This is a genomic window from Parashewanella spongiae (assembly GCF_004358345.1).
In the GTDB taxonomy this organism is placed as follows: domain Bacteria; phylum Pseudomonadota; class Gammaproteobacteria; order Enterobacterales; family Shewanellaceae; genus Parashewanella; species Parashewanella spongiae.
Genome location: NZ_CP037952.1, coordinates 5,363,452 through 5,421,122 on the forward strand (window position 1 = coordinate 5,363,452; position 57,671 = coordinate 5,421,122).

General features: G+C 39.7%; 44 protein-coding genes, 3 tRNA genes, 3 rRNA genes and 1 pseudogene (2 of these 51 only partly in view). 22 read left to right on the top strand and 29 right to left on the bottom strand.

Features of this window, described 5'->3' with window-relative positions:
- Window positions 1-20, bottom strand: partial view of a hypothetical protein gene (locus tag E2I05_RS21345; protein ID WP_121855298.1) — the 5' portion only. 298 nt of this gene lie to the left of the window's left edge; only the first 20 of its 318 coding nucleotides appear in the window; the start codon lies at window positions 18-20; its stop codon lies beyond the left edge, outside the window.
- A gap of 401 nt (window positions 21-421) precedes the next feature.
- Between E2I05_RS21345 and E2I05_RS21350 the strand changes: the two genes are divergently transcribed.
- The 4 genes and pseudogenes from E2I05_RS21350 to E2I05_RS21370 all read left to right on the top strand — a co-directional run bounded on the left by E2I05_RS21350 (window position 422) and on the right by E2I05_RS21370 (window position 3,557).
- Entirely contained in the window at window positions 422-751 is a 330-nt protein-coding gene (locus E2I05_RS21350; RefSeq protein WP_121855297.1) for a hypothetical protein, read from the top strand.
- Window positions 752-1,211: 460 nt separating this feature from the next.
- Window positions 1,212-2,338, top strand: a pseudogene (locus E2I05_RS22725) (ISAzo13 family transposase).
- A gap of 259 nt (window positions 2,339-2,597) precedes the next feature.
- Window positions 2,598-3,101 (top strand): ankyrin repeat domain-containing protein, encoded by a 504-nt coding sequence (locus E2I05_RS21365; RefSeq protein ID WP_121855147.1) that lies wholly within the window; start codon window positions 2,598-2,600, stop codon window positions 3,099-3,101.
- A gap of 249 nt (window positions 3,102-3,350) precedes the next feature.
- Window positions 3,351-3,557 (top strand): hypothetical protein, encoded by a 207-nt coding sequence (locus E2I05_RS21370; RefSeq protein WP_121855146.1) that lies wholly within the window; start codon window positions 3,351-3,353, stop codon window positions 3,555-3,557.
- A gap of 104 nt (window positions 3,558-3,661) precedes the next feature.
- On the opposite strand, the gene E2I05_RS21375 is transcribed toward E2I05_RS21370, so the two are convergent.
- Window positions 3,662-4,267 carry a hypothetical protein gene (locus E2I05_RS21375; RefSeq protein ID WP_121855145.1) on the bottom strand — a complete coding sequence of 202 codons (606 nt, stop codon included), beginning with the start codon at window positions 4,265-4,267 and terminating at the stop codon, window positions 3,662-3,664.
- A 259-nt stretch (window positions 4,268-4,526) separates the two neighbouring features.
- The gene (locus E2I05_RS21380; RefSeq protein WP_121855144.1) at window positions 4,527-6,380 is read right to left on the bottom strand and encodes an N-acetylmuramic acid 6-phosphate etherase; all 1,854 of its coding nucleotides are present in this window, start codon (window positions 6,378-6,380) and stop codon (window positions 4,527-4,529) included.
- Window positions 6,381-6,684: 304 nt separating this feature from the next.
- Between E2I05_RS21380 and E2I05_RS21385 the strand changes: the two genes are divergently transcribed.
- The 4 genes from E2I05_RS21385 to E2I05_RS21400 all read left to right on the top strand — a co-directional run bounded on the left by E2I05_RS21385 (window position 6,685) and on the right by E2I05_RS21400 (window position 10,423).
- Window positions 6,685-7,707, top strand: a complete 1,023-nt coding sequence (locus E2I05_RS21385) for a hypothetical protein (RefSeq protein ID WP_121855143.1) — start codon at window positions 6,685-6,687, stop codon at window positions 7,705-7,707.
- A gap of 349 nt (window positions 7,708-8,056) precedes the next feature.
- Window positions 8,057-8,248, top strand: a complete 192-nt coding sequence (locus tag E2I05_RS21390) for a helix-turn-helix domain-containing protein (protein WP_133309841.1) — start codon at window positions 8,057-8,059, stop codon at window positions 8,246-8,248.
- 236 nt (window positions 8,249-8,484) lie between these two features.
- Window positions 8,485-9,954 carry an ISKra4 family transposase gene (locus E2I05_RS21395; RefSeq protein WP_133309842.1) on the top strand — a complete coding sequence of 490 codons (1,470 nt, stop codon included), beginning with the start codon at window positions 8,485-8,487 and terminating at the stop codon, window positions 9,952-9,954.
- Between the two features lie 160 nt (window positions 9,955-10,114).
- Window positions 10,115-10,423, top strand: coding sequence for a transposase (locus E2I05_RS21400; RefSeq protein ID WP_133309843.1), 309 nt, complete (start codon window positions 10,115-10,117; stop codon window positions 10,421-10,423).
- A 180-nt stretch (window positions 10,424-10,603) separates the two neighbouring features.
- Here E2I05_RS21400 and E2I05_RS21405 read toward each other — a convergent pair whose 3' ends face one another.
- Together E2I05_RS21405 and E2I05_RS21410 are read right to left on the bottom strand one after the other, a co-directional pair.
- On the bottom strand, window positions 10,604-10,912 hold the full coding sequence (locus E2I05_RS21405) for a type II toxin-antitoxin system RelE/ParE family toxin (protein ID WP_121855205.1): 309 nt from the start codon (window positions 10,910-10,912) through the stop codon (window positions 10,604-10,606).
- Complete coding sequence (locus tag E2I05_RS21410) at window positions 10,900-11,157, bottom strand: type II toxin-antitoxin system Phd/YefM family antitoxin (RefSeq protein WP_121855204.1); 258 nt, start codon at window positions 11,155-11,157, stop codon at window positions 10,900-10,902. The genes E2I05_RS21405 and E2I05_RS21410 overlap by 13 nt, the downstream gene beginning before the upstream one ends.
- Before the next feature lie 272 nt (window positions 11,158-11,429).
- Between E2I05_RS21410 and E2I05_RS21415 the strand changes: the two genes are divergently transcribed.
- Window positions 11,430-11,681: a hypothetical protein gene (locus tag E2I05_RS21415; protein ID WP_121855203.1), complete on the top strand. Its 252-nt coding sequence runs from the start codon at window positions 11,430-11,432 to the stop codon at window positions 11,679-11,681.
- A 788-nt stretch (window positions 11,682-12,469) separates the two neighbouring features.
- Entirely contained in the window at window positions 12,470-13,528 is a 1,059-nt protein-coding gene (locus E2I05_RS21420; protein ID WP_121855201.1) for a hypothetical protein, read from the top strand.
- A 231-nt stretch (window positions 13,529-13,759) separates the two neighbouring features.
- Here E2I05_RS21420 and ltrA read toward each other — a convergent pair whose 3' ends face one another.
- The 6 genes from ltrA to E2I05_RS21450 form a co-directional block, all read right to left on the bottom strand.
- Window positions 13,760-14,911 (bottom strand): group II intron reverse transcriptase/maturase, encoded by a 1,152-nt coding sequence (gene ltrA, locus E2I05_RS21425; RefSeq protein WP_244935407.1) that lies wholly within the window; start codon window positions 14,909-14,911, stop codon window positions 13,760-13,762.
- Between the two features lie 252 nt (window positions 14,912-15,163).
- Window positions 15,164-15,304 carry a hypothetical protein gene (locus E2I05_RS22200; RefSeq protein WP_170179663.1) on the bottom strand — a complete coding sequence of 47 codons (141 nt, stop codon included), beginning with the start codon at window positions 15,302-15,304 and terminating at the stop codon, window positions 15,164-15,166.
- Between the two features lie 676 nt (window positions 15,305-15,980).
- A complete protein-coding gene (tuf, locus tag E2I05_RS21435; protein WP_133309412.1) occupies window positions 15,981-17,165 on the bottom strand; it encodes an elongation factor Tu in 1,185 nt (394 codons plus the stop codon).
- A gap of 203 nt (window positions 17,166-17,368) precedes the next feature.
- Window positions 17,369-17,442, bottom strand: a tRNA-Gly gene (locus tag E2I05_RS21440).
- A 37-nt stretch (window positions 17,443-17,479) separates the two neighbouring features.
- Window positions 17,480-17,564: transfer RNA gene (locus E2I05_RS21445), tRNA-Tyr, on the bottom strand.
- Window positions 17,565-17,575: 11 nt separating this feature from the next.
- Window positions 17,576-17,651, bottom strand: a tRNA-Thr gene (locus E2I05_RS21450).
- Between the two features lie 231 nt (window positions 17,652-17,882).
- On the opposite strand from E2I05_RS21450, the gene coaA reads away from it, so the two are divergent.
- Window positions 17,883-18,833 (top strand): type I pantothenate kinase, encoded by a 951-nt coding sequence (gene coaA, locus E2I05_RS21455; RefSeq protein WP_121855032.1) that lies wholly within the window; start codon window positions 17,883-17,885, stop codon window positions 18,831-18,833.
- 12 nt (window positions 18,834-18,845) lie between these two features.
- Here coaA and E2I05_RS21460 read toward each other — a convergent pair whose 3' ends face one another.
- The 5 genes from E2I05_RS21460 to E2I05_RS21480 all read right to left on the bottom strand — a co-directional run bounded on the left by E2I05_RS21460 (window position 18,846) and on the right by E2I05_RS21480 (window position 22,166).
- Window positions 18,846-19,229, bottom strand: a complete 384-nt coding sequence (locus E2I05_RS21460; protein WP_121855031.1) for an ankyrin repeat domain-containing protein — start codon at window positions 19,227-19,229, stop codon at window positions 18,846-18,848.
- Window positions 19,230-19,236: 7 nt separating this feature from the next.
- The gene (locus E2I05_RS21465) at window positions 19,237-19,563 is read right to left on the bottom strand and encodes a hypothetical protein (RefSeq protein ID WP_121855030.1); all 327 of its coding nucleotides are present in this window, start codon (window positions 19,561-19,563) and stop codon (window positions 19,237-19,239) included.
- A 65-nt stretch (window positions 19,564-19,628) separates the two neighbouring features.
- Entirely contained in the window at window positions 19,629-20,600 is a 972-nt protein-coding gene (birA, locus tag E2I05_RS21470) for a bifunctional biotin--[acetyl-CoA-carboxylase] ligase/biotin operon repressor BirA (RefSeq protein WP_121855029.1), read from the bottom strand.
- Window positions 20,593-21,618, bottom strand: coding sequence for a UDP-N-acetylmuramate dehydrogenase (murB, locus tag E2I05_RS21475; protein WP_121855028.1), 1,026 nt, complete (start codon window positions 21,616-21,618; stop codon window positions 20,593-20,595). Before murB ends, birA begins: the two co-directional genes overlap by 8 nt.
- Before the next feature lie 344 nt (window positions 21,619-21,962).
- Entirely contained in the window at window positions 21,963-22,166 is a 204-nt protein-coding gene (locus tag E2I05_RS21480) for a hypothetical protein (RefSeq protein WP_121855027.1), read from the bottom strand.
- A gap of 236 nt (window positions 22,167-22,402) precedes the next feature.
- Here E2I05_RS21480 and E2I05_RS21485 point away from each other — a divergent pair, with 236 nt between their 5' ends.
- Window positions 22,403-23,464, top strand: a complete 1,062-nt coding sequence (locus tag E2I05_RS21485) for a CNNM domain-containing protein (RefSeq protein WP_121855026.1) — start codon at window positions 22,403-22,405, stop codon at window positions 23,462-23,464.
- Window positions 23,465-23,476: 12 nt separating this feature from the next.
- Here the strand turns inward: E2I05_RS21485 and E2I05_RS21490 are convergent, their stop codons facing one another.
- The 6 genes from E2I05_RS21490 to E2I05_RS21515 all read right to left on the bottom strand — a co-directional run bounded on the left by E2I05_RS21490 (window position 23,477) and on the right by E2I05_RS21515 (window position 33,569).
- Window positions 23,477-24,274, bottom strand: a complete 798-nt coding sequence (locus E2I05_RS21490; RefSeq protein ID WP_121855025.1) for an MBL fold metallo-hydrolase — start codon at window positions 24,272-24,274, stop codon at window positions 23,477-23,479.
- A gap of 753 nt (window positions 24,275-25,027) precedes the next feature.
- Window positions 25,028-25,143, bottom strand: a 5S ribosomal RNA gene (rrf, locus tag E2I05_RS21495).
- A 160-nt stretch (window positions 25,144-25,303) separates the two neighbouring features.
- A 23S ribosomal RNA gene (locus E2I05_RS21500) occupies window positions 25,304-28,298 on the bottom strand.
- A gap of 379 nt (window positions 28,299-28,677) precedes the next feature.
- Window positions 28,678-30,219 (bottom strand): 16S ribosomal RNA (locus tag E2I05_RS21505).
- Together the 16S, 23S and 5S rRNA genes form the textbook arrangement of a ribosomal RNA operon.
- 689 nt (window positions 30,220-30,908) lie before the next feature.
- Window positions 30,909-32,336 carry a cytochrome c oxidase accessory protein CcoG gene (gene ccoG / locus E2I05_RS21510; RefSeq protein ID WP_121854605.1) on the bottom strand — a complete coding sequence of 476 codons (1,428 nt, stop codon included), beginning with the start codon at window positions 32,334-32,336 and terminating at the stop codon, window positions 30,909-30,911.
- A gap of 360 nt (window positions 32,337-32,696) precedes the next feature.
- Window positions 32,697-33,569 carry a LysR substrate-binding domain-containing protein gene (locus tag E2I05_RS21515; protein WP_121854604.1) on the bottom strand — a complete coding sequence of 291 codons (873 nt, stop codon included), beginning with the start codon at window positions 33,567-33,569 and terminating at the stop codon, window positions 32,697-32,699.
- 482 nt (window positions 33,570-34,051) lie between these two features.
- Between E2I05_RS21515 and E2I05_RS21520 the strand changes: the two genes are divergently transcribed.
- The 5 genes from E2I05_RS21520 (at window position 34,052) to E2I05_RS21540 (ending at window position 38,775) form a co-directional block, all read left to right on the top strand.
- Window positions 34,052-35,200, top strand: coding sequence for an S-(hydroxymethyl)glutathione dehydrogenase/class III alcohol dehydrogenase (locus tag E2I05_RS21520; RefSeq protein ID WP_121854603.1), 1,149 nt, complete (start codon window positions 34,052-34,054; stop codon window positions 35,198-35,200).
- A gap of 8 nt (window positions 35,201-35,208) precedes the next feature.
- The gene (gene fghA, locus E2I05_RS21525) at window positions 35,209-36,051 is read left to right on the top strand and encodes an S-formylglutathione hydrolase (protein WP_121854602.1); all 843 of its coding nucleotides are present in this window, start codon (window positions 35,209-35,211) and stop codon (window positions 36,049-36,051) included.
- A gap of 142 nt (window positions 36,052-36,193) precedes the next feature.
- Window positions 36,194-37,372 carry an MFS transporter gene (locus tag E2I05_RS21530; RefSeq protein ID WP_121854601.1) on the top strand — a complete coding sequence of 393 codons (1,179 nt, stop codon included), beginning with the start codon at window positions 36,194-36,196 and terminating at the stop codon, window positions 37,370-37,372.
- 162 nt (window positions 37,373-37,534) lie between these two features.
- Window positions 37,535-37,963 (top strand): hypothetical protein, encoded by a 429-nt coding sequence (locus tag E2I05_RS21535; protein WP_133309845.1) that lies wholly within the window; start codon window positions 37,535-37,537, stop codon window positions 37,961-37,963.
- Window positions 37,964-38,370: 407 nt separating this feature from the next.
- Window positions 38,371-38,775 carry a hypothetical protein gene (locus E2I05_RS21540; protein WP_121854599.1) on the top strand — a complete coding sequence of 135 codons (405 nt, stop codon included), beginning with the start codon at window positions 38,371-38,373 and terminating at the stop codon, window positions 38,773-38,775.
- Between the two features lie 219 nt (window positions 38,776-38,994).
- Here E2I05_RS21540 and E2I05_RS21545 read toward each other — a convergent pair whose 3' ends face one another.
- The 3 genes from E2I05_RS21545 to E2I05_RS21555 all read right to left on the bottom strand — a co-directional run bounded on the left by E2I05_RS21545 (window position 38,995) and on the right by E2I05_RS21555 (window position 43,769).
- Window positions 38,995-39,498, bottom strand: a complete 504-nt coding sequence (locus E2I05_RS21545) for an ankyrin repeat domain-containing protein (protein ID WP_165905543.1) — start codon at window positions 39,496-39,498, stop codon at window positions 38,995-38,997.
- A 226-nt stretch (window positions 39,499-39,724) separates the two neighbouring features.
- Complete coding sequence (gene katE1 / locus E2I05_RS21550) at window positions 39,725-41,236, bottom strand: catalase KatE1 (protein WP_121854598.1); 1,512 nt, start codon at window positions 41,234-41,236, stop codon at window positions 39,725-39,727.
- 763 nt (window positions 41,237-41,999) lie between these two features.
- Window positions 42,000-43,769, bottom strand: a complete 1,770-nt coding sequence (locus E2I05_RS21555; protein WP_133309846.1) for a hypothetical protein — start codon at window positions 43,767-43,769, stop codon at window positions 42,000-42,002.
- A gap of 603 nt (window positions 43,770-44,372) precedes the next feature.
- On the opposite strand from E2I05_RS21555, the gene E2I05_RS21560 reads away from it, so the two are divergent.
- The 3 genes from E2I05_RS21560 (at window position 44,373) to E2I05_RS21570 (ending at window position 49,910) form a co-directional block, all read left to right on the top strand.
- Window positions 44,373-44,687: a recombinase family protein gene (locus E2I05_RS21560; RefSeq protein ID WP_243641130.1), complete on the top strand. Its 315-nt coding sequence runs from the start codon at window positions 44,373-44,375 to the stop codon at window positions 44,685-44,687.
- Window positions 44,688-45,065: 378 nt separating this feature from the next.
- Window positions 45,066-48,854 (top strand): pentatricopeptide repeat-containing protein, encoded by a 3,789-nt coding sequence (locus E2I05_RS21565; protein ID WP_133309847.1) that lies wholly within the window; start codon window positions 45,066-45,068, stop codon window positions 48,852-48,854.
- Between the two features lie 627 nt (window positions 48,855-49,481).
- Window positions 49,482-49,910, top strand: a complete 429-nt coding sequence (locus E2I05_RS21570; protein WP_121853189.1) for a hypothetical protein — start codon at window positions 49,482-49,484, stop codon at window positions 49,908-49,910.
- A 119-nt stretch (window positions 49,911-50,029) separates the two neighbouring features.
- Here the strand turns inward: E2I05_RS21570 and E2I05_RS21575 are convergent, their stop codons facing one another.
- The 3 genes from E2I05_RS21575 to E2I05_RS21585 all read right to left on the bottom strand — a co-directional run bounded on the left by E2I05_RS21575 (window position 50,030) and on the right by E2I05_RS21585 (window position 53,708).
- Window positions 50,030-50,512: a YfbM family protein gene (locus E2I05_RS21575; protein ID WP_133309587.1), complete on the bottom strand. Its 483-nt coding sequence runs from the start codon at window positions 50,510-50,512 to the stop codon at window positions 50,030-50,032.
- A gap of 530 nt (window positions 50,513-51,042) precedes the next feature.
- Complete coding sequence (gene glmS / locus E2I05_RS21580; RefSeq protein ID WP_121853191.1) at window positions 51,043-52,872, bottom strand: glutamine--fructose-6-phosphate transaminase (isomerizing); 1,830 nt, start codon at window positions 52,870-52,872, stop codon at window positions 51,043-51,045.
- A gap of 74 nt (window positions 52,873-52,946) precedes the next feature.
- Complete coding sequence (locus tag E2I05_RS21585) at window positions 52,947-53,708, bottom strand: DeoR/GlpR family DNA-binding transcription regulator (RefSeq protein WP_121853192.1); 762 nt, start codon at window positions 53,706-53,708, stop codon at window positions 52,947-52,949.
- A gap of 150 nt (window positions 53,709-53,858) precedes the next feature.
- On the opposite strand from E2I05_RS21585, the gene E2I05_RS21590 reads away from it, so the two are divergent.
- Entirely contained in the window at window positions 53,859-54,371 is a 513-nt protein-coding gene (locus E2I05_RS21590) for a hypothetical protein (protein ID WP_133309848.1), read from the top strand.
- Window positions 54,372-54,467: 96 nt separating this feature from the next.
- On the opposite strand, the gene glmU is transcribed toward E2I05_RS21590, so the two are convergent.
- Window positions 54,468-55,826: a bifunctional UDP-N-acetylglucosamine diphosphorylase/glucosamine-1-phosphate N-acetyltransferase GlmU gene (glmU, locus tag E2I05_RS21595; RefSeq protein WP_121853194.1), complete on the bottom strand. Its 1,359-nt coding sequence runs from the start codon at window positions 55,824-55,826 to the stop codon at window positions 54,468-54,470.
- A 665-nt stretch (window positions 55,827-56,491) separates the two neighbouring features.
- Here glmU and E2I05_RS21600 point away from each other — a divergent pair.
- A protein-coding gene (locus E2I05_RS21600) for a hypothetical protein (protein ID WP_121853195.1) crosses the window boundary here: on the top strand, window positions 56,492-57,671 show its 5' portion. The gene runs 236 nt beyond the window's last position; only the first 1,180 of its 1,416 coding nucleotides appear in the window; the start codon lies at window positions 56,492-56,494; its stop codon lies beyond the right edge, outside the window.

Sequence of the window (57,671 nt, forward strand, 5' to 3'; positions counted from 1 at the left end):
TTACTAGGTAGAGCTGCCATAAATATTTCCGAAATATAGAGTGTAAGAAATCAATTGTAACCCCCTCGACCAATTGATTTTATGAATTTTATTTAACCAAAATAAAATTGTTCCGTGATGTAGATAGTTCAGTTAAAAGAGGGCGTTTGACCTAAAGCAACAAGATTCGCACATATCTTTGACACTCTTATTGCATTTATCTTTCTGGGATTCAAATCCAGTGGTATGAAAACGTATATTAAGAGGTAGATCTAACGTCTAAAAACTCGATTTGTAGACAACTCTGTCTCGTAAATGTCCAAAAGTGTGCTTCGTTCGGTATGATTCTTTATTACTTCATTTTTCTTGTAGAAATGCCTTTAACAGCGAATTAGTATGAAAATATTACCAGACTACATTAAACCTCTAAAAAGGAATATAAATGATAGGGATAACGTTTAAAACACCTCAGCATTTCGGGACTACCGTTCATTTTAAGATTGGTGAGGATGAGCCTGATACTCCGTTAGATTGTTATTGCGAAGCGGTTTTCAGTGATGCCGTATTGGGAGATGAAATGTCTCAAGCATTAGATGGTCAAGCTTTAAACCACCACTATATGCACCACCACAGAAAAGGTGAGCCGATATTCACATTGCCAGACTCATTCATTCGAGAAGTAGAACGTATGGGATATGTTGTTGAAAAAAACTCAGCTTACATTAAAGCTGAATTAGAAGAACAGTATGAAGATGATGAGGCCACTTGCTAGCAGATTAAAAATTTTACTGATTGATGCTTCCTGAGTAAAGATCATCCACAGGGAACAGAAACCCTGTAGTACTGTAGTGAGGTAATAAGTATATACCTATTGTCGGTGGACAATAAAGTGTAAAAACCAACATTAATGATTGAAACTAACACAATAAAGTTTGAAACTTTTTGGCTGTTTAAGCTGGTAATCTCCTTTTTTCTATCCAGCTTTTGCCCCATTCCTTGTTTCACAAGGTAATTAATTGCAATACTTTTTATACTAAATATCTGATGTAATAATCTTCAATCGATTATCTTCCTTAAGGGATGCTGCGACTTAGGTTATACCGACGTATAATCCAAACAGAGTAATTTACGGTTGCAGCCAAATGTCTACTTCAATTTACCTTTCTAGTGAGTCCAAAAGGATAATTAAACTTGCATCCAGTAAACTTCATGGGATGGAGAAAAGAGTTTTTATGGCCGAAGTATCCAAAACCTTCTGCTGTGGGAGTCCACGCTTAACTGAAACAGAATTTGGCTGGTGTCGAAAGGCTGTTGCGCTTGGGCTTCATGAACAAGAAACGGGCTTCGAGTGTTTCGGAAACTATGACGGAAAACCTCGAAGTGAAGTGAGTCAGCCTCAATTAGAAATAGATATTAGAGCGTTAGTAGATCCTGAATCGCAAGCCGACCCGAAGTTTAAAAATACGTTTGTGTATACCCGAATTACAGCGAAAGGCGTCAGAAAAAAGTTAATTGAAGAAAAAGGCTGGCTACCTGAAGAATTACCTAAAGAAAGAACCATTAACGACATATTAAATCGACTGGGATACAGACTTCGACGAGTCCAAAAAACTAAACCCCAAAAAAAATTCCTCAAACAGACGCTATCTTTGAAAACGTAAACAAAATCAATAAAGAAACAACCGGTAATAAAAAAGTCATCCGTATTAGTATCGACTGTAAAGCGACAGTTAATGTTGGTGAGTATTCCCGTTACGGTAAATCTCGTAGTGCTGATGCTGTTCAAGCGTTGGATCATGATATGGAAATAAAAAAGAAAATGATCCCGTTCGGAATTCTTAACCTCGACAATGATCAACTTCATGTTTTTTATGGCAACTCAAATAAAACAAGTGACTTCATTTGTGACGCACTTGAATGGTGGTGGGATTCAGTTAAAAGTGAAAATCTAGAAGTGGAAGAACTCATTATTTTTTCAGATAATGGTCCTGAAAATAGTGGCTGTCGTACTCAATACCTGTTTAGATTAGTAGCGTTTAGTGAACAATCGAAACTCAAGATTCGAAACGTCTACTACCCGCCATACCACAGTAAGTACAACCCGATAGAACGAGTCTGGTCATCGTTAGAGAGGCATTGGAATGGCACATTACTGAGTACAGCCAAAACGGTAATAGAATGGACAAAAACAATGACATGGAAAGCGATGAGCCCAGTAGTCAATTTAATTGATAAAATTTACTCAAAAGGAGTCAAGCTCAATAACAAAGAAAAAGAAGAGCTGGAAAGTAAAATAGTCAGAAATAGTGAATTACCAAAGTGGGATCTTACAATCACTCCAATTGCGGTAGATTTTTAAATGCTAGATCCCTAAGTCAAAAAGCGACACAAAGACATTTCTTTAAATAATGAATATTTTAGTAGCAATCAAAATTAGAATTTGATCTTTACACAAATAGATAATTTTAATTCAAACTAATCTTGATTTCAAAATGATTAAATTTTATATATTAACTGTTCAGTTTGTATTAAGAAGTTTAGTGTTTAACTGAGTTAAAGTTTGAACGATTTTTCATCTGAAACTGTAAATAGTTTCAAGTCAGACGTTTGGAGTTTGTATGTTTGAGGCAAAGTTAAATACTTATCAGCAAGTTGGTTTGAGCTTTGATAATCTCAACAATAAATACGGAGAAGAAAGTTTAATTGCTGCCTGCCGAGAAGGTAATTTACAATCTGTTAAATGGCATTTAGCACATGGACAAAAAGTCAATTATTTGTATCAAAATAAGCATGTACCTAGCTGTTTTTTTCTTACCCCTAATCAAATTTCTCCATTATGTTTGGCGGCAATTAAAGGTCATGCGCACGTTGTCAAATATTTAGTTGTAGATCAAAATGCAGATGTAAATTTTCTTTCTTCAGAAAATGTTTCTCCTTTATATGGTGCTTGCAGATCTGGTAAATCGCTAAAAATTGTAATTTTCTTATTAGAAAAAGGGGCAAATCCTAGACAGGAGAGAGAATTGGATGATAGTTCTCAAGGCATAAATATACTAACAGCAGCTGAAAAAGGAGGGAATAATCAAATTGTAAAGTTTCTGAAAGAGGCTATTCAATCCTAGTTTAGTTGATTGAAGTATTATACATCACCTATTTAAAGCTCAAAATCAATTATTAAATTTTCTAATAAAACTAATTGATGTGGAATCGAAGCCAAACACATTTTTGTCCAATAACGTGTTTCGTTCGGTATGATTCTTTATTACTTCATTTTTCTAGTCAAAATGCCTTTAAGAGCAAATCAGTATGAAACTTAAGCTTTTGATAGCTCAAGTTTCAACGTATTAATCAGCTCTACAGAGTAATCGAGGATGAATCTTTATTGCCCGACTACATCAAGGAACCTACTTTGCGACAGTCTACAAAATTTAGATTTTGCTTGTAAATTATGGGGCTTATTTAAGGCTTTGATCAGCGATGCAGTTTCTAGTATTTCTTCGTTACCAACAACAGAAAGCGAAATCATACTGAATAAAATCAACGAAGAAGTGACCTCGTTTTTTAATCAAGTTATGTAAATGGATACTTTTACATTACGCCAAGAGGCTATTTCTACTGGAAAGTACCCATGATTTTAGCTAAAAATGAACTCCGAAACTTGAGTTATAATATCTTTAGTATCTTACTGTAATTTTTTAGCAACAAAGTTTTCAACTTTAGATTTATCTGAATACGTGGCGATAACAGGATAGTCAAACTCTTTTAATGTCACTGGACATTGTTTTATTCGCTCCAAAATAACTTTATTAGTCTCTGTTTTCTGCCCACTAAAAAATTTAAGGAGAACTTCAATTAATCCCCATTGAGTATGCTCATCAACTTCAAAATGCCAGTGAGCTTCCAAACTATTCCCATCAGGTATGAACTTGTGCATAGTTGGTTTATGTCTACTATCACAGCCATTAAAAATTTTGTTTCCTGCTATTGGAATACTGCCTATATTATCCTTATTAATACAATAAGGATCATAAATGTAAGCTGTAACAAAAGCTGATGTTACTAACTTTCTTTCAAAAGGAACTCCAGTAAGGCTTTGGTATTCTGATTCAGAAAATGTGAGTCCGTGTAATATACTAGTTGAAAGAGGAAAATGGTAAGTGAAGCACTTTGATCTAATAGTTACTTTTTCTCTAGAGACATCAGCTGGTTGTATATAACAGGAAGTGCCTGATCTTAAACTAGAATCTACAGTGCTATTTTTGAAGTTACATAACAAAGAGCAAGCCATGCTTTTCCTACTTTTGTACTCTAAAACTCATCAATGAGGATGTAAGCCATTAATATTGTATTGCTTCATCACCGTATAAAAAATGAGATGAAATTGATTTAATTTAAATTTCCATTATTTTTTTATTCAAATCAACTTTATTGTGTTTGTGTTTGTGTTCAGCTTACATACAGCATACTATTGAAATTATTTTATTCTTAAATTTCTAGAAACTATCGATGAGTTACCTGAAGTTAATAAATTACAACAGAATCAATTATCATAAACTTTGCCGGTGTTGTTTAACTGCGTCAAGATACCTCTCTTCAGCCTCCGCTGTATTAGAGAATAAAGACAATAAAAGCCCACATTGATGAGAGGTGAGTCCTGATAAACTTTTCAAATTTTGAACTTCACGTTTTTGAAGTTTAAGATTGCTCCTTTGCATATATGCCATTCTATTCCCTCTAACTCTACCGTCACGGATCATCGCCGCAGTAGTGAACATATTCAAAGTTTGTTTTATTACCATCTTAGTAATAATTTCTCGATCAGCTCGACTACTTATTTGCAATGTCAAAGTAACTGAATTGGTTGTACTGGACGCCAAATCATCTTGTTTTTCTACAACCCTTATCATTGAAAGTGTCGCCCCAGAATTGTCGCAACATGTTGAAATTTCATCATATTTAAGTTGTGCGTGAAACGAAGAAGAAATAATAACAACCAAATCAGTAGAATTAAGTTTCATTTTTTGAAGCTGTTCCGTTAACCCAACATTTTCAGTGGTATTAAATGCAGATTTAAATGTCATATCACCATCAGGAATAAGTCCAGTTACTGTCAGTTCTTCAACACCAAAAGTGGGAGGACATTCAGAAGCATCAATAATTCCTAATCGACCACAAGCATCATTACCTATATAAACTATTTTACCATTATTTTTCAGTGCATTAGCACCAAAAAGGATGAGTTTTTCCATTTCAGTGTTAAATAGCTTAGACCTAAGAGTTTGTTGTTCAAGCAAGGTCAGCAAACATTGCAATGAATTAAGATCATTAAATTCTTCATTATCAATATTAAGCGCAATTAAACTTAAAATGAAAAGTTGAGCACTCCCAGACTTCATTCGCGTGCTACCAGTAATAAACTCAGCCCCCACAGGAACTTCAACAGACAGGTCAGCAAACTTCATAATTTTTGAATCTTTGTTACAGGAAATTGATGCCGTTTTGAAACCCAAGCTTTGTGAAATACATAGGCCTCCAAGCACGAATGGAGAACTTCCCGAAGCAGACAACCCAACAATTATGTCTTTATTATTCGGTTGATATTCTTCTAATGCGAGCCATGCTGCAGTATATTGATCTTCTGCACCCTTTTGACATTTAAAAATGGCATCTTTCCCACCAGCAGGTATTGCTATAATACTGCTCGGCTTATAGCTTGAACATTCAGCGGCTAATCGACCACTTGTACCTGCTCCTAAAATAAAAATGCGTCCTCCATTTTGAATAACCTGCTTTGTAACCGTTATTAATTTCAATATGGAGTCAAGATGCGGTAATAGGATTGAAGCCAATGTATGATAAGTTTCAATCATTCCATCAAGTAACTCTTTCACCTCCATTGTGTCTAACGCCTTACCATTTAGCTCTTTTTCTGTTTCTAGTACCTCACAACGAGATTTAGGAGAAGTTAAATAGGCTTCAGGTATCACCGCTTCCATGCCCACAATGTTAGACATACTCGTTGCTCTTTTGAATTCTAATTTACTTTTGTGATTAACCTTCTTCGGCAAACCATTTAAATCATCAACAGTTGAAGTTACGAACCTAGTATCAGATTTTAATTCCCCCAAAATAACACCTGGTGATATCTTAAGCTCGGTAATGAGTGATTGCAGGGCTACTGGGATATGTTTCAAAACATTCGATGGATGAATACTTGTCTTTAAACAAAGTGAAGCTGGTAGATTATGAAATGCTGCTTGTTGAGCATGATATTTACCAGAATAATGATGATTAACCTTAAATTCATAGCCACTAAAACTAGAAAATAATGTCTTGCTTAAATCATCATTTACCAAAGGTGAAATCGTTTCGTGTAGCAGATGAGCAGAAATGGCTGCCATACTTATAAGTGACCTACTTAAATAAAACAAAGGGTTACATTATCAAATGTTAGTAAAGCAGGTACAAGGCCACTTAATTAAAGTTATGTAATCTTAATCAAAATTTAATCGCTGTGGATTTAATTCATCGCTCCTCGCTCCTTAGGGCGAACTATCCTCTTTCGTGTATCTTGACGATACCCTGCTGCTTGCGGCGGGGTCACTCATACGCTAAATATTTTTGTTAATTAAATAAATTTAATTTGTATCACTTCATTTTTCACCACAAAATAGCAAGCAACTAGTTACTTTTTAAAGAGAATAATTGAGTTTTCCTCTTATAAGCGATTCCAGTGCTACTTTTTCTCTACAGGCTTTTAGTCAGGCAGGTATAACCGATTTAGAATTTAGAAACGGTGATAATGTATACCTTGTATATTTTCGAGCCTGTTCTGATGCATCTGCACATTTACTTTTTCAACTTTCAACTTGGCATCAATGCCATACCCAACTTCGTGGAGAACCCCAATTTCATCAAATGAATAGAGCGTTTGCCCAGACAATGAGACTTGAAAAAGAAGATATCGAATCCTACGACATTATTTGTAGTCCCTTGTTTCATGAACAAGCCGTAAGATTTGCACACTATTTCGCTAAAAATTTATGTGGTGACACTTGGCCAGAATTCGATAATGCAACAGTGTCTAAATTTATTCATGCTCATACTAAGGATGGGAAAAAGTTTCCAATGCCTAAAACGAGTAAACCTATTGTGCATATAAATAGCCGGTTAGCATTGTCTGAAAAATTTCGTGAACTACTGAGCAGTACTGAGAATAATGATATGGCCATTTGGTCATTCGTATGGAGGATTGGTCGGGAAATTATTTATGTTACAAAACCAGATTTTTGTAAAAAAATTGATGAAGATTACAACGTTATTAAATCGATGCGCTGTCATGAGGAATTATCTCAAATTGCAGAAGAAACTACTGAAGGCTGTTTTGGTAATATGCAATTACCTGATAAAAAAGGCTTACTAAACTGCTTAGAAACAAACTATATAATTGATACTTTATGTAGATTACATAAAGGCAAGCGAAATCAGTACTTACACGATTGTTTTTTAAAAAGTGAACCATATATATCAGGTGCATCAGGGATGATGAACTCGTTTAGTGCTATGTTTGAACTAATTGGAATCGATATTGACTCTAAATCAGGAAAAGAATTATATCACTCACTCCAAGCTTTTATTGTTTGCACTGCAATGCATTCAAAATTTGAAGTTGAAACCTCTTACCAGAGAGCTAGAGTGATGTATCATAAACTGCGTGATCAAGACTGAATGATTAATCGGTTTTGCTTGAATAAGGAAAGTTGCGGAAGAAACTATACCGATGAGTTCTCGTCACTCCACATAAGGCTGGAAACGAAGTAACGACCGTTTTGTATGTCGGTAGTCTAGAAACTATGAAGGACAGTAACTCAACTACCCTTTAGTTAACACAACACAAGGGGAATATTATGAGCACCGTCCTTCAAGTAAAAGATAACGCAAAATTTGTTAATTTGTAAGTAGTCGACTAAAAGTTTTTTAAATCACAAAACTATTCAGAAAATTGAAGTTCCTCATAAAATTTTATTTTAAATATTAGTACCCTAAATATAGTTTTATCTCATGTGCGAGAGTTATCATGAAAAGAGTCGTAGCACTTTCAGAATTTGAAATTGAAACATTGAAAGCAGCCGTAGCACATCATCCCAAACATCGTAGTCGAACCAGAGCACACGCATTTCTGTTAAGTAATAAGAAGTTTTCAATTAAACAGATAGCTGACATTTTCGAAGTTTGCGAAATTACAGTATCAAACTGGATTACCGCTTAGTACGAGCAAGGTGTCTCAAGTTTATTTGATGACAAACGTTCAGGTCGACCTAGCATTTACTCCCAAGAGGAAGCTTCACTCTTAAAATCATTTGGGTGTAGATCTTTTTGATCGACGAAAACCATGAAAAGATCATTAATTATCAATTGGATGGGTTTAATAAATGGTGCGAAAGGAGCAATTTTATAGTACTTATCAGTTTCCACACACAACAAGTATATAAAAAGGCTCCTTTCATGAAACTAGCATACTCAAACTCACTCGAATTTTCATTCTTTTCTGAAGCCAAATTGCAATTTGAACGTATTATTTCGCACCTCGAAGACGAGCAAGTTAAGCAAGAGAGCCATGGAGAAGTTGAAGCTTATATCGATACCGAAGGAACTGAGTTGTTGCGGTGTTTATTACAGGGTTTCTTAGATATCAAAACCGCTGAAGAGCCCCGTCAGCAAGTTTGTTCCAACCGTGACATTGCATTGAATCATTTGAAAAATAACTGCAAACGAAACTTAGAAAGTTTATTTGGTACCGTAACGATGCATCGAAAAGGTTACAGTCAACGTCGGTGTGATAGCGTGTTTCCAATGGATGGTGAGCTGAATCTTTCGAAAGATAAATACTCTGATGGTGTACGCCTAAGACTCGCTACAGAAGCAGTCAAAGGCTCATATGATGATGCAGTAAGCTCAATAGATACCACCACAGGTGCGCACGTGCCCAAGCGACAAGCAAGGCAAATTGTGCAGGATATTGCACAAGATTTTGATGGTTTTTATCTCCAGCAGAGATACCTTAAGCCAGAAAATACATCTGATTTACTGGTATTGACTATGGATGGAAAAGGCATCGTTATGCAACCTAATAGCTTGAGAGAGGGCACGCAAAAAGCAGCGAAACAACAGAAGCTCAAAGGACGCCTAAGTGCTGGAGAAAAAAAAGACCGCAAACGAATGGCAGAAGTTGCAGCGGTATACACCACCAAGCCTTTGCATCGTACCCCAGAATCAATCATGTCTAGAAACGATAATTCAAATGTTCGTCCATTACGTGTGCCACCAAGAAATAAACGTGTGTGGGCAAGCGTAGAAAGAAGCGCTGCGACTGTGATTGAAGAAGCATTTTTAGAAGCTCTGGAACGAGACCCAACTCAAAGCTGTCAGTGGGTTGTACTCGTTGATGGTCATCCTCATCAGCTAAAACAAATTTATCGGGTGATGAAGAAACTCAACATCAATGCAACGGTGGTCATGGATTTCATCCATGTGCTTGAATATCTCTGGAAAGCGGCGTGGTGCTTATTTGAAAAAGATGATCCAGAAGTCGAAGATTGGATAGAAAAGCGAGCGACTGAAATCTTACGAGGTAATGCGTCACAAGTAGCAAAAGGCCTTGGGATCAGTGCAACAAAACGGAAATTAAAACAACGAGAAGGCATTAATAAGTGCATCGGTTATCTATTGAAAAATAAATCAAGATTAGAATACGGTAAAGCGTTAGAGCAAGGTTTCCCAATTGCTAGCGGTGTCATTGAGGGAGCTTGTCGTCATCTGATTAATGATAGGTTGGATATCACTGGAGCGAGATGGAGTCTTGAAGGTGCAGAAGCTATATTAAAACTTAGGTCGTTAAGATCGAGTGGTGATATTGAAAAGTATTGGGAGTATCACAAAAAGCAATCCAAACAGAGGTTATACAGATGTGGATAACTTCGTCGTTTTAAAAGACCCACACCCAAATCATTTGTTTATGAAGAGCCTCATCAACTTAAAAGAGCGCAGTCTTTAATACAGAATTCAACAGGTAAAGAATGCAGTCTAGGCACAGTAAAACGGACGATAAATAAAATTTAACTACAGCCATAAACGCATGAGACATTCACTTAAAAAACAGCGAAATGAAGTCTATTTTGAAAGAGCCTACGATGAATTAGTGAGTTGTGTAGAAATGGAAAAGGAAGGGGTAATAGATCTTTATTATTTTGATGAATCAGGCTTTTCCCAGAAGTCGAACTTACCGTATGGTTGGAGCGAAAAAGGCGTTGCTATTGAATGCACTGCATATCAAAACAGCAAGAAACTAAACGTACTTGGCTTTTTGAGTAGGCAAGGTAAGGTTGTTTACCACGAAGTTGAGTGCACAGTGAATACAGACATTTATAGTGAAGATACCTACTGATAATGAAGAATATAAATTTAAAGTAAAGAGGGGTTATTACGCAAGAGGACATTATTCGAATTTTGATCTTTACGATCAGATGCAATTATTACGACCTCATCAGGTGCCTATATTATAAGTCCCTTTTTCAGCTGACACTATATAGTTAGGAAACGATTTAGACAAAGCATCATTCAAGAGTTAAGAAAGCGATCTATCTAAAATAAATTTCCGTAAATCACGCTCTTCACGCATAACAAAAAGTATGTAGATGCTACTGTTATCTTGTTTATAGAAAATGCGACATGGAGGTACGATTACTTCTCGGTAACTTAAATGCTGTAACTCAGGTGGAATTCGTCCAGAGCTAGGAAAGTCTTCTAAACGTTCGACACTTTTAAAAACGTTTTGAACTAGTGTTTTGGCTGCTGTGATATTGTTTAAAGCAATATATTCGGCGATATCATTTAAGTCTGATAAGGCTGGTTCAGTCCAAACTATTTTAGCCATTTAGACATCGATTCCTTAGCTTCTTCAAGAGTTGAAGTTCTATTCTCAATAATTGCTCGTTCACCACGAGCTATACCTTCTAGAATCGTAAGTCGATTCTGCATGAATTCATAATCTTCCACATCTACTAAGTAGGCAGAGGGCTTACCATGTTCGGTGATAAGTACAGGCTCTTTGGTCAAGTGAAGATCTGCCAGTATTTTTGTAGCTTGGCGCTTAAGTGCTGTCACAAGTTCTACTTTCATTATTAAAGTCCATCCGTATTTTAAAGTAACACTAAAGTGACACTTTGAGTATAGTAAATATTAAATCAGCTTTAGAGTCAATGATGATGTTTAGATTTAATGAGAATGCTGTTCACCATTTAGGCTTGTGCCACGGCCTGTTACACCATTAGCGGTTAATAAGAAGTTGTTAGTTATGAACTTTAGTCTAAATACATTATTCGGTATGACATACTCAACTTACAGATCAATTAAACCTCCCTATTAAATCAGAGTACGATTTCACTGATGGAATGAATGATCAACAAAAATTAAAAATACAAAGTTTGAGAAACAGATTCTGCACTCAAGCAAGATATGGTGTGATAGAAGACGCTATTGAGGAGTTTATAAAAGATTACCCCGAAAGTGATTTAGCAATCAAGCTAGGTAACACAGTAAATAAAAAGGCAAAAAACAAAATAATTGTACAACAAAAACAAGACCTAAATCCCACAGCAAGCTATAATTTTCCAGAAAGTCTTATTATAAAAATGCTTAAATAATTTAAATAAGCACCCATGCAAATGTAATCGAATGATTCTGGCATACTCGCAGTGCGTAATACAAGGCGCAGCGATGGATGCATAGCCACTCCATTCAACCTGAGCTGGAACAACAATGCTTTTATTTCCTTTACAAACAAGACCTTGAAGATTTACACTTACAAAGCAAGTGCAAGCCAATCATTGATGGCTACAGTCTTGCCGTTAGCCGCATTATCAAGCATTTCGACCGCAGCCCTGATAACCTAGAGTATCGTGATCTCAAGCAGTATATTTCGATGCCCTATTTCAATCTCACTCTTGGGGTACCGTCAAAATTGTCCGCTATGGCTTGCAGTTTTTTTTACCGTATACGCTGAGTAAAGAGTAGCAGTGGTTGAACATCGTTAACCCCCAGCAAGTGAAACGCTTATCTGATGTCTTGTCCGTTGACGAGGTCACTTTGATTATCTGCCGTACCTATCAGCTTAGGACTTAGGAACTGTCCCAAAATAACTTCTGTGTAGTGTTTGCTTAAAACCATAATGTGGTTCAATATAAGCCTTCTAAACCTGCTTTCCTTGAAACTTTATGAACATTTACTCTCCTATTGTAAAAAACAAATGTTCCGTTTTTACAAGCCACTTAATCAACGAGATCATAGACGCTATGTTGCCATTGAAGCCTTAAACCGACTTATTTAAGTTCAATAGTTAAAGTTTATATGAAACCTTATTTAGATTAGTTGGCATTATCAGCATGTTTTGATTTACTTAACTGAAACTGACTTAACGTAAGAGGGTCGTATCATGCATATTGTCCCACTCATTCGAAGCCAAGCTTGGCAGAGTGATTGTGCTGAGCAGGGGCTGCAAAAAGCATCGGATTATTTGGCGCAACATGGATTATCAAAGGCTCGCGTTCAAGCAGTAATCGATGGTGACAATAACAAAATTATCTACATGGGTTTATTCGATAAACTCATTGATTCATTATTTCATCACAATAAAAAAGCAGAAGCTCTACAAGAGTTGGCGAACTGGTTAACCCCTGACTCCGAGGTGACTCCTGATGTTGAAGCTGGGATCAACGAGGCTACCGTGCAACAAGCTGTAAAGAGAAATGCTTATCAAGCTAAGTCACCAGCTTGTCACTATTTCTGTAAACTCAGAGCCTTAGCCAAAGATACAGGCTTATTTAAAGTCGAGGTCACTGACTCAAGATTTGTTGAATTTAAAATAGCCAATACATTTATGCGGAAAATTCCATTAAAAGAATTTTTAATGGATATTAGAAATGGGGAGGATGAAGCTTTATATCTGAACTATCAAGGCTGTGCGGCCGGCTTTTTTGAGAAAAACACCGATACAGTAAACCAATGGCTGTTCGCTCATAATGCCGCGCCAATCGAAAAAAAATATACGGCTCAGGGTAAGCTTAAACTCGAACTTCCCCACATACCCTATTTACTCAGTGCCTACCTATCTCTTTCGCCTGACGTCAGTGACGTTATGGAGTTAATCGACACCATGAACTGTGAAACATTGCATCATTGTTCACATGTTTCAGACTGGGCTGATGATGACGATGAGTTATTCCAACTTGTATGTTTTGGAAAGGCTTTAGCCTGCTGTATTCCGATTTCACAAGCAGCAACAAACACATCAGTGACACCTAAGCACAGTTTTTCTGACGTTAAATCGGCCGTTGACGAGCTGCAACCAAAAGAAACAGGACTTTCCATACCATTACATCCAGATGATTCAAAAAGTACTGAGATGATGTTATGGGATACTATCAGTCAATCGATGCTTCAATCAGCACGTCGAGCCCACCCTGACATAAAACAAGGGATAACCAATTCATGATTTGGCGTTTTGGATATTAAGACAGAACATCGAGTAGGGTGAGGCGTTAGTGCCTCATCCCTCTCACAGACCCGTACGTACGGGTCTCGTATACGGCTCCTGCTTAATTTTATTCAATTACTTTGTACTGAGCACATAGCCCGTTCGTACTTCTTCAAGATTGTATAGCCCCATCTCTGCAAACCATTTATTCGGCATTGCATAATGAGAGAGTGGACTACTTGCGTTCTTCTACTTCATCATTTGAATGAACTTAAATGGTGGCTTATAACCAAGTTGCTTAAGTCTGCGGTGTAGCCTACCTGGCTTTTTCCACAGTCTTAATTGTATGCTTCTCAGTCGTCGCCTTAACCATGCGGCTAGCTTCTTGAACTCGTTGCTCGCATTCGCTATTCGAAAATATTGGCTAAAACCTCTTAGTTTCGGGTTTAACTCTTTTATCACCCGTTGTAATGGCTTACCACCGTTGCGTTTGGTGAGCGCTTTAAGCTGCACTTTGAAGCTTTTCAGTTTCTTAGCTTGGATTGTCGTATAGTTACTGCCAATCTCTACTCCGAGAAACTTTACCCCATCATCACTATGAGTTATGTGAGTTTTGCTTCGATTTACTGTCAGCTTTAAGTCTTTTTCAAGTAGCTTTGTCGCTTGCTTCAGTGCATTATCTGCACCTTTGCGACTGTGACATAATATCAGGATATCATCTGCGTATCTGACCAATCGATGATTTCTACGTTTCATCTCTTGGTCAAAGGCATCAAGGTAGATATTCGCTATCAGTGGACTGATAACGCCACCTTGTGGACTTCCTGTTACTGTTGCTTGCCAGTTGCCTCCTACGATAACACCGCTTTCAAGGAACTGTTTTATCAACCTTAAGATACTGCCATCTTTTACCCTTCTGCTTATGCTCGTTAAGATTAGCTCTTGGTCGAGTAAGTCAAAGCATTTGGATAAATCCATATCCACCACATGTTTTAAGTCATATTGACGGATAAACATCGTGGCTTTGTTTATGGCATCATGGCCGCTTCTGTGTGGTCGATATCCATAGCTTGATGGATGGAACTGCTCTTCAAATATCGGACTTAGTATATCGTTTAGGCATTGTTGTACGATTCGGTCTCGAACCGTTGGTATCCCAAGCTTTCTCACTCCACCATCATCTTTCGGGATTTCTACCCGTTTGACGGCTGAAGGTCGGTATTGCTTGGTTTTGAGTTCGATAAGAAGTTTATCAAATTCGTTACTCAGATTTGAGGCGAATTGCTCTAAGCTCTGCTCATCAATTCCAGCAGTGCCTTTGGCTCTCCACACTTTCTTAAATCCGTTGTACAGTGATTCTTTGTTAAGTAAGCGACCATACAAGCTGTAATAAACTCTCATTGACCTCTCTGTGTGCGTTGTTTGGGTTCAGTGTCTTGTTTTCATCAGTTGGTGTATTTCACTCAGCCTCAAAGCCTTCTAGCCCTTGGTAATTTACTTTGATATGACTGAATTACTCCCGTATACGGCTTCGGTCTCCAGAGTCATTATTCCTAATGCCTCCAGTCGGAAATGCCTCACTCATCTTTTTTTTTTGTGATTTTCTGTATCTGTGAAAAAAAAATCCTGTCCATCACAAACTTAAATTAAGCTTCACCCCTTCGCCAACATCAAGGCTTTTGGCTGTTGATGCCGCCAATGAACTACGTCATTGGTCAATCCAGTTTTGCCCTCCACACCATTACTGGCTTTCATCGGCTGGATTTTACTCACTACTACGGGCTCATCGGCCACCTCGCACCAACTTCTACCTTGAGTTTCCTCTTGTATAAAAGCTTCTGGACTATCCCAGATAAGGTGTCAGGCTTCCCCAGTTACTGCACTCGCTCCCTGTTAGAAATCCCACCCTTAAGCACATGATTCTAAATAAATCGGCTGAACGCACAATTTAGCTTTAATCTATTGAAGTTAAATACAAAACTAAACAACCCTAATTCACCCATCAGGTGAGTGCTGAACATTCATATACTTGCCAAAATCACCGCTAGCTGCGTTATAAATTTTGCAAGTAGAAACGAAGTAACGACAGTTTTGTATGTCGGTAACCACTACTTGCTGCTATTCATGCCTTGCTATCAGTAATTTTTTCTGCGTATATGAACGCTCCCAACCGATTTATTTAGGATGATAGAGCTGACTGAGTATATGGCGTTGCGCTATTTCGCACGCTTACCTCTCTATTATGCCGAATCAGGTTCGCTTTCGCTGTGTACCTCTAACTTCCTATGGCTTCCTTCAGACCTTGCCGTTAGCCAACAACGCCCTTGCCATTCGGATTATCTTCCCCTCAGTCTGGGTGATACAGGCTTCTTTCTGCCTGTCGGGTTTGCCAGCTTCGCTGGGCAAACAAAAAAGACCGCCTAAGCGGTCTTTTTCAGTATTGAGCTGATGTATCGTGATTAATCAGAGATTAAGCAACAATTTTAGCTACAACACCAGCACCAACAGTACGACCACCTTCACGGATAGCGAAGCGTAAACCTTCGTCCATCGCGATTGGAGCAATCAAAGTAACAACCATTTGTACGTTGTCACCAGGCATTACCATCTCAACACCTTCTGGCAATTCGATAGTACCTGTCACGTCAGTTGTACGGAAGTAGAACTGTGGACGGTAGCCTTTGAAGAATGGAGTGTGACGTCCGCCTTCTTCTTTTGACAATACATAGATTTCTGATTCGAAAGTCGTATGTGGAGTGATTGAACCAGGCTGTGCCAATACTTGACCACGCTCAACTTCATCACGCTTAGTACCACGTAGTAGTACACCACAGTTTTCGCCAGCACGACCTTCGTCAAGCAGCTTACGGAACATTTCAACACCAGTACAAGTGGTTGAAGTCGTATCTTTGATACCAACGATTTCTACTTCGTCACCCACTTTAATGATACCGCGCTCAACTCGACCTGTAACAACAGTACCACGGCCTTGAATTGAGAACACATCTTCAATTGGAAGAATGAATGCACCGTCAATAGCACGCTCTGGCTCTGGGATGTAAGTGTCTAATGCGTTAGCAAGTTCAAGAATTTTCTCTTCCCACTGTGCTTCACCGTTAAGTGCACCTAATGCAGAACCTTGGATAACTGGTAGGTCATCACCTGGGAATTCGTATTCAGATAGAAGTTCACGAACTTCCATTTCTACTAGCTCTAGAAGCTCTTCATCGTCAACCATGTCACATTTGTTCATGAATACGATGATGAATGGTACACCAACCTGACGTGAAAGCAGGATGTGCTCACGTGTTTGTGGCATAGGGCCATCTGTAGAAGCTACTACTAGGATTGCGCCGTCCATCTGTGCCGCACCAGTAATCATGTTTTTAACATAATCCGCGTGACCTGGGCAGTCTACGTGTGCGTAGTGACGAGTTTCAGTGTCATACTCGATGTGAGAAGTATTAATCGTAATACCACGCTCACGCTCTTCTGGAGCATTATCGATTTGTGCGAAATCTTTAACGTCACCACCGAAAGCTTTGGTTAAAACGTGTGAGATCGCTGCAGTTAGAGTAGTTTTACCATGGTCAACGTGACCAATTGTACCTACGTTAACATGGGGTTTACTACGTTCAAATTTTTCTTTAGCCATGGGTATTGCCTCAGTCCGACGTTTTTGTGGTAGTTAAAATCTACATATAGCAAAAAACCGACGCAGTTTATTGCATCGAAATATTATGTTTAGGTATTTAAGCGCGAATTACATAAGGTTGGTGCTGAACGGCAGGATTTATCTGCCGACTTAATCCTATCGAGGATATGCTCTTAATATCGAGCTGTATCAGCAACTAAATTTGGAGCGGACGGCGGGAATCGAACCCGCGTTATCAGCTTGGAAGGCTGGAGTAATACCATTATACGACGTCCGCGCAACCTATGGTTAGGCTACCTAACTACCTAGAAAAATGGTGGAGGGAGAAGGATTCGAACCTTCGAAGGCTGAGCCGTCAGATTTACAGTCTGATCCCTTTGGCCACTCGGGAACCCCTCCAGAGAAATAAATGGTGCCGACACCAAGAGTCGAACTCGGGACCTACTGATTACAAGTCAGTTGCTCTACCAACTGAGCTATGTCGGCGCATCATTTCGGAACGGGATATTAGGTAAATGTCGGCCTAAGTGCAAGTGCAAAATGCAAATTATCTAAAAAAAAGTGCCAAATGTTGCTTTTTTCTACTTAAAATCACGTCTTGATTAAAAATAACACACTAGAGTAACAATTATTAACCACTGCATCCATTTCAGCTTCATGATGATTGTCGTGACAATTTGAATACGGTATTGTGCGTCCTTAATCTGAGGAAAAATAATGATATCTGCTCATTCAGCTCACCAAGCGTTATACCAATCTTTTCAGCGTGATCAATGGAGTGAGTTGCGTAACTCTGTGCCTATGACCCTTAATGAAAAAGATCTTGAGCAATTAAAAGGGATTAATGAGCGTCTATCACTGGCCGAAGTTACTGATATTTATTTGCCCTTAAGCCGATTATTAAACCTTATCATTAAATCTAAGCAGCAACGCAGTCGCGTTTTAGGCCAGTTTCTCAATAATGAACAACCAAAGACACCTTACATCATTAGTATTGCTGGAAGCGTTGCCGTAGGGAAAAGTACTACAGCGCGTATTCTTCAAGCATTGCTTCAACAATGGCCTGAACACCCTAAAGTGGAGTTATTGACTACGGATGGTTTTTTGTACCCGTTAGCGGAGTTAAAACAAAAAGGGTTGATGCAACGCAAAGGGTTCCCTGAAAGTTATGACATGAAAATGTTGGTAGATTTCATCTCTGATATAAAATCCGGTAAAGCCAACGTCAATGCACCTTTGTATTCTCACTTAAGCTATGACCGTATTACTGATAAACAGCAATCTGTTGTTCAGCCTGACATTCTGATCCTAGAAGGGTTAAACGTCTTACAAACAGGGCTTGATTCAAGCATCCAAACCCATCAACCGTTTGTATCAGACTTCGTCGATTTCTCCATTTACGTCGACGCCGATTATGATTTATTAAAACAGTGGTATATTGAACGCTTCTTACAGTTCCGTGATGGCGCGTTTGCAAATAAAAATTCCTATTTTCACCATTACGCTAGTTTAAATGATCCCACGGCCAATGACATTGCTGAGAATATTTGGGACACAATTAATGGCCCCAATTTAGTGCAAAACATCTTACCAACCCGCGAACGGGCGCATCTTATTTTACGTAAAGGCCGTGATCATTTAATGAATCAGGTGTTGTTGAGAAAGTAATCACAAATAGTCTTAATGAAAACTTTTAAATGTTAATTTAACGCCATTACTATCTATGGAAAGCACCGAATACGAACCAAGGGCTGGCTGAACATAAACTCTCTGTTCCATATGGCGCTTTATATCAGTCATCTCTTTTTCGTTGGTGGAAACAACCTCTTCAAGGCCTTTACCTTTCAATAGTTCACTAAGACCATTAAACGCTATAACATCCTCTGTTACAAATATTTTCATCAAATCATAAATGTTACGACCACAATCATCTTTTATATCGACTTTTGCTCCACGCTCTACTAATAGTCGGATAATCTGAGGGTTATTCTGAATTGCTGCCGCCATTAATGGAGTACGACCGGAAACGGCTCTAATATTTGTGCATGCGACCTGTTCATTCAAGTCAGGTTTATATTCTAATAATTTTTGAACTAAAGATAAGCCACTTTATCTTGCAAGCAAGCCAAAAAAGCGATGCTTGTGGGTACTCGAAAACCATTCCGCTTTCATTACTCTGTTGGTAGTTCACCTTATAACGGGCGATATAACGCCCTAGCTCAGGATGATTTTCCATCATTCTCAGGGCTTTCTCAGGACTCTCATCTGTAAATATCTCTATAAATTCATCATCACTACAAATTCTGTTTAGATTTGTTACATCACTCAACTTCGAAGCGCCAAAACTTTCGACCTGAAGATCTTTTAAAGAAACTCTTACAACCATTGATTCAAGCATATTTATACCAAACAGATATTTTAAATAACTTTATATGAAAAATGCTGAACAAAAGCCATACAACATTAATTTAACCTTACTTTTCGAACTGTTATCTCACCTCCAACAAACGCTTTTACTTCACCAGCGACTTCTAACAGCAGGGCGCCTTGGGCATCTATACCACGGCAAATACCTTCGACAACATTATCAGCCATTAAAAGCTTAATCGGTTTATCGCAATATAGATCCACTTGTTGCCAACGTTCAACAAACGCTGATAAACCCGATTGTTCAAATGCTTGAATATCAGCTTTAAGCTGTTGGTGTAGTGCAATAGCGAACTCCGTTTTATCCGGCAGTGTTTGCTGTGACACAATATCAGCCCACGGTTGGCCGATTTGTTCAGCCGCTGTTGTTGGCATCGACAAGTTAACTCCAGTGCCTATCACAACTTGGCATTCGCCATCGACTTGCCCAGACATCTCTACTAAAATGCCTGCCAGCTTCTTGCCTTCAAGATAAACATCATTTGGCCACTTTACTGCAACATCACTCAGTCCCAGCTTTTCTAATACGGCCGTTAACGAACAACCAACCACTAAACTCAACCCCATCGCTTGCGCCATACCTTGAGGAAATTGCCATAACATAGACGCATATAAGTGACTGCCATAAGGTGACGCCCATTTACGACCACGGCGACCACGTCCAGCACTTTGGTATTCAGCAATACAGATATCGCCTGACTTTAGCTCTTCAGCATGTTTGAGTACAAAGCTATTCGTGGAATCAATTTCGTCAAAGTAAAAACAGCGATTATCAATTTGATGTACTAGTGCATCACCATCAATCAGTGGCACTGGCTTTTCCAGCTTGTAACCTTTGCCTTTAACGCTATAAATACCAACCCCTGCTTGTTCCAGTGCATCAATATGATTGCTTATGGTCGCGCGAGTGACACCAAGCTGTTTTGCCAAATCTTCACCTGACACAAAGGTTTTTTGCTCATTGAGAACACTCAATATTTGGCGACGTCGCTGCCATTGTTCAGCCATAAAATTCAATCTCCCCATTTTTCCCGATTAAGCGTGGCTCGACTTCAAGCTTGACGCCAAAAACAGTCAATATTCTTTCTGCGATAAAGCTTGCTAATTGAATAATCTCTTTTCCTGTTGCACCGCCATGATTGACCAGCACAAGTGCTTGTGAATCATGAACGCCTACTTTTCCTATAGTGTGTCCTTTTAGCCCCGCGTGATCGATAAGCCAGCCAGCTGCTAGCTTGATTCCGTTATCATTGGGGTATGAAACTAATTGGGGAAACTGACTAATTAATTTTTGGAAGTCGTTATTTGAAACAATTGGATTTTTAAAAAAGCTGCCTACATTGCCTATCACGCTCGGATCCGGAAGTTTACTTTGCCTGATCTCACACACTCGATTAAAAATGGCCTTGGACGTAACGGTTTTAGAATTTAGGTTTTTTAACGGCCCATAGCTCAGCACAGGTTGCCATTGTTTCGATAATTTAAGACCGACACGTAATATAACGGTTTTATTTTTTAAATCCTTCTTGAAAATAGAATCTCGATAACTGAACTGGCAATCTTGAGCACTTAATCGGTGTAAGGTTTTAGTTTCAAGGTTAAAAAACTCAACCCAGTCACATACTTGTTCAAACTCGACGCCATAAGCACCAATATTTTGGATGGGTGCTGCACCGACGGTGCCCGGAATTAAGGCCAGATTCTCTAACCCATTTATCCCTTTGCTCACCATAGACTCAACTAACTGAGGCCAACTTTCTCCCGCAGCGATATTTAAAAAATAATCGTCATCATCTTCTGTGAGCGTAATGCCTGTAGATTCTATTTTGATGACTACGCCATTAAAGTCCTCGGTGAATACCAGATTACTGCCACCACCCAACACCAATAACGCTTCCTTTTCATTATTAACATCTTGGCAAAACTCAAGAATTGACTCATCACAACAAAGCCTGCGAAAACGACGACAACGCTGTGCCAGTCCAAGTGTGTTAAATTCAGTAAGGGATTGTTGAGTACCAAGCATAATATTGAATTCTGGAAATAAAAAAAACCATTGTACTGAGTAAATGGCTTTTTTACAGTAAACGTATTACACCCGTTGTGATTTAATGCTGTTTTTGAATTGAAAAATAAAATAGATACATGAAATCGGTGCGACTGTTGCCTTCAGCATATCAACCCAGTCAATTTCTGAAATTATTGGGTTAAAGACATAATAACCAAGGTTATAACCATTCACAACGACCGCCCCTAAGGGATCTAGCAATTTAGAAAGTACCAACCTTTGTCATACCAGCAAAGGCTGGTATCCAGTGATTTTTATAGAAAAAAGCAAAGGCACTAGGCTACCGACATACAAAACTGTCGTTACTTCGTTTCCAGTCTGCGCTGGAATGACAAGAACTCATCAGTATACTTTCTTCCGCAACTTTCAATCCCATTAACTTTAATGACTTCCTTACCACTCCATGCGGAACCCCACGTTGTGATAATGTTATCGTTTACTTCAAATCGGAATTGATAACCTTGTTTAAATACTTCAATTCCTACTATTTTAATGTTATCAGTCATACCCTCATCCTTTGAGTTAAATTTCAGGCTTATAGTAAGTATTTTTAGATGGGATGACAGGACAAAGGTATGACATTTCACAAAAACCACATACGACACAGACATAACAATCTAGCAAAATCAAACAGTTAAGCTAGGCGGTATGGTTCACTCTATTATTAACCATTTTGTTTTTATCGTTTTTCTCTAAAAGTTACGTTATGTTTAGCTAATCGTTATTATAAAAAGGAATATCAATGCTGCTATTACTGGTTTACGTTGCCATCGCCATAGGTATTTCTTTTTTATGCTCCATACTAGAAGCCGTTTTATTGAGTGTAACTCCCGGCTACCTCGCTTATTTAAAAAAACAAAAAAGTGCAAGTTATGAGTCGCTTACCAAATTAAAAAACGATGTCGACAAGCCATTAGCCTCAATCCTAACCTTAAACACCATTGCCCATACCATTGGTGCTGCAAGTGCAGGAGCCCATGCGAGCCTTGTATTTGGTAGTGAATGGTTGGGCATATTTTCGGCGGTACTCACACTTTTTATTCTGATCTTATCCGAAATAATTCCTAAAACCATTGGTGCAACTTATTGGCGCCAATTAGCCCCGTTAACCGCTTATACCCTTAGTAGGTTAGTATGGGTTTTGGCCCCTTTTGTATGGATGTCGTCTCACATCACTCGTTATGTCTCTCACAAACAAGCACCGCCAAAACTCAGAGAAGAACTCTCAGCCATGGCGAGTTTAGCTTCTGAAGCTGGTCAATTAGCCACACCTGAATCGAAAATGTTCGAAAACATGTTAGCGTTACGAAAAACTACGGTCAGTAAAGTCCTTACACCAAGAACAGTTGTGTTTAGAGTATCTGATACCCTTAGTGTGAGTGAGTTTCTGCTGCGCTATCAAAACACATCCTTCTCAAGGGTATTGGTATATCACCAAAGTAAAGATAATATTGTCGGCTTTGCTCATCGTATTGAGTTATTTCAACATCAACAAAACAAAAATCCCGATGATCCTATCGGTAAAGTCTTACGCCCCATTTATGTCTTGTTAAGTAGCATAAATTTAATCATTGCTTTAGAGTTGATGTTATCAAATAAGCACCAACTTGCTATGGTCGTCGATGAATATGGAACTTTACAAGGCGTATTATCATTAGAGGATATTTTTGAACAAATCGTCGGTGAAGAGATTGTTGACGAAGCCGATCAACATGCAGATCTACAACAAAAAGCTTCTGAACGCTGGGAAAAATGGAAACAAGATCACCGCGTGATTGAGAATAATGATGATTTAACTCACTAACACCATTTAATTTTATCCATTATTTATAATAATGCCAGCGGGTAATTGATGTGTCAGGTTGAATGGCACAGCCACTTCAATCAATTTAGGTAACGACAATTGCGCATCACGTTTTAAGCGATTTTCGACATAAACTCGCTCGGTCGATTGTTTATTAAGCATGATGTTTGTCGCTTTTTCATCTCCAACTGTGACATCGCAGATAGGAGGTTCGTTTTCATCTGGGTAGTCATGACACAGTTGTATATGATAAGCATCTGGAAATTCATAAATCTTTTCAATGGATTGATATAGATCTGACGCACTCCCCCCAGGAAAATCTACTCTCGACGTTCCCCTAGCTGGTGAAAACAACGTATCACCAACAAAAAGAAAATCATCAATTTTGTAAGTAATCGAGTCAGGCGTATGTCCCGGTGTATCAATAATTTCGATGCTTGTACCTGCAAAATCCAATACTGAATGATGATCAAGTTTTACATCAAAATCAGCCATAGGAATAGAATCTAATTTATCAATCCACTCCTTATAGACTTGTTCAATTTTATTGCCTACAGCGATTTTTCCACCAAGTTGCTTTCTGATATAAGACGCGGCTGACAAATGATCTGCATGAATGTGCGTTTCAAGAATGTACTTTAATGAAAGTCCTTTAGCTCGAATTACATCAATGATTTCATTGGCGGGTTCGAATCCAATCTTGCCATCCTGAAAATCCAATACGGTATCAATCAATACCGCTTCACTGCCTCTTGAAACTAAATAAGTTAATGTCCCTGTTTGGCGATGAAAAAAATATTGGAGATTCATAGCAAGGTAACTTCAGTAAAATAAAATCAAATTTAATAGAAACATTGTCTTATAACTAATTAATTAAAGTTTATTGTCAGGTTATTGGATATAAGAGAAGTGAAAATTGATCAACCTAAATAAATTAGTTGGGAGCGTTCATATATGCAGAAAAAATTACTGATAGCAAGGCATGAATAGCAGCAAGTAGTTATTCTACTTGCAAAAGTTACAACGCAGATAGCAGTCATTTTAGCAAGCTTGTGAGCGTAGAGCACTTCACTCATTGGGTGAAAGCCATGATGATAAAATCATCATATTGCTCAAACAGTTACTCATATACTCAGCGTTCAACTGATGATTTTAGGTTCATCAATTTCACTTGTTCTTTGAACACATACATAGCTCTGAGCTGGAAATTTAATTACTGTAATTGGTATAACTTCAATAAATTAAAGTTAAATTGTGCGTTCAACCGATTTATTACCGTGAAAATAGCCGCTAACACCTATTCCCAAGCCTGTTAGTGAAAGCATAAAAGCTAAAAATCACTTCGCCTTTAGCTTCGGTTGGAAATAATCTTCAAATCTCAGCGAATACAGTTTTCATGGTGTAGGGTGATAGAAAAATAGTAGCCAAAGTAAACGCATATGACATCTATGCCTATCATGAACGTTTAGGTTAAAGTTCGATACCATTAGTGATTATGAGTTAAAGATTTTCTTCCACACGCAAAAAGGCCACCCGTTTGGGTGGCCTTTTTGTTTATTTGGCGCCTGGAAATGACCTACTCTCACATGGGGAAGCCCCACACTACCATCGGCGATACTGCGTTTCACTTCTGAGTTCGGAATGGATTCAGGTGGTGCCACAGCTCTATTGTCTCCAGACAAATTCTGTTTGCTTGTTCTTTTCTTTATTTACCGCTCTTTTAGCCGTAAATTAATAATTTGGTTGGCTGATACTTGTTTTTACAAGAAATTATCTCAAAGTTCTTACTTTATTAAGCGCTTATATATTCACTAAGGTTGTAAAACCCATCTGGGTTGTATGGTTAAGCCTCACGGGTCATTAGTACAAGTTAGCTCAACGCCTCACAACGCTTACACACCTTGCCTATCAACGTCCTAGTCTCGGACGGCCCTTTAGAGAGCTTAAAGCTCTAGAGATGACTCATCTCGAGGCTCGCTTCCCGCTTAGATGCTTTCAGCGGTTATCGATTCCGAACGTAGCTACCGGGCAATGCTATTGGCATAACAACCCGAACACCAGCGGTTCGTCCACTCCGGTCCTCTCGTACTAGGAGCAGCTCCTCTCAATCATCTAACGCCCACGGCAGATAGGGACCGAACTGTCTCACGACGTTCTGAACCCAGCTCGCGTACCACTTTAAATGGCGAACAGCCATACCCTTGGGACCGACTTCAGCCCCAGGATGTGATGAGCCGACATCGAGGTGCCAAACACCGCCGTCGATATGAACTCTTGGGCGGTATCAGCCTGTTATCCCCGGAGTACCTTTTATCCGTTGAGCGATGGCCCTTCCATTCAGAACCACCGGATCACTATGACCTACTTTCGTACCTGCTCGACGTGTCTGTCTCGCAGTTAAGCTGGCTTATGCCATTGCACTAACCGTACGATGTCCGACCGTACTTAGCCAACCTTCGTGCTCCTCCGTTACTCTTTGGGAGGAGACCGCCCCAGTCAAACTACCCACCAGGCACTGTCCTTACTCTCGATGAGAGAGCCAAGTTAGAACATCAACACTACAAGGGTGGTATTTCAAGGTTGACTCCACATCATCTAGCGACAACGCTTCAAAGTCTCCCACCTATCCTACACATGTAGGGTCAATGTTCAGTGCCAAGCTATAGTAAAGGTTCACGGGGTCTTTCCGTCTAGCCGCGGGTATACGGCATCTTCACCGCAATTTCAACTTCACTGAGTCTCGGCTGGAGACAGCGTGGCCATCATTACGCCATTCGTGCAGGTCGGAACTTACCCGACAAGGAATTTCGCTACCTTAGGACCGTTATAGTTACGGCCGCCGTTTACCGGGGCTTCGATCATGAGCTTCGACCTAAGTCTAACCCAATCAATTAACCTTCCGGCACCGGGCAGGCGTCACACCGTATACGTCATCTTGCGATTTTGCACAGTGCTGTGTTTTTGATAAACAGTTGCAGCCACCTGGTATCTGCGACTCCCAACAGCTTAGAGAGCAAGTCTCATCACCGTCAAGAGCGTACCTTCTCCCGAAGTTACGGTACCATTTTGCCTAGTTCCTTCAGCCGAGTTCTCTCAAGCGCCTTGGTATTCTCTACCCAACCACCTGTGTCGGTTTGGGGTACGATTCCTACTTACCTGAAGCTTAGAAGATTTTCCTGGAAGCAGGGCATCAACGACTTCATCACCTTAGTGACTCGTCATCAGCTCTCAGCCTAATGTAAACCCGGATTTGCCTAAGTCTACAGCCTACAGCCTTAAACGCGGACTACCAACGCCGCGCTCGCCTAGCCTTCTCCGTCTCTCCATCGCAGTAAGCAGAAGTACCGGAATATTAACCGGTTTCCCATCGACTACGCCTTTCGGCCTCGCCTTAGGGGTCGACTCACCCTGCCCTGATTAACATTGGACAGGAACCCTTGGTCTTTCGGCGAGGGAGTTTTTCACTCCCTTTATCGTTACTCATGTCAGCATTCGCACTTCTGATACGTCCAGCGTGGGTTACCCCTTCGCCTTCTACCGCTTACAGAACGCTCCTCTACCGCGTTTGTGCATCCCACATACGACTTATTCTCCACAACCGCCTCAACGTGTTGCATGCTTAAACTGACATTTAAAAAACAAATGTCAGTTAGCTGAAATCGCATCTGGTGATGCACAAACACCCATAGCTTCGGTGTATTGCTTAGCCCCGTTAAATCTTCCGCGCAGGCCGACTCGACTAGTGAGCTATTACGCTTTCTTTAAAAGATGGCTGCTTCTAAGCCAACTTCCTAGCTGTCTAAGCCTTCCCACATCGTTTCCCACTTAGCAATAACTTTGGGACCTTAGCTGATGGTCTGGGTTGTTTCCCTTTCCACGACGGACGTTAGCACCCGCCGTGTGTCTCCCGAGTAGTACTCATTGGTATTCGGAGTTTGCAAAGGGTTGGTAAGTCGGGATGACCCCCTAGCCTTAACAGTGCTCTACCCCAATGGTATTCGCTCGAGGCGCTACCTAAATAGCTTTCGAGGAGAACCAGATATCTCCCGGTTTGATTGGCCTTTCACCCCCAGCCACAAGTCATCCGCTCATTTTTCAACATAAGTCGGTTCGGTCCTCCAGTTGATGTTACTCAACCTTCAACCTGCCCATGGCTAGATCACCGGGTTTCGGGTCTACACCTTGCAACTCAACGCCCAGTTAAGACTCGGTTTCCCTACGGCTCCGCTATTCGCTTAACCTCGCTACAAAATGTAAGTCGCTGACCCATTATACAAAAGGTACGCAGTCACGGTCTCAAGAACCGCTCCCACTGCTTGTACGTATACGGTTTCAGGTTCTATTTCACTCCCCTCACAGGGGTTCTTTTCGCCTTTCCCTCACGGTACTGGTTCACTATCGGTCAGTCAGGAGTATTTAGCCTTGGAGGATGGTCCCCCCATGTTCAGACAACATGTCACGTGTGCCGTCCTACTCGTTTTCATCTTCGGTTAGTTTTCGTGTACGGGGCTATCACCCTGTGCCGCTACGCTTTCCAACGTATTCCACTAACACCCCAAAGACTTAAGGGCTAATCCCCGTTCGCTCGCCGCTACTAGGGGAATCTCGGTTGATTTCTTTTCCTATGGGTACTTAGATGTTTCAGTTCCCCACGTTCGCCTCACACAGCTATGTATTCACTGTATGATAATCACTTATGTGATTGGGTTGCCCCATTCGGAAATCTCAGTCTGTAACGCCTTTTATCGACTTAACTGAGCTTATCGCAGATTAACACGTCCTTCATCGCCTCTGACTGCCAAGGCATCCACCGTATACGCTTAGTCGCTTAACCATACAACCCAGATGAGTTTCACTTCTTGTTAAAAACAAGTCGTTAACATCATTGAGCTGCATTGCAACTAGCTGGTTTTTACTGATAATCATTGCATCAACGGGTAAGTTGATGCTGATATCGCCTTAGTTTTGAATATTCAAGACACTTAATAAAGTGCTTGAGAACTCTTGATGCTTTACCATTTAATGTAATGCATCGTTTTTGAGATTTTTCGTATGATTTACTATTCAAATGAACAATAAATCCTACTATCAGCTTTCCAAATTGTTAAAGAACATCGTTGCCGCTAGGACAAACGAGTATGCCGTTTCATCTTTCGATAAAACGTCAAGCATATCTGTGTGAACACTCTACAAAAACAACAAAATCGTGTCGATAAGGAGGTGATCCAGCCCCAGGTTCCCCTAGGGCTACCTTGTTACGACTTCACCCCAGTCATGAACCACAAAGTGGTGAGCGTTCTCCCGAAGGTTAAACTACCCACTTCTTTTGCAGCCCACTCCCATGGTGTGACGGGCGGTGTGTACAAGGCCCGGGAACGTATTCACCGTAGCATTCTGATCTACGATTACTAGCGATTCCGACTTCATGGAGTCGAGTTGCAGACTCCAATCCGGACTACGAACAACTTTATGAGATTAGCTCCACCTCGCGGCTTCGCAACCCTTTGTATTGCCCATTGTAGCACGTGTGTAGCCCTACTCGTAAGGGCCATGATGACTTGACGTCGTCCCCACCTTCCTCCGGTTTATCACCGGCAGTCTCCCTAAAGTTCCCACCCGAAGTGCTGGCAAATAAGGATAAGGGTTGCGCTCGTTGCGGGACTTAACCCAACATTTCACAACACGAGCTGACGACAGCCATGCAGCACCTGTCTCAGAGTTCCCGAAGGCACCAATCCATCTCTGGAAAGTTCTCTGGATGTCAAGAGTAGGTAAGGTTCTTCGCGTTGCATCGAATTAAACCACATGCTCCACCGCTTGTGCGGGCCCCCGTCAATTCATTTGAGTTTTAACCTTGCGGCCGTACTCCCCAGGCGGTCTACTTAATGCGTTAGCTTGAGAACCCAGTCTTCAAGAGACCAAATTCCGAGTAGACATCGTTTACGGCGTGGACTACCAGGGTATCTAATCCTGTTTGCTCCCCACGCTTTCGTGCATGAGCGTCAGTCTTTGTCCAGGGGGCCGCCTTCGCCACCGGTATTCCTTCAGATCTCTACGCATTTCACCGCTACACCTGAAATTCTACCCCCCTCTACAAGACTCTAGTCTGCCAGTTTCAAATGCTATTCCCAGGTTGAGCCCGGGGCTTTCACATCTGACTTAACAGACCGCCTGCGCACGCTTTACGCCCAGTAATTCCGATTAACGCTCGGACCCTCCGTATTACCGCGGCTGCTGGCACGGAGTTAGCCGGTCCTTCTTCTGTGGGTAACGTCACGGCTGCTGGTTATTAACCAACAACTTTTCCTCCCCACTGAAAGTGCTTTACAACCCGAAGGCCTTCTTCACACACGCGGCATGGCTGCATCAGGCTTTCGCCCATTGTGCAATATTCCCCACTGCTGCCTCCCGTAGGAGTCTGGGCCGTGTCTCAGTCCCAGTGTGGCTGATCATCCTCTCAGAACAGCTAGGGATCGTCGCCTAGGTGAGCTCTTACCTCACCTACTAGCTAATCCCACCTGGGCTTATCCAATTGCGCAAGGCCCTAAGGTCCCCTGCTTTTCCCCGTAGGGTTTATGCGGTATTAGCAGTCGTTTCCAACTGTTATCCCCCACAACTGGGCAAATTCCCAGGCATTACTCACCCGTCCGCCGCTCGTCAGCAGAGTAGCAAGCTACTCTCTGTTACCGCTCGACTTGCATGTGTTAGGCCTGCCGCCAGCGTTCAATCTGAGCCATGATCAAACTCTTCAATTAAAGTTTTTGCTCGAAGCTAATGAAAGCTTCTGCTCAATGAATTCTGTCGATTTGACTTACTTCTCTTTATGAAAAAGGAAAGTAAACCAAATTTGCATGTTCAAAATGCTTATTTACTTAACGTAAGTAATCACTTTGAAAGTTTGCGTGAACACAATTAATTGAGAAAATTTTTGACTGCTTAATCTATTCACCGAAGTGATAAACCAATACAGTTTCGATTTTGTCAATCTCTGTGAGTGCTCACACAGATTTGCTTGATATATTGTTAAAGAGCGTTTTGACTCTGCGCTTCAAACCTTGATTTAATCAGTGTCCTCAGCGGGTCAGGGCTGCGTATTCTACAGACCTTGTTGTTGGCGTCAAGCAGTTTTTGCAAACTTTTTTCTGCCGTTCAATCTGAGGTTAATTTACTTTTAAAAAGTGCCTTATTCTCGACTGAACCTGACTCGCCAACCTTGCTGCTTAATCGCATTCTTTATGATGCTAGGAAGAGCTGCTGTGCCGTGTCAGTGGATGCGCATTATAGGGAGATTCTGAAACTGCGCAAGGGCTTTTTTTATGAAAGTTTGCTTTTTTATTTCAAGCGAGCAGATATGCATCACTACGCACAAAAAAGAGGCTAAAAAGCCTCTTTTTTATTGCATTATGCCCGGTTAAAGCAGAACTAAACTACACCTTCTGCACTGCTATGGACTGAAAAATCGTGATTCTTGCTTCACTTCGACTAACTCACCATCCACTTTTGTTGAAAGACGAATAGAAAAGTCAGTAATTGTCCGTTTTAAATCGACAGGATCGACCGCCACACTGACTGGTAAGGTGTAAACTTCTCCAGAATCAATCGTCACAACTTGTGGGCCGTACCATTTATAATCTGAAAGACCTTCTACGACTAGCTGGTATTCTTGTGCTTGTTCCGTTTTATTAAGAATTTTTAATGTAAAGGTATTCTCAATAAGACCGTCTGTGTTTTCTCTATACAATTGATTACGATCTCGCAAAATATCAATACGCATTGGTTCAATTGCTGTTATGGAATAGATAAATAGCACTACCATTGTCAGCATAACCACACCATAACCAACAAGCTTAGGACGAAGCAGTTTTTCTTTTATCCCTTCAAGCTTATTTTCAGTGGTATAGCTGATCAAGCCTTTTTCGTAACCCATGCGCTCCATGGTATTGTCACAAGCATCAATACAAGCACCACAATTTATGCATTCATACTGAAGACCGTTACGGATATCAATACCTGTTGGACAAACTTGAACACACAAGTCACAGTCAATACAGTCACCTAATCCCAGTGCCTTCGGATCCGCTTTACGAGATCGGGGTCCTCTAGATTCACCGCGTTTTGCGTCATAACCAACGATAAAGGTATTTTTATCAAACATGGCAGACTGGAACCGTGAATATGGACACATGTGAAGACACATGATTTCCCGCATCCAACCTGCATTACCATAAGTGGCAAACATAAAAAATATTACCCAAAAGTAAATCAACCCTGATGCACTTAAGGTAAATACTTCAGTGTATATCACTGTAGTGGGTACGAAATATGACATAAAAGTCATAGAGGTTAATAAAGAAAACGCCAACCACGCACTGTGTTTAGCTGCTTTTCGCCAAACTTTATTAAAGCTCCACGGCATTTTGTCGAGTTTTATGCGTTTGTTACGTGCGCCTTCGAACTTCTCTTCAAACCAAATGAATATAAATGTCCAAACGGTTTGCGGGCAAGTATAACCACACCAAACCCGACCTAGGTATGTGGTAACAAAAAATAATCCAAACGCGGCGATCATTAGCAGGGCTGCTAAAACGGTTAAATCTTGTGGCCAAATCGTTAACCCGAAGATATGAAACTTTTGCTCAGCCAAATTAAAGTAGACCGCTTGTCGATCACCCCATTGCACCCATGGGAGTAGCATAAATGACAACATTGCCACCCACCCCATGCGACTTCGCAACCGAGTCCAAATTCCTTGAACGGCACGTACATAGATGTGATTACTCGGACTGAAGGAATCAGCCTTGTTAGCATCTGGTTGATGTATCTTTATTCTTTGACCTTTGGAATAGTCCTTGTTCGTATTTCCTGAACTCATATTGTGTGAACCTATCCTGTTCAGTATTGAACAGAGTATAGTTTTTGGAGGACTTCATTATACCTTTAATCTATAGGGTTATTCAGCTAAATAGACTCAGATAATGTGAATTAGACATCACTTAGAAATATTGGGGAGTACCCAGCCTTTATATAAGTAAAATGCGACGGTAAAACATGATCAAGATCAATTTTCACCCTTAATTTAGCTTGTACTAATGTAGCCGGCAGGATAATAAGACACAACAATCGTAAAGCTGTAGGCAAATTGGACAAAAAAGTTGCCATATTATTTACATTCTCTGGACATTATTTTTTAATTTTACTGGAATAATTATCATTACTCTTGTTTCTGCTTATTTCACTCATGTAAATGTTGCCCAAGAAACTCAATCAATACCTTTACTTTGTTTGATAACATGCGGTTTTGAGGATATAGCGCCCATACACCTTCTTTATCATCACGATATTGGCTCAGCACTTCCACTAGTTCACCAGATATTAGTGCATCGTTGACGTAATAGTCTGGCAGTTGAACTAATCCTAAGCCCTTTTTTGCTGCATCTAATAATGTCACTCCAGAACTACAGCTCATTCGTCCAGAAATACGCAGGTTGCGTTGTTGATTTCGCTCTTTAAAGCGCCAATGAGGGATGCTGCCTACTAAACATTGATGTTTAATAATTTCAGACAAAGTATGCGGCTCACCATAGCGGTTTAAATAATCAGGGCTTGCACAGACATAAAGCTGACGGCTACTCAACCGCTTGGCCATCATTGATGAATCCATCAAGTTACCTAAACGAATGGCGATATCAATACCGTTATCGAGCAAATCGAGTTGTTGATTAGTCAGTATAAAGTCAATATCAAGTTGAGGGTAAGCACAAAGAAACTGATTCAGTAACGGACCAATAAATTGTTCACCATAAGTGACTGGCGCAGTAACGCGTAGTAAACCCGTAGGATGTTGCTGCATTTGAGTGACAGCGAGCTCTGCTTGCTCTAAGCCCTCAACTAAGGTTTTACATTGCTGGTAATAAAGTCGGCCAGCGTCGGTTAATGAGACCTTACGAGTGGTTCTATGAAGTAGCTTTACCGCTAATTTATTTTCTAGTGTCGATACTTTTCGACTGACTTTTACAACGGATACATCTAACTTATTTGCTGCCAATGAGAAACTGCTTGTTTGCGCCACGGCAACGAACTCAATAACGCCTTCCCAACTGACCATGTACTACTCCTTCAGGGTGTTCTGCACCATTATTATTACATATATGAAAAAATCATTTTCATATATAGCTAATTATTAAATGAATTAGCAAGAGTAAGATGAGCTTCCTGTTGTACCAATTGAACCTAAATAAATCGGTTGGGAGTGTTCATATACGCAGAAAAAATTACTGATAGTAATACCAATTACAGTAATTAAATTCCCAGCTCAGAGCTATGTATGTGTTCAAAGTACAAGTGAAATTGATGAAGACATAGTTATGACCGACATACAAAACTGTCGTTACTTCGTTTCTACTTGCAAAATTTATAACGAAGCTAGCGGTGATTTTGGCAAGTATATGAATGTTCATCACTCACCTGATGGGTGAATTAGGGTTGTTTAATTTTGTATTTAACTTCAATAAATTAAAGTTAAATTGTGCGTTCAACCGATTTATTTTGGTTGAAGTTCAGCTACGGCTGATAAAGAGGAGAAATATCATGGCACTGAATATCATGTCTGGACAGACATCAATAAAATCAAAAGCCGCTGTGGCTTGGGCCGCCGGCGAACCACTCAAAATGGAAGAAGTTGATGTCGAATTACCGAAAGCCGGTGAGGTATTGGTTCGAATCGTAGCAACCGGAGTTTGTCATACTGATGCGTTTACCTTATCGGGTGAAGATCCTGAAGGCATATTTCCTGCCATTTTAGGCCACGAAGGCGGTGGCATTGTCGAGATGATAGGTAAAGGTGTCACCAGTGTTGCTGTGGGCGATCATGTGATCCCTTTATACACAGCAGAATGCGGCAAATGTAAGTTTTGTACATCCGGTAAAACCAATCTTTGTCAAGCCGTACGTGAAACTCAGGGGAAGGGTTTAATGCCAGACGGTACCAGTCGCTTCTCCATTGATGGTGAGCCAATTTATCATTATATGGGCTGCTCAACATTTTCTGAATATACGGTGCTGCCAGAAATTTCATTGGCTAAAGTCAATAACGACGCTCCACTTGAAGAGGTTTGTTTATTAGGCTGTGGTGTCACAACAGGCATGGGCGCGGTACTAAATACAGCTAAAGTTGAAAAGGGTGATACGGTGGCCATCTTCGGTTTAGGTGGCATTGGTTTATCGGCGATTATTGGCGCGCGCATGGCGGGCGCCAGTAAAATCATTGGCATAGATATTAATGACAGCAAATTTGACCTAGCCAAACAATTGGGCGCAACGGATGTTATTAACCCTAGTGAGTTTGATAAACCTATTCAAGACGTCATCGTTGAAATGACCGATGGCGGAGTAGATTACTCATTTGAATGCATTGGTAATGTCAATGTAATGCGCCAAGCTTTAGAGTGCTGTCATAAAGGTTGGGGCGAGTCTGTGATCATTGGAGTCGCCGGTGCTGGACAAGAAATATCTACGCGTCCGTTTCAATTGGTCACAGGCCGAGTTTGGAAAGGCTCCGCGTTTGGCGGGGTAAAAGGACGCAGCGAGCTACCAGAAATAGTCAATCGCTATATGGCAGGTGAATTTGGTTTACAAGAATTCATTACTCACACTATGGGACTTGACGAAGTGAACCATGCTTTTGATTTAATGCATGAAGGCAAGAGTATTCGCTCCGTTGTACACATGGATAAATAGGCTACCTAATGACATTAACAAACATCAGCCAAGTTAAAGTATTTGGTGGTTGGCATAAACAATATACTCATTCATCCACCAGCGTGAACAGTCAGATGCGGTTTGCTATATTCTTACCGCCAAACGCCACAACAAACAATCCTGTGCCAGTACTATATTGGTTGTCGGGACTCACCTGTAGCGATGAAAATTTCATGCAAAAAGCGGGAGCATTTAAGGTGGCGGCTGAGCTCGGTATTGCCATTGTAGCAGCAGATACTAGCCCGCGAGGTGATGATGTAGCAGATGATGTGAGTTACGATTTAGGACAAGGTGCAGGGTTTTATGTTAATGCAACACAAGCACCTTGGGCGACACATTATCAAATGTACGATTACATTGTTGATGAGCTGCCAAACCTGATTGAGCAACATTTTCCTGTCTCACAGGTAAAATCCATCAGTGGACATAGTATGGGTGGACATGGCGCATTAACCATAGGTCTAAAAAATCCATCACGTTATCAATCCATTTCTGCATTCAGTCCAATATCTAACCCGATGGTATGTCCTTGGGGGCAAAGGGCCTTTAGAGCCTATTTGGGTAATGATAAAGATGCGTGGAAACATTATGATGCTTGTGAGCTACTAAAAAGCGCTCAATCGACGTTACCCATTCTAGTTGATCAAGGTGATGGCGATAGCTTTTTAACGGAACAATTAAAGCCAGAAAACCTAATCGCAGCCGCTCATCTCCATCAATCTCCTTTAGAGATGAGAATGCAGTCAGGATACGATCACAGCTATTTCTTTATTTCGAGTTTTATTGAAGCGCATTTACACTTTCATCATCAACATTTATTCAAGATGTAATCGAGTTCATCTTCACCTTTTATACAACAAACAGTGTCATACTTTTGCTTAGGCCATTCACTTTTTAAAAAGTGAATGGCCTAAGTTTTTAGTGTTGCTAGTAGCACAATTGTCGTTGATCTGTTGAAGGTAGCATTTAGGCATGCACAAAGTAGTACCCAAAAGTTTATTCATCTGCGCGTTGATATTGATAGCGCTGAATCTAAGAGCGCCTTTTACCAGCGTATTTCCCCTGCTAGATGATCTAAAACTTCGATTAGATATGTCCTCACAACAAGCTGGTTTATTATCATCTATCCCATTACTAGCCTTTGCTATTTTCTCCCCCATCGCCGCGATCATTGCAAAAAAAATCAGTTTAGAAACCACTATTTCACTCGGCTTACTTACAATCATCGCTGGCTTGTGTCTACGTGCTTGGATAAGGATTGATCATTTATTGATAGGCACGGCGCTGATTGGAGTGGGTATAGCCATAATTAATGTGTTATTACCCAGTGTCATTAAGCAGTATTTTCCCAATATTACTTCCCCTTTGACGGCGCTTTATATTTTAATGATGGGAATTGGCGCAGCCATCAATTCAAGCATTGTTGTGCCATTATCAAGCATTCATTTTTCGTCAATAACCTTATCTGGTTTACCAATAGCTCTGTTGGCTATGTTGCCCGTCTGTTTATTCGCGTTATTGGTCTGGTTACCTATACAATTAAAACGTACTCTCATCAACAACTCTGAATATGCACAACAAACACCCCCAATATGGAAACGCCCATTGGCATGGAAGATAACGGTCTTTTTTGGTTTGAATTCGTCATTTAACTATATTTTTATTAGCTGGTACCCCGCAATGCTGACTTCCGTTGGCTACAGTGTTGAAACAGCAGGGTTATATCATGGGGTATTGCAATTGGCTTCTGCTATCCCAGCTTTGGTCATGGCGCCACTCATGCTCCGCTATCAGAGCATGACCGCTTATTGTGTTTTTGCCCTTGTTACCGCTATCTTAGGAATTGTTGGCTTACTTTTTTTCCCTCCTCTGGCTTTATGGTCAGGAATTCTATTTGGCATGGGAGCGGGATGTGGGTTTACCTTAGGCCTTTCTTTTATCACCTTAAAAACTTCCACGCCGTTTCAAGCCGTCGCACTTTCAGGTATGGCGCAATCTATCGGATATTTTCTTGCTTCGTTTGCTCCTTTTTTGGCTGGCTATCTTCATGAAACTTCTCACCAATGGAACTCAACGTTAATTGCTATGTTAGCCATTACACCTATATGGGCCACTTGTGGATTATTAATTTGTAAAAGCCAAAGGATCTGACAATGCTGCAAAGTATTGAGCAAATATTAAACCATTAACTTTGATGAACAAAACCCAACTAAAACGCATAACAAACTGAAAAGAATAAGTTAATTTTAATTAAAGATGTGTCATTCAGCGTCAGTACAATTACTTCTACATAGAATGACGGTTTAACATTTAATGAATAGTCTTATTATGAAAACTAAATTGAAGGTTTATTCTCTTTTATGTATTTCAACATTGTTTTCAGGAAGTGCTTTTGCTGATGCCTCTGCTGGAACGGTAATATTTAATGACACACTTAACTCTGCAATGTCTGAAACTCTATATGTTCATGCTCAAGATAAAAATGGAGAGTGGCAAGATTTAGGACATTTATTATCTTCCAGTGCTTATGGTTTTTTTATCGGAACTGATACCTATGAAAATTTCTATCTTTCAGGGTATAAAGGCACGCTCGACAGTGAAATATTCTCTGTTATATCATGCTCTTCATCTAATATTAGCTGTGGAGACCCAACAGCAAAAAATGTTATCTACAATGCTAAAGTACATTGGTCTGACCATCACTTTCTTCGCTTAAAAATATTTTTAGAGCATGCTAAATAACTTACGCTTTCGATAATAAAACCAGTTACAGTTTGTAAAACTACCACACCATTTCAGGCCGTCGCACTTTCAAGTATGGCGCATTTTCTTGGTTCGTTTGCTCCTTCACTGGCCAACTATCGTCATGAAAACTCTCATTAATGGAACTCAACCATAGTCGCTATGTTAGCCATTACACTTACTATTAGCCATTTGTGGATTATTAATTTGTAAAAGCCAAAGAATCTGGCAATGTTGCAGAGTATTCAACAAATATTAAACCAACAACTTTGATTAACAAAACCCCACAAAAATAGATAAGATATTGAAAAGAAATAAGCTAACTTAGATTTAAAGTGTGTCATTCAGCATCGGTACAACCTCTTTTACATAGAATGATGATTTAACGTTAATTGAATGGTCTTATTATGAAAACTGAATTGAAGTTTTATTCTCTTTTATGTATTTCAGCATTACTTTCAGGAAGTGCAGTTGCTGATGACTCTGCAGGAACGGCAATATTAAATAGAACACTTGACTCTGCAATGTCTGAAACTATTTACGTTCATGCTCATAATAAAAAAAATGGAGAGTGGCAAGATTTAGGACATATATTATCTGTCAGTTTTGATAATATTTTTATGGATACGGATACCTATGATAAGTTCTATCTTTCAGCGTATAAAGGCACTCAAGACAGCGATATATACCCAGTTATATCCTGTTTATCATCAAACGCTAACTGCAGCAACGGTGCAAGAAATGTTGTTTATAGTGCTAAAATACATTGGTCGAGTGTACGCTTGAAAGTATTTTTAGAACGTGAAGACTAACTTCTGCTTTCGATAATAAACCCTTTTACAGTTTGTAAAACTACAAATCTTTATTGCCTCATTACAGAGGCTGTGGCAGGGCAATAAAGAATCATACCGAATGAAATACGTTTTTTTGACATGCTCGTATTCGCTTAGCTTGAATGTTTCAGAACCAATCATTTTAAGCTGTGATCTTGTCTTTTTAAATTTCACACATCGAGTATTATGAATAGTTTTTTACGGTTGTGTTGCCAATCTCACTTTTCTTAGTTTGTCACTTTGCCCCCAGTAATTAGCAAAATCTTCAAGTGTCATGCCTGACTTATTTGTCAATTTTTCACTACAGTTTTGTGTGTATAGTTTTTTTACAATTGAAAATTCAGCTTTTATAATGGCACCCATTATAGCCGTGTTACCACGCTTATCTTGAAGACATGCATTTGCGCCATATTGAAGTAAGGTTTCTATTGCGGGCTCTTGACCATTGTATGCTGAAACCATTAGTGCAGTATAGCTTTGAGCATTTCGTTGATCTACTGGAAACCCTGCTTCTAAAAAATATGAAAGTACATCAACATTACCAGTTCTCGCCGATGCAAAGTAGTATTCAATCAGTTGTTGAATTTGCTTATTGTTAGACTTGTCTATAGCTATGACAAATTTAGTTGAGTTTTCACTTTTTTTTTGAGAATCGAAGGCTTCAGATAGAGAGTAGGGTACGTATATTAACGTGAGAGCCACACATAAGTTGATAAAAACTGAAGTAAGAGTTTTTTTTTAAGGATTTATTAAGCATGAATTAAACCTTATGTTGAAGCAGAAAGATATTGAACTTTTTTTGGAATATTTGGGTAGTGGCCACAAAACGTACTCTAAACTGGGCAGAGAAGAGCAAGTATTCGTTTTGTGGACTTATATGGTGCTGATTAATTAGCCCATTAGAGTTGTCATCTTTGTGTTGTAGAAATTAGGTTTGTGATCTTTTTTTCACTTCATTTAAATTGCCATTAACAGCTTGAGTCAGGCGTTTACCAAAATCTTTGTCTGCACGATAGAAGTAACTCAGCATCTGGTGCTTAACATTATAATTTTTAACTTGCCCTAAATCACCTGATAAATTAGCTATTAAGTCAATTTTGTCTTGTTTGTTTAAACTGCGATAAAATATCCCTGCCTGAGTAAAGTTATCTTGTTTCTCGATGACTTTTTGAGACACTGTTCCTGTTAAAGCTGTGTTAACTGACCGATATCTATTATCTTCGGTTAATGATAAGTGAGTACTAGGTTGATAATTAATATTACCAACAGTGTGACCGTTATTAGACGCACCATCTTGATTGTGATTAATTTTATCAATCCGAGGTTGGTTTATAGGTAGTTGAGATAAGTTAGCACCTAGGCGGTAGAGTTGCGTATCCGAATATGAAAATACACGCCCCTGTAGTAATTTGTCTTCAGAAGGCTCGATACCAGGTATCAAGTTAGAAGGGGCAAAAGCGGCTTGTTCAGTTTCTTGAAAGAAATTGTCTGGGACACGATTAAGCGTCATAGTGCCAACGGTTGTTTCTGGTATGTTCAACCATACTTTTGTTGCGTCGAGTGGGTTGTAATTAAAATCACCAAGATTTTTAGGGTTCAATATTTTGACTTTTAAATCCCACTTTGGGTAATTCCCTTTATTGATTTGAGTATAAAGATCGTCAGTTAAGTGGTTAAAGTTTTTCCCTTGCATCTCTGTAACTTCATTTGGTCGTAGCCCTTCAACACCTTGGTGGCTTTCCCAGTGAAACTTTACATATTTAACTTCTTTTTCTTTATTAATAAATTTATAGGCATGCACACCCCAGCCATCCATCTTACGGTAGCTCGATGGAGTACCTAAATTAGTGTAAACCCTGCTTAACATGTGTGTAGCAGTACCTTCGTGACTAAAGAAATCGAAAAAACGGTTTGGATCTTGGATATTAGTCACTGGCGATGGCTTAAGTGAATGCACCATGTCAGGAAATTTAATTGCATCACGAATAAAAAATACTGGTAGGTTGATTCCTACTAGATCCCAATTACCTTGGTTTGAATAGAAACGAGTTGCAAACCCTCGTGGATCTCGCAGAGTTTCAGGTGAGCCTTTTGCATGAACTACTGTAGAGAAGCGGACAAATACAGGAGTAACTTTACCTTTTTCAGCGAAAGGAGCTGCTTGAGTGAGATTACTTAGGTCGTTACTGGCGACAAACTCACCATACGCCCCCGTACCTCTGGCATGAACAACACGTTCAGGTATACGTTCACGTGCGAAACGTTGCAATTTCTGAATCAAATGAACATCTTGTAAAAGCACACTGCCATTGCTACCTGCAGTAGTTGAATTTTGGTTATCACCTACAGGTGCACCGTTGTCGCGAGTTAATGTTTCTGCTTGTATGCTAAATGCCAAACCTATTGATAGTGCTAAAAAACTTGTTTTCTTTATATTCATTGGGATTCTCTTATTTACAACAATTGCTCTCTCTGCCTACAAACATTCTATAACGAATATAAAGATTAAGAATAAAGGTTATTATCGATTGGGTGAATTAGGAAAACAGATTGGAGTTGTCTTTCTATTCACTAGGGGGTGTAATACCAATTACAGTAATTAAATGCTCAACTCAGAGCTAAGTACCTGACCATAAGTTTCTTAAGATTTTCTAGTGTCCAGTTTCAGCACTCTACGGTGTTGCAACTTCGGTTACATAGCTACGGCTATGCGCCCTACATTACGTATTGTATAGCACTAAACCTGAACACAATAATTATCAAAGAACTTATCGACAGGTACTTATGTATGTGCTCAAAGTGCAATCGAAAATGATGAAGACATAGTTGTTACCGACATACACAGCTGTCGTTATTACATTGCTACGTCAAGACAATTTTGAGAAGTATTCTTTATAAACCAAAATGAGCACATACAAGCTCCCGAAGGGCAAGGCTAAAGAGTTCCATTACTGCGTTACAAGCACTTGAATTATCCCGACAAAAGCACTAAGTGCCTAATCAAATGTTTTTTCTCAAGAAGTCGTTAATGACAGGCGTTTCAGCCAGATAAATATTCGATTACATTTGACTGGTTACTTAAGTGCGTTGAACGCCAGTTTTGTATGGCGGCCGAAGGGAATATATTACTTCGAGCTTGTGCCTTGCACTGAAACCCTTTAGCTATTGCTAAGTGAGAGATTAATTACTGTAAATTAGCTAATTTAATTGACCTTTGGCAGCAGTAACTCTCTAGGTGGAATATTTGGATAAATCCCAGAGTTTTTTGCTTTAAAATCACATATCATTCTATATAAATTTATTTTATTACTTCGAGTATCTAATGACTGGGTCAAAAAGTATTCGGAAATAGCCAAATTATTCAGGGTCATTAGCATAAGAACGATATGACAGAAGTTATCTGCAGAGAGACATTCATTCGAATCACTTAAAAAAGTTATTGAGCCAATTTTATTGGCAGTAATAAAATCCATATCAACTAAATCCACAAAATTGTCAGCTTTAAATTGATGTGCCCACCTATCAACAATTGACCTGATATTGCTGTCACTATAAGCACTACCTTTCAAGCGAGCGGCATATCTTGATTCTATATGATTAGTTGCAAGTGCTTGTTTGTAGATCTCTCCTATTGCATATATTATTCGTGACTTTTCAGGAGAGGTTTCAGATTTTAATATTACCTCTAGATTCTGAATATGACTATATATATCTAAAGCATCTTCTCTAAGCTTTGCGGGAAATCTAGAGAGTATTTCTAAATGAACAAGGTCATGATAACTCCCACCAAAACAACCTGACTGGCACTTGTCTGGCTTTAGAAGGTTGTCTCTGGCTCTTTGATGATACAATGAAACAGGATGTGCTTTTTCTCTTCTCAATTGTATAAATTCTTCTAAATTTGGCGAAGCAAAACATAAAAACGGTTTCACTCTGTCTTTTGGAGGGTTAACTGAATGAAAATCTCTGAGGCAAGCAACGATGTGGTATGATGGTAATAATATTATGACATCGCTGTCTTTCGAGGTACTAGGTTTATGAAGTTTAAAACTGCTGATTAACCGATCAAATGTTCCTATCCAACTTCCGACTTCTGTTTCGCAAGGTGCTTCTGTACATCCATGATAAGTATTAGGTCGAGAGCGGAACCACTCACCAGTTAAATATTTTTCCAGTTTACTATCCTTAGATAATACAACTTTTGTGTACCAAGTTTTTTGACGAGGCATAGATCTAACAAGCTTTTGCTCATCGGCAGTTAATTTTTCATTAAAAAATGAACTAACTTCGTCAAAACAAACTCTCTCGACACTTTTTGCTGTAAATTTACCAAGTAGGGGTTCTGCGGTTATTTCTGTATCTTTATCAAATTGTGTCAAAGGTTGTAACCAATTGATTTGGATGTCACCAAATAGCTCTTCGTTAATATATTTATTCAAATAAAGATAAAGTAAATAATCATAAGCAGTAGCACGTTTGAAAATGGACGAATCCCATTTGTTTTCTTTGATAGCGTTTAACATTTCCATCGCAGGTTGTAAAAAAGTACTGTGATCACATGCTATTTGTTTAAATTGTTCTTCCTCTTCTGCTAAGTATTTGAGGCTATCAAATGGATCTGTATGTTGTTCAGAATGTAGATTATCCATACTGTTCTGAACAACTGAATTATCTCTTTCTTTGTCCGAATAATGACACGAGTTCGAAGATGGAGTAATAGTTGCCGTTTCATTGGCATCATTACTTATTTTTCTTTTTCGTCTAAAATAATCAAAGAAATTGAATAATTTTCTCTTAAAACTGCTTGATTGAGGGGTAGTATTCCAACGAAAAGATAAATCATCAGCCTTATCTCTTGATTCTTCATAACAAAGAACCTGAGAAGTGCTCTCCCAATTTGAAGCAACTGAAGTGATACCTATAGTTGTACATGTTGCCATAGAAACGTGTTCATTACTTAAACCTAAAATCATCAGTTGAACGCTGAGTATATGAGTAACTGCCTGAGCAATATGATGATTTTATCATCATGGCTTTCACCCAATGAGTGAAGAGCTCTACGCTCACAAGCTTGCTAAAATGACTGCTATCTGCGTTGTAACTTTTGTAAGTAGAATAACTACTTGCTGCAAGCTACGCCTTACTATCAGCCATTTTTTCTACGCTTGAGAACGCAGTCAACTGATGTTTCTAGGTTAAAACAAAAATCAATCATATAATTTTAGCACTGCCTAAATAGCAATCAAGTTAAAGAATATTTAATCAAAGGGAAGTCATACAATTACGATAACACCCTGCTTCTTAAATTAACTTATACCAATTACAGTAATTAACTTCCCACTCAGCAAGAGATAAAGGTTTTCAGTACAAGGGGCATGTTCGAAGTACAGGGATAATTCAAGAGCGTGCAACGCAGTAATGGAATCCTTTAGCCTTGCCCTTCGGAAGCTTGTATGCGCAAAAATTACTTCACAAAATTATCTCAACGTAGATAACTATGTTTTCACCAATTTCGTTTGTACTTTGTGCGCATACATAGCTCTGAGTTGAGCATTTAATTACTGTAATTGGTATTATTGTCGCAAGTCAAAAAAGTTGTGATTGTTGTTTATAGATTGGATCGACTAAGACGTTCTTTAAAACACTTCATTGAGCTTATTAACCAGCTTACAGAACTTGATATTGGGCTAATAAGTCTCAATGACCCTGTTGATACAACCTCACTTCAAGGAAGAATTGTCACTAACCTTTTCGCCGCAATTGCAGAATTTGAACGTGAACTTATCAAAAATTTTAACTACAGCCATAAATGCATGAGACATTCACTTAAAAAACAGCGTAATGAGGTCCATTTTGAAAGAGCCTACGATGAATTAGTGAGTTGTGTATAAATGGAAAAGGAAGGGATAATAGATCTTTATTACTTTGATGAATCTGGCTTTTCCCTGAAGTCGAGCTTGCCGCATGGTTAGCAATGAAAGTTGCACGCTGGGTTCTTAGGAGGACGGCATCTGGTAACGGGTGTCGTATATCCGACAGAAATGCGCCAGTCGACCAAGTTGGCAAGGGAGGGACAAACCAATTTACGCTCAATTTCATTATTTTTTTGAGTCTGAGATACAGCTATGAGCTATGAAACGGCTCCCCGGTGCGGTGGATAATTTTCTGTTATACATTTATAGAATGCCTTAAAGCTGAATATTTTTGTATTTATCATTTCAGTGCGTTATTTCTTAGCTTGTTAATTCACTCACTTATTGAGTAATGTGATGACGACAGTGCGCACTCCTGCTGAGCAACAATCAATATATAGATTCATGCTCAAAAGTCTCCAAGAATACCCAAGCGAAGCCGTATCCTATCTAAACTTTGAGGTTTCAAAGTTTGATGGTGATGAAAACTTACAACAGGGTTATCAAAGATTAAGCAAAACCGATAGACAAAAGCTATATGATTTTTTCAACAATAAATCATCGGCGACTCGCTCTAACTCTCGCACACGAGAGACTCATTATTGTAAGAAGCCAAGTAACGCTTGCCGATGTTTGGCAACTGAGCCCCGCTCCATTACTCCAAAACCGAGCACTCAATATACCAAGCAAATACAGCAACCACCTTCCTCCCCTGATCCCTTTTTTACTCAGACCAGTGAGCTTATTCACTCTTGGAAACTTAAACAGAAAACCAAAAATCAACTGGGTATTGAGTTAAATGCATTAATTGGTGGTTGCACTAAACTTTCGCAGCTTATTGAAATCATTCACACCCTAAAAAATGACAAACGGGTAATGGAAACATCATGGAACATAAGGTTAATCCATAAATTGTTACACAAAGCGGCTGAGTTTTCTGACAGCCATTCATCTAATTTCGACGGTGTTTTTAGTGACATAATACGATTTAAATCGGCCTATGAAGCGAAAACATGCACACTATTACTGAAATTAATTAAGTTAAATTTAAATTTTTCAGATGCCAAAAAATTGGTGCTAGGCAATGCAGCTGAAGCCAGCGTAATGCAACAATGGGGCATAAAGCCTAATGTTGCCATTTACAGCGCCTTTATCTCGGTATGCGCTAAAACGGACCAGTTTGATAGTGCTTGGCAACTGGTGTGTGGTGATAAACCCGTGATGGCACCTCATTTGCCATTAAAATCCAATCAAATCACCTGCATGAATTTGCTGACGGCCTGCGCTGAAGCGGGGCATTATGCAGAAGCCAAATCATTGGTACTGGGTGATGGTGATGGCGATACAGATACTACCAGCTTAATGCAACAATGGGGCATTAAGCCTAATGTTGCCATTTACAATGCCTTTATAACCGTATGCGCTAAAACGAACCAGTTTAATAGTGCTTGGCAACTGGTGTGTGGTGATAAGCCTGTGATGGCACCACGTCTACCACTAAAGGCAGATTCAATCACCTGCATAAATTTGCTGTCTGCCTGCACTGAAACGGGGCGTTATGCAGAAGCCAAGTCATTGGTGTTGGGCGATAGCGATATAGCTACAGCCAGCTTAGTGCAGCAATGGGACATCAAGCCTAACGTTGCCATTTACAATGCTTTTATCAGGGTATGCGCTAAAACAGGCCAGTTTGATAGTGCTTGGCAACTGGTGTGTGGTAATAAGCCCTTGATGGCACCTCATCTACCACTAAAGGCAGATTCAATCACCTGCATGAATCTGCTGGCTGCCTGCGCTGAAGCGGGGCGTTATGCAGAAGCCAAGTCATTGGTATTGGGCGATACAGATACAGCCGGCTTAATGCAACAATGGGGCATCAAGCCTGATGTTGCCATTTACAGCGTCTTTATCAAGGTATGCGCTAAAACGGGTCAGTTTGATAGTGCTTGGCAACTGGTGTGTGGTGACAAGCCTGTGATGGCACCTCATCTACCATTAAAGGCAGATTCAATCACCTGCATGAATTTGCTGTCTGCATGCGCTGAAACGGGGCGTTATACAGAAGCCAAATCATTGGTGTTGGGCGATGCCGATACAGATACAGCCAGCTTAATGCAACAATGGAACATCAAGACTAATGTTGCCATTTACAGTGCCTTTATCACGGTATGCGCTAAAACTGGTCAGTTTGATAGTGCTTGGCAACTGGTGTGTGGTGATAAGCCCGTGATGGCACCTCATCTACCACTAAGGGCAGATTCAATTACCTGCCTGAGTTTGCTGACAGCCTGCGCTGAAACGGGGCGTTATGCAGAAGCCAAATCATTGGTGTTGGGCGATGCCGATGACGATACAGCTACAGCCAACTTAATGCAACAATGGGGCATCAAGCCTAATGTTGCTATTTACAATGCTTTTATCACGGTATGCGCCAAAACGGGCCAATTTGATAGTGCTTGGCGACTGGTGTGTGGTGATAAGCTCGTGATGGCACCTCATTTGTCATTAAAGGCCAATAAAATCACCTGCCTGAATTTGCTGACAGCCTGCGCTGAGACAGGGCGTTATGCAGAAGCCAAATCATTGGTGTTGGGTGATGGCGATACAGATACAGCCAGCTCAATGCAACAATGGGGCATCAAGCCTAATGTTGACGTTTACAATGCCTTTATCACGGTATGCGCTAAAACTGACCAGTTTGATAGTGCTTGGCGACTGGTGTGTGGTGATAAGCCCGTGATGGCACCTCATCTACCACTAAAGGCAGATTCGATCACCTGCCTGAACTTGCTGAGCGCTTGCGCTGAAACGGGGCGTTATGCAGAAGCCAAATCATTGGTGTTGGGTGATGGCGATACAGATACAGCCAGCTCAATGCAACAATGGGGCATCAAGCCAGATGTTGCCATTTACAGCGCCTTTATCACGGTATGCGCTAAAACGGGCCGGTTTGATAGTGCTTGGCAACTGCTGTGTGGTGATAAGCCCGTGATGGCACCTCATTTGCCATTAAAAGCCAATCAAATCACCTGCACGAATTTGCTGACGGCCTGCGCTGAAATGGAGCGTTATGCAGAAGCCAAATCGTTGGTGTTGGGCGATGACGATGACGATGGCGATACAGCTACAGACAGCTTAATGCAGCAGTGGGGCATCAAGCCTAACGTTGCCACTTACAGCGCCTTTATCACGGTATGCGCTAAAACGGGCCAATTTGATAGTGCTTGGCAACTGCTGTGTGGTGATAAGCCCGTGATGGCACCTTATTTGCCACTAAAGGCAGATTTAATTACCTGCATGAATTTACTGACGGCTTGCGCTGAAACGGGGCGCTATGCAGAAGCCAAATCATTGGTCTTGGGTGATGATGATACAGCCAGCTTAATGCAACAATGGGGCATCAAGCCTAATGTTGCCATTTACAATGCCTTTATCACGGTATGCGCTAAAACTGGCCAGTTTGATAGTGCTTGGAAACTGGTGTGTGGTGATAAGCCCGTGATGGCACCTCATCTACTACTAAAGGCAGATTCAATCACCTGCATGAATTTACTGGCGGCCTGCGCTGAAATGGAGCGTTATGCAGAAGCTAAATCATTGGTGTTGGGCAATGGCGATACAGCCTGTTTAATGCAACAATGGGGCATCAAGCCTGATGTTGGTATTTATAATGCCTTTATTAAAGTATGTATTAAGGCAAAGGAATTTGACACTGGAATATGGTATTTAGAAAAAATAATGAACAAATGTAACATGAGTACTCTTTCACAGATACATGTTCAATTTGCGCCGCTTGAAAAAGATAATTTCGCAAGCATGATTGATAAAGGGATAACACAAGGAATATATAAAAAAAATGTTGGCTTAATGAGTCATTGTATCGATTTGCATATGGATAAAATTTTCGAAGGACATTCAGGCAATGGTACACATATTCGAGGTGTTCCATTAGTTTTCGCAAAACTATTATTTTGTTACCACAATAAAAACAATGAACCCAACATAACATCGATCATAACTGGATATCATGGCAATAATACGTTAAAAAATGGAATGATAAGTTTTCTCAAAGATGAATTTGGACTTGAGTTTATCGAGGATAAATTCAACTCAGGAATGATAGTATTGAGCGAGCCTACCCATTAATTTGATACTAGCGAGTACACTTTTTAGTATGATCGCATCATAATATGAACATCATAGAACAACGACAATATTATAATGTTAACTGCATTTTTGTTTTAATGTTCTAAATGGTTTTTTAGCAGAAACTATTTGGAAAACACAATATTACAGCTTATACAGTATGACACTTTATTACCTCACTACAAGAGGTTGTGGTCGGGCAATAAAGTTTCATCCTCAATTACTCTGTAGCCCTGATTAATACGTTGAAACTTTAGCTATCGAAAGTCTAAAGTTTCATACTGAATCGCTCTAAAAGGCGTTTTTAACAAGGAAATTAAGTAATAAAGTATCATACCGAACGAAACACGTTTCTGGACAATTCCGTGTTTCGGTTTCAGTTCATAATCAACAGATTGCATTAGAAAAAGTATCTCTAAAATCAAATTATAAATATCAAATTGCTGAAAGCCACTACTAGCCCTAAAAATACAACTTAGAGCTTACAACGCTCGAAGTGCGCACAAAAGGTGGTTATGGTAAATAAAACCTGAATTAACATATGAAGTTAGAAAACTCTATTAATTTTCAATTTTTAATTTTATTATCTTTTTGAGCTTTTCTATAAAAATAATCAGGATGATAATAATGAAAAAAACGATACTTATGAGTTTGCTATTAGTTAGTTCGTTCCCTAGTTTGGCTGAAACAAAAAATACTATTGGGATCGGATATCAGTATGGTGGAGTATTTGGGTATAAATTTAGTTCAATAAACAATAACAACATTTATTTTATATCAGCTGGATTAGTTGGTGGTGCAGCAGGTTATCAATTACTACTTGATGGAGAAAAAAAGCATTCTATTGGTATTGCTCTGGGCTCTGAAGTGCTTACAAGTGAAAAGGGATTTGGATTAGCAACATACAACTATTATTCTCAAGGTGTTAATAAATCTGGATTCGTTTTCGGTTTAGGTATAGGTGTAAGACGTGAAGATGAAGGTGGTGTTTTCGGCAGTTATGGGAAAGTTGAAAGTAAGTTCACCGCCGATGTTAACTTAGGCTATCAATTTTAGTTCAGTTAAAGGTAGAGCTAATAGCCTTGTAACCAATCTACATCAATGCTACTAGATTGCTCTGATGTAGATTAAGAGCTTGCAAACATAGGTGGTTATGGTAACTGACCGTTTTCAAGTCAATTTAAAAACAGTATCATTGCCATTTTCTGATCGGATGCCTTTATAAATGCGCTTCTAACATCATTATAAAAAGTAGAAACGTAATCCAAAGTTTCTATATTATCATCCCAAAGTTGAGGGTAAATATCATGTTTAATTAACTCTTCACTATTGAATTTAGCTCTAAAATCTTTTTCCTCAATTTTTGTAAGAGCATTTGAAACTTCACTGACTTGTTTAGGTAAAAGTGAACGAGCAGGGCCATAGCCTATATCTTCTTCACTAATTTGCTCCCCGCCCAGCACAACATTAAACAAAGGCTCTATACCTTCCCATTTCCTTTCATTCAGAGTGTAATGAATTGCATGCCAAGCTTTATCTATTTCTATTATTTCTTCTTCTTTTTCTTCGTATAAAAAATCAGATAATAGGTCAGGGTCATCCAAAAGCTTGTTTAGATCTTCTTCTGTTACTGGAAGGTAGTTTCCATTCATTGACATGCGACTAATTATCCTTGATGTATAGCTTTTTTAATCATGATCTAGCTCATTGATATTTTAAAATCATAACTTAATTGTAGTTTTTGTGTAAACAGACTGGCGAGCCACCTCACAAGTCATAATTACGACCATATACCATAACGCCTGGACGCATAACCAGAAAGTAACTTCGAGTTAAATCATCGCTAACATCACAAAAGAACATATTATCATGACGAAAAATGGCTGGTTTAAGTCAGTTAACAAATGGTGATTTTCACTACATCAGCACTTGAAGCAAATTTATAGCACGAACCGCTATAAAAGTTAATAATTAGGGCTGCTATGTCATAAAATAGTCGAGCCCAAAAACATGATTTTTAACAAGTAAACATTAGAAATAGTATTGCTATGGATGGGCGTTGCCAGCACGAAAAGGGGCAAAAATGAGCTAGGAAACATCAGATTACAGCTCATACAGTATGATACTTTATTGCCCTGTATGAATCTTTATTACCTCACTACAGAGGTAATAAAGATAGAATCATTTTTTATTCAACCGTAACACTTTTGGCTAAATTTCTTGGCTGATCGACATCCGTTCCTTTGATCAATGCCACATGGTAAGACAGTAATTGTAATGGAATGGTGTAGATAAGTGGTGCCATGAAATCATCACAATGAGGTACAGGGATCACTTTCATTGTATTATCTGACTCAAACTTGGCTTGCTTATCAGCAAACACATACATCAATCCGCCGCGAGCACGTACTTCTTCCACATTTGAATGCAGTTTTTCTAATAACTCATTGTTTGGTGCCACCACAATTACTGGCATATCTGCATCAATCAATGCCAGCGGTCCATGTTTTAGCTCACCAGAGGCGTAGGCTTCTGCATGAATATAAGAAATTTCTTTTAGCTTAAGCGCGCCTTCCATTGCGATAGGGTATTGGTCGCCACGTCCTAGGAATAACGAGTGGTGCTTATCGGCAAAGTCTTCCGCCAATGCCGCAATGGCATTATCTAGACTTAATGCTTGTTCCACTTTGGCAGGTAATGACAATAAGCTTTGGCTGATCTGTGCCTGCATTTCAGCAGACATTGCGTTATGGCGACCTATCACAGCGGTAAGCATCATCAAACCAGCAAGCTGAACCGTAAAAGCTTTGGTAGAAGCGACACCTATTTCTGTGCCTGCTTTCATCATATAAGCCATGTCTGATTCACGCACCATGGAAGAACCTGGTGCGTTACAAATAGTCATGGTTGCTTTGTAACCCATTTCTTTTGCAAGACGTAGTGCCGCAAGCGTATCTGCAGTTTCCCCAGATTGAGAAATTGTGACCAGTAAACTATTTGGGAATAAATGAGATTTACGGTAACGGAATTCAGACGCTATTTCGACATTACAAGAAACGCCCGCCCAGTCTTCTAACCAATAACGCGCTGCCATTCCTGCATGGTAACTGGTACCACAAGCAATGATTTGCACGTGCTTGATGTCTTTTAGTAGTACTTCAGCATTGTCACCAAACGCCGACGACAACACTTCTTGATTTGCTATGCGACTTTCAATCGTTCTGGCCAACGCTTGTGGCTGCTCATAAATTTCTTTCAACATGTAATGGCGGTATTCACCTTTATCACCCGCATCATGGGTCACTTCTGATTCTTTGGCTTCACGCTCTACGGCATTACCCTCTAGATCAAAAATATTCACTTCTGTGCGAGTGATTTCTGCAACATCACCTTCCTCTAAAAAAGCAAAGGTGCGAGTTACAGGTAAAAGCGCAAGTTGATCAGAAGCGACAAAGTTTTCACCAATACCATAACCCACAACTAACGGACTGCCAGAGCGCGCAACAATCATACGAGAACTATCACGACGATCAATCACTACCGTTCCATAAGCCCCTTCAAGTTGTTTTACGGCTGTTTGCACTGCCGCCAAGAGTGTTTCTTGTGATTTAAGTTCATGGTGAACTAAGTGACAGATTACTTCAGTATCTGTATCAGATAAAAATTCATAGCCATGTTCTTTTAACATGCTACGCAGTTCATTATGGTTTTCAATTATGCCGTTATGCACAACAGCAATGTTATTTTGGGAAATATGCGGATGAGCGTTACGTTCACTTGGTTCACCGTGGGTTGCCCAGCGCGTGTGTGCTATGCCTGTCCCACCAACCAATGGCGTCTCAGCTAACGCATCAGCAAGCTCCTGTACTTTGCCCAGACGACGAGTACGACCAAGGCTTTCGCCATCAATTATCGCCACACCGGCTGAGTCATAACCACGGTATTCAAGGCGGCGAAGACCTTCCACCAAAATTTCAGCTACATCACGTTGTGCGACTGCACCTACGATTCCACACATAATTTTTCCTAATCAAAATACAGTATAAATAAAGACACTGGGTGCCTGTTTTCGCAGGCATGACGAGATAGATTTTAGTCAAGTGATGCAGTTAACACCTGCACTCCTTGATGTTGAATTTGTTCAATGGCATCTGCGCTAATATTGTTGTCTGTCACCAATATATCAATGGTACTCCAGCCCAGCTCAAGATTTGGGATCCGTCTACCCAACTTCTCTGACTCCATCACCACAATCACTTGACGAGATACTTCCGCCATCACTTTACTGAGACCAGTCAGTTCATTGAAAGTGGTCGTACCGCGCAGTAAATCTATGCCATCAGCACCGATAAAAAGTTGATCAAAGTCGTAAGAGCGCAACACTTGCTCGGCTACTTGCCCTTGAAAAGAGCCAGAATGTGGATCCCAAGTGCCACCTGTCATCAAGAGTGTAGGCTCATCTTCTAATTCATGAATGGCGTTGGCTAGTTTCAAAGAATTCGTCATCACAATTAACCCTGTTTTACAACCAAGGTTTGAGATCATGCCTTTAGTGGTAGAGCCACTATCAATAATGATGCGATTGTGATCACGAATAAGCGAAGCGGCTTTATCGGCAATGGCTTGTTTCAATTGCGAAGGTGTTTCGCTAGTGATCATTTCAGATGGTAGTGCAATGGCTCCACCATAACGACGTAATAACAAGCCGTTTTTTTCAAGTTCAGCTAAATCCTTACGGATAGTAACTTCTGACGTCGAAAACTGAGTAGAAAGGGCATCCACCTGCACGTCCCCTTGAGCATTGATCAGGGAAACTATCGCATGACGCCGCTGTTGAGTATTACGTCTATTCACTAACGAAACTTATTATCTTACGAAACGAAAGTTAAAGTATATCTAAAACGAAACTTATTGCGAGTTTTTTATTAATTTATGGTGTATTCAGTATGGGTTCATCACTAAAGTTATAGGTTAATAACAATATTCAAATTCATGTTAATCATTATGACTATCTCTGTAGCTCCCACTGTGAACGTTCAAAGTAATAATGGTTACGACTCTGATAATGTTTCTAGGAATGGCACATCTACAAAGTTTAGTCCGCCATTAAATAGATATGCTAATTATCGGATTCTTGGTCAACACGGCTGTATGGAAGTTCAACCAAAAACATGTAGATTTAACGAATGTCCAACCCATCAAGCAACTACTGATGAAGATATTAGCTTTATTATCAGTCAATATTTAAACCAACAAAGAGTTACTCAAAAACATCTACTAAGCTTTGGTGTACCTAATGAATCACTACCAGAAAGAGAAGTTACACTTGTGAAGCAATGGAGTGTCGTCTTTAAACATTGGCAAAATCGCACAGGCGGCGATTGGAAAGAGCTTCATATGAGCCTAGAAAATAATGGATTATCTACGTTAGCAACAAATATTAACAGTTACATGTCGAGCGCAGACAAATTAGATTTAAGAATTAAAGCAAAAGAACGTCATCAAATTGAAAAGTAGCAGATCAAAATCTTTCAAAATACTCTGCTACTTAACAAGAAGAATTGTTGATAATAATTCAAATATAAAACTATATATTTTACCTTAAGTTAACCTTCACTTTTTACTCGGTCTTTTCCAGTCATTAAGATTACGCTGCTTTCCACGCGCCACGGCTAATTGCTCATCTTCAACTTTAGCCGTCACCACAGAGCCTGCGCCAATCGTTGCCATTTTACCTATTTCAACAGGCGCCACTAATGACGAATTAGAGCCAATAAAGGCACCATCATCTATTTGGGTTAATGACTTATTCACCCCGTCGTAGTTACAAGTAATGGTGCCCGCACCAATATTTACTTTTTCACCAATTTGAGCATCACCAAGATAAGTAAGGTGTCCTGCCTTAGAGCCTTTGCCTAATACTGATTTTTTCATTTCGACAAAGTTGCCAACATGCGCATCTTGTTTAAGCTCTGCCCCTGGGCGTAAACGTGCAAACGGGCCTGCGCTCGCATCTTCACCTACAACAGCATTATCAATGATGGAATACGGCTTAATCACTGCATTATCTGCAATTGTACTATTAATAATGATGGCACCAGCACCAATGTTGACGTTGTTACCAATTTCCACTTTACCTTCAAATATGGTGTTGATATCTATCATCACATCCATACCAACACTCACGTTACCGCGAATATCAATACGATTTGGATCTCTGAGGTTCGCGCCAGCCAACATCAATTTATCAGCTTCTCGTAATTGGTAAGCCCGCTCAAGCTGTGCTAATTGAATACGGTTATTAGCGCCCTCAACTTCTATAGCGGATTGAGGTTGTGCAGTTGTAATTTCAACCCCATCTCTGTGTGCCATAGCAATCACATCGGTAAGATAATATTCACCTTGTGCATTATCTGATGACAGTTGACTTAACCATGTTTTGAGTTGTTTTCCCGGCAACGCCATAATGCCGGTATTCACTTCTTGAATGGCCAGTTGATCAGAATTAGCATCTTTTTGCTCAACAATACCAACCACTTTCTCATTTTTGCGAACAATACGACCATAACCTGTTGGGTTATCAAGATTAACGGTCAGAATGGCTAACCCCTGTTTTGGTTTAACAGCTAATAATGCATCAAGGGTTTGAGTTTGGATCAGTGGCACGTCACCATAAAGGATTAATACCGTATCTTCATCTGCAATGAGATCATTCGCTTGTGCCACCGCGTGACCTGTACCTAACTGCTCGGCTTGCAATACCCAGTTGAGTGACTCATCTTTAATCGCACTTTGTAGTTTATTGCCGCCATAGCCATAAACCAGATTAGTCGTATTCGAACCTAGACATTTAGCGGTATCAATTACATGTTGAACCATAGGTTTTTGGGCGATTGGGTGTAAAACTTTTGGAAGATCTGAGCGCATTCGGGTGCCTTTTCCCGCGGCTAAGATCACGACATTTAACGTCATTATTCTGTCCTTTATAAATCACTGTGGATATTTTAACGGAAAACCGCAGACAAAACAGACTATATGTATTTTAAATTCTAATTTGATTATCCTAAATAGATAGGTTGGGAGCGTTCATATACGCAGAAATAATTACTGATAACAAGGCATGAATAGCAGCAAGTAGTAGTTACCGACATACAAAACTGTCGTTACTTCGTTTCTACTTGCAAAATTTATATCGCAGCTAGCGGTGATTTTGGCAAGTATATGAATGTTCAGCACTCACCTGATGGATGAATTAGGGTTGTTCAATTTTGTATTTAACTTCAATAGATTAAGGTTGAATTGTGCGTTCAACCGATTTATTTAGGTTCAAGGCGTGAGTAATGATGTTTAGTTAGTCACAACACAGAACAAGAAGCTCTGAAAAGCATCGAAAATGCAAGTGCTGTAAGACGTTAGCAAAATAGACTTATAACAAATACCAATATCTCTAACGACGTTAATAAAAAAATATAAATGCCCTTTAATTTTAGTTAGTTAACTTTAACCTTCATTATTACAATTTTCATCCATACTTAAACAGGTAATCTATTTAACGAGCAAAACATATTAGCTTAGCGATCACATCATAATACTTGTATTCGCTGATCCTAAAAGCTCTATGCTATCAAGGAGTGTATATGTCAGGTATGACAGTAGGTGATGTTCAAACAAACCATTCGCAATCAGTAGATCCAGCAAAATTAGAGAATCAACATAAACTTGAAGAGGCTTCATTAAAGTTCAGCCCAAACACTCAGCTATCAAGTAAGCTCTCAAATGTAATGCAAGAAATGAAAAACACCTTGCAGATAACTCCTGAACAATTAGATCACTTCTCTGAACAGTTGGATCAAGCGCACTCTGATTTAGATAAAGCTAAGGTAATGTTCTCAGAACTTGTACAACTTTCAAGTACAGCAAAACAACAAGGAAAAAAAATAACATTACCACCTGCTATGCTGCATTTCATGGAAGATAATCATGTACAAGTTGATGGAAAAAACATTGACGACTATCTTATTGGCACAGTGAAAGGCTCCCAAAACATCTCACTTTCACTCATGTCGGCTTCTGGAAAAACGGTAGATTTGACTCGAATTGGTGGTGAATACTATCAAAGTTTAGCGAGTGGTTTTCAGCAAGTTAATCCCAAATTTTCTGGCGATACCATGAGCTGTCAATTAAACGGAGAAACATACAACAGCAACATTCCTCCTGCATCTGGAGATGGTTATGACAAGATGAATAACATTGGATTATCGCTTTTTTCCAAAGATGGAAAAGAATCCAGTGTGTATCATTATAACGGTAAATTTTTCAGGTATGATCAACAAGGTTATCACGAAATTCACCCACAAATATCCGGTGATCAACTCAGCTGGACACATGATGGTGTTACTTATAGCAACAGTATTCCATCAGGCTTAAACTCAGTTCCTACTCGTAGCTTCGAAAATATTAAACTGCAATTAACCTCTGATTCCCATAAAAATCTGTCTATCTATTCGGATAATGGAAAGTTTTACGAATACGGTCAAGCAGGTTATACCGAAGTTCACCCTAAAGTTAATGGTAATGTGGTGAGTTTTACCAAAAATGGTGAAACCTACTCTGGATTGGTTCCCCATGAAAATATTTCACCAAGACCGAATAATATGATGTTGACCTTAACAGATGCCAAAGGCGAAAAACTGCCTATTTTTAATTATCGCGGTCAGTATTCAACTTACAGTCAAGGGGGTTATACACCAATTTCACCGACAATACATGGTGATACGCTTTCATTCTCTAAAGACGGTAATACTTACACGGGAAGTG

Coding starts and splice junctions, on each gene's coding strand:
- coaA (WP_121855032.1), top strand. CDS start 17,883: ATGATATCTGCTCATTCAGCTCACCAAGCGTTATACCAATCTTTTCAG.
- tuf (WP_133309412.1), bottom strand. CDS start 17,165: ATGGCTAAAGAAAAATTTGAACGTAGTAAACCCCATGTTAACGTAGGT.
- ltrA (WP_244935407.1), bottom strand. CDS start 14,911: ATGAGAGTTTATTACAGCTTGTATGGTCGCTTACTTAACAAAGAATCA.
- glmU (WP_121853194.1), bottom strand. CDS start 55,826: ATGACGTTAAATGTCGTGATCTTAGCCGCGGGAAAAGGCACCCGAATG.
- E2I05_RS21375 (WP_121855145.1), bottom strand. CDS start 4,267: ATGGCTTGCTCTTTGTTATGTAACTTCAAAAATAGCACTGTAGATTCT.
- E2I05_RS21370 (WP_121855146.1), top strand. CDS start 3,351: ATGAATCTTTATTGCCCGACTACATCAAGGAACCTACTTTGCGACAGT.
- glmS (WP_121853191.1), bottom strand. CDS start 52,872: ATGTGTGGAATCGTAGGTGCAGTCGCACAACGTGATGTAGCTGAAATT.
- fghA (WP_121854602.1), top strand. CDS start 35,209: ATGACATTAACAAACATCAGCCAAGTTAAAGTATTTGGTGGTTGGCAT.
- E2I05_RS21350 (WP_121855297.1), top strand. CDS start 422: ATGATAGGGATAACGTTTAAAACACCTCAGCATTTCGGGACTACCGTT.
- birA (WP_121855029.1), bottom strand. CDS start 20,600: ATGGCTGAACAATGGCAGCGACGTCGCCAAATATTGAGTGTTCTCAAT.
- E2I05_RS21480 (WP_121855027.1), bottom strand. CDS start 22,166: ATGACTGATAACATTAAAATAGTAGGAATTGAAGTATTTAAACAAGGT.
- E2I05_RS21575 (WP_133309587.1), bottom strand. CDS start 50,512: ATGTCAATGAATGGAAACTACCTTCCAGTAACAGAAGAAGATCTAAAC.
- E2I05_RS21420 (WP_121855201.1), top strand. CDS start 12,470: ATGCATATTGTCCCACTCATTCGAAGCCAAGCTTGGCAGAGTGATTGT.
- E2I05_RS21395 (WP_133309842.1), top strand. CDS start 8,485: ATGAAACTAGCATACTCAAACTCACTCGAATTTTCATTCTTTTCTGAA.
- murB (WP_121855028.1), bottom strand. CDS start 21,618: ATGCTTGGTACTCAACAATCCCTTACTGAATTTAACACACTTGGACTG.
- katE1 (WP_121854598.1), bottom strand. CDS start 41,236: ATGAATATAAAGAAAACAAGTTTTTTAGCACTATCAATAGGTTTGGCA.
- E2I05_RS21485 (WP_121855026.1), top strand. CDS start 22,403: ATGCTGCTATTACTGGTTTACGTTGCCATCGCCATAGGTATTTCTTTT.
- E2I05_RS21365 (WP_121855147.1), top strand. CDS start 2,598: ATGTTTGAGGCAAAGTTAAATACTTATCAGCAAGTTGGTTTGAGCTTT.
- E2I05_RS21555 (WP_133309846.1), bottom strand. CDS start 43,769: ATGATTTTAGGTTTAAGTAATGAACACGTTTCTATGGCAACATGTACA.
- E2I05_RS21380 (WP_121855144.1), bottom strand. CDS start 6,380: ATGGCAGCCATTTCTGCTCATCTGCTACACGAAACGATTTCACCTTTG.
- E2I05_RS21400 (WP_133309843.1), top strand. CDS start 10,115: ATGAGACATTCACTTAAAAAACAGCGAAATGAAGTCTATTTTGAAAGA.
- E2I05_RS21540 (WP_121854599.1), top strand. CDS start 38,371: ATGAAAACTGAATTGAAGTTTTATTCTCTTTTATGTATTTCAGCATTA.
- E2I05_RS21520 (WP_121854603.1), top strand. CDS start 34,052: ATGGCACTGAATATCATGTCTGGACAGACATCAATAAAATCAAAAGCC.
- E2I05_RS21405 (WP_121855205.1), bottom strand. CDS start 10,912: ATGGCTAAAATAGTTTGGACTGAACCAGCCTTATCAGACTTAAATGAT.
- E2I05_RS21570 (WP_121853189.1), top strand. CDS start 49,482: ATGAAAAAAACGATACTTATGAGTTTGCTATTAGTTAGTTCGTTCCCT.
- E2I05_RS21410 (WP_121855204.1), bottom strand. CDS start 11,157: ATGAAAGTAGAACTTGTGACAGCACTTAAGCGCCAAGCTACAAAAATA.
- E2I05_RS21565 (WP_133309847.1), top strand. CDS start 45,066: ATGACGACAGTGCGCACTCCTGCTGAGCAACAATCAATATATAGATTC.
- ccoG (WP_121854605.1), bottom strand. CDS start 32,336: ATGAGTTCAGGAAATACGAACAAGGACTATTCCAAAGGTCAAAGAATA.
- E2I05_RS21535 (WP_133309845.1), top strand. CDS start 37,535: ATGAATAGTCTTATTATGAAAACTAAATTGAAGGTTTATTCTCTTTTA.
- E2I05_RS21515 (WP_121854604.1), bottom strand. CDS start 33,569: ATGGTCAGTTGGGAAGGCGTTATTGAGTTCGTTGCCGTGGCGCAAACA.
- E2I05_RS21415 (WP_121855203.1), top strand. CDS start 11,430: ATGAATGATCAACAAAAATTAAAAATACAAAGTTTGAGAAACAGATTC.
- E2I05_RS21390 (WP_133309841.1), top strand. CDS start 8,057: ATGAAAAGAGTCGTAGCACTTTCAGAATTTGAAATTGAAACATTGAAA.
- E2I05_RS21490 (WP_121855025.1), bottom strand. CDS start 24,274: ATGAATCTCCAATATTTTTTTCATCGCCAAACAGGGACATTAACTTAT.
- E2I05_RS21530 (WP_121854601.1), top strand. CDS start 36,194: ATGCACAAAGTAGTACCCAAAAGTTTATTCATCTGCGCGTTGATATTG.
- E2I05_RS21465 (WP_121855030.1), bottom strand. CDS start 19,563: ATGCTTGAATCAATGGTTGTAAGAGTTTCTTTAAAAGATCTTCAGGTC.
- E2I05_RS21590 (WP_133309848.1), top strand. CDS start 53,859: ATGACTATCTCTGTAGCTCCCACTGTGAACGTTCAAAGTAATAATGGT.